This window comes from Arthrobacter sp. TmT3-37 (assembly GCF_054510835.1).
In genome coordinates, this window is record NZ_JBTNDU010000001.1 from 449,921 (window position 1) to 505,742 (window position 55,822).

General features: G+C 70.3%; 57 protein-coding genes (2 of these 57 cut by a window edge). 26 read left to right on the top strand and 31 right to left on the bottom strand.

What is annotated here, in order from left to right:
- The 4 genes from exaC to ACX80U_RS02140 form a co-directional block, all read right to left on the bottom strand.
- Positions 1-682: the 5' end (the start) of an acetaldehyde dehydrogenase ExaC gene (gene exaC / locus ACX80U_RS02125; protein WP_133081064.1), read on the bottom strand. It extends 842 nt beyond the left edge of the window; only the first 682 of its 1,524 coding nucleotides appear in the window; its start codon is at positions 680-682; its stop codon lies off the left edge, out of view.
- Between the two features lie 130 nt (positions 683-812).
- Positions 813-2,510 carry a M23 family metallopeptidase gene (locus ACX80U_RS02130; RefSeq protein ID WP_459267239.1) on the bottom strand — a complete coding sequence of 566 codons (1,698 nt, stop codon included), beginning with the start codon at positions 2,508-2,510 and terminating at the stop codon, positions 813-815.
- 198 nt (positions 2,511-2,708) lie between these two features.
- Positions 2,709-4,061, bottom strand: coding sequence for a GAF domain-containing protein (locus ACX80U_RS02135; RefSeq protein ID WP_459267240.1), 1,353 nt, complete (start codon positions 4,059-4,061; stop codon positions 2,709-2,711).
- A gap of 62 nt (positions 4,062-4,123) precedes the next feature.
- Positions 4,124-5,545 carry an FAD-dependent oxidoreductase gene (locus tag ACX80U_RS02140; protein WP_133081066.1) on the bottom strand — a complete coding sequence of 474 codons (1,422 nt, stop codon included), beginning with the start codon at positions 5,543-5,545 and terminating at the stop codon, positions 4,124-4,126.
- Between the two features lie 150 nt (positions 5,546-5,695).
- On the opposite strand from ACX80U_RS02140, the gene rarD reads away from it, so the two are divergent.
- A complete protein-coding gene (rarD, locus tag ACX80U_RS02145; protein WP_459267241.1) occupies positions 5,696-6,700 on the top strand; it encodes an EamA family transporter RarD in 1,005 nt (334 codons plus the stop codon).
- On the opposite strand, the gene ACX80U_RS02150 is transcribed toward rarD, so the two are convergent.
- The 5 genes from ACX80U_RS02150 to ACX80U_RS02170 all read right to left on the bottom strand — a co-directional run bounded on the left by ACX80U_RS02150 (position 6,621) and on the right by ACX80U_RS02170 (position 12,155).
- Positions 6,621-7,250, bottom strand: a complete 630-nt coding sequence (locus tag ACX80U_RS02150) for a MarR family winged helix-turn-helix transcriptional regulator (protein ID WP_459267242.1) — start codon at positions 7,248-7,250, stop codon at positions 6,621-6,623. The two genes, rarD and ACX80U_RS02150, sit on opposite strands and share 80 nt — an antisense overlap.
- Before the next feature lie 130 nt (positions 7,251-7,380).
- Positions 7,381-8,223: a universal stress protein gene (locus tag ACX80U_RS02155; protein ID WP_459267243.1), complete on the bottom strand. Its 843-nt coding sequence runs from the start codon at positions 8,221-8,223 to the stop codon at positions 7,381-7,383.
- A gap of 94 nt (positions 8,224-8,317) precedes the next feature.
- On the bottom strand, positions 8,318-9,838 hold the full coding sequence (locus ACX80U_RS02160; RefSeq protein ID WP_459267244.1) for an APC family permease: 1,521 nt from the start codon (positions 9,836-9,838) through the stop codon (positions 8,318-8,320).
- Positions 9,835-10,728: a universal stress protein gene (locus ACX80U_RS02165; protein WP_459267245.1), complete on the bottom strand. Its 894-nt coding sequence runs from the start codon at positions 10,726-10,728 to the stop codon at positions 9,835-9,837. The genes ACX80U_RS02160 and ACX80U_RS02165 overlap by 4 nt, the downstream gene beginning before the upstream one ends.
- A gap of 2 nt (positions 10,729-10,730) precedes the next feature.
- On the bottom strand, positions 10,731-12,155 hold the full coding sequence (locus ACX80U_RS02170; RefSeq protein WP_459267345.1) for a flavin monoamine oxidase family protein: 1,425 nt from the start codon (positions 12,153-12,155) through the stop codon (positions 10,731-10,733).
- Positions 12,156-12,272: 117 nt separating this feature from the next.
- On the opposite strand from ACX80U_RS02170, the gene ACX80U_RS02175 reads away from it, so the two are divergent.
- Complete coding sequence (locus ACX80U_RS02175) at positions 12,273-12,944, top strand: TetR/AcrR family transcriptional regulator (protein ID WP_459267246.1); 672 nt, start codon at positions 12,273-12,275, stop codon at positions 12,942-12,944.
- On the opposite strand, the gene ACX80U_RS02180 is transcribed toward ACX80U_RS02175, so the two are convergent.
- On the bottom strand, positions 12,932-13,510 hold the full coding sequence (locus ACX80U_RS02180) for a TetR/AcrR family transcriptional regulator (protein WP_459267247.1): 579 nt from the start codon (positions 13,508-13,510) through the stop codon (positions 12,932-12,934). The two genes, ACX80U_RS02175 and ACX80U_RS02180, sit on opposite strands and share 13 nt — an antisense overlap.
- Positions 13,511-13,764: 254 nt before the next feature.
- On the opposite strand from ACX80U_RS02180, the gene ACX80U_RS02185 reads away from it, so the two are divergent.
- A complete protein-coding gene (locus ACX80U_RS02185) occupies positions 13,765-14,367 on the top strand; it encodes a GNAT family N-acetyltransferase (protein ID WP_459267248.1) in 603 nt (200 codons plus the stop codon).
- 70 nt (positions 14,368-14,437) lie between these two features.
- On the opposite strand, the gene gabT is transcribed toward ACX80U_RS02185, so the two are convergent.
- Together gabT and ACX80U_RS02195 are read right to left on the bottom strand one after the other, a co-directional pair.
- Positions 14,438-15,823: a 4-aminobutyrate--2-oxoglutarate transaminase gene (gene gabT, locus ACX80U_RS02190; RefSeq protein WP_459267249.1), complete on the bottom strand. Its 1,386-nt coding sequence runs from the start codon at positions 15,821-15,823 to the stop codon at positions 14,438-14,440.
- A 25-nt stretch (positions 15,824-15,848) separates the two neighbouring features.
- Positions 15,849-17,279 (bottom strand): aminobutyraldehyde dehydrogenase, encoded by a 1,431-nt coding sequence (locus ACX80U_RS02195; protein ID WP_459267250.1) that lies wholly within the window; start codon positions 17,277-17,279, stop codon positions 15,849-15,851.
- 162 nt (positions 17,280-17,441) lie between these two features.
- Here ACX80U_RS02195 and ACX80U_RS02200 point away from each other — a divergent pair, with 162 nt between their 5' ends.
- On the top strand, positions 17,442-18,863 hold the full coding sequence (locus tag ACX80U_RS02200; RefSeq protein ID WP_459267252.1) for a PucR family transcriptional regulator: 1,422 nt from the start codon (positions 17,442-17,444) through the stop codon (positions 18,861-18,863).
- Positions 18,864-19,005: 142 nt separating this feature from the next.
- Positions 19,006-20,247 carry a sensor histidine kinase gene (locus ACX80U_RS02205; RefSeq protein WP_459267253.1) on the top strand — a complete coding sequence of 414 codons (1,242 nt, stop codon included), beginning with the start codon at positions 19,006-19,008 and terminating at the stop codon, positions 20,245-20,247.
- 24 nt (positions 20,248-20,271) lie between these two features.
- Here ACX80U_RS02205 and ACX80U_RS02210 read toward each other — a convergent pair whose 3' ends face one another.
- Entirely contained in the window at positions 20,272-21,957 is a 1,686-nt protein-coding gene (locus ACX80U_RS02210) for a sensor histidine kinase (RefSeq protein ID WP_459267254.1), read from the bottom strand.
- A 228-nt stretch (positions 21,958-22,185) separates the two neighbouring features.
- Between ACX80U_RS02210 and ACX80U_RS02215 the strand changes: the two genes are divergently transcribed.
- From ACX80U_RS02215 to ACX80U_RS02225, 3 genes are read left to right on the top strand one after another with little or no spacing between them, the layout of a single operon-like run.
- A complete protein-coding gene (locus tag ACX80U_RS02215) occupies positions 22,186-23,286 on the top strand; it encodes a SpoIIE family protein phosphatase (RefSeq protein WP_133081080.1) in 1,101 nt (366 codons plus the stop codon).
- Positions 23,287-23,343: 57 nt separating this feature from the next.
- Complete coding sequence (locus tag ACX80U_RS02220) at positions 23,344-23,676, top strand: STAS domain-containing protein (protein WP_133081081.1); 333 nt, start codon at positions 23,344-23,346, stop codon at positions 23,674-23,676.
- Complete coding sequence (locus tag ACX80U_RS02225) at positions 23,669-24,130, top strand: ATP-binding protein (RefSeq protein WP_208739108.1); 462 nt, start codon at positions 23,669-23,671, stop codon at positions 24,128-24,130. Before ACX80U_RS02220 ends, ACX80U_RS02225 begins: the two co-directional genes overlap by 8 nt.
- 181 nt (positions 24,131-24,311) lie before the next feature.
- On the opposite strand, the gene ACX80U_RS02230 is transcribed toward ACX80U_RS02225, so the two are convergent.
- Entirely contained in the window at positions 24,312-25,280 is a 969-nt protein-coding gene (locus ACX80U_RS02230) for an alpha/beta hydrolase (protein ID WP_459267255.1), read from the bottom strand.
- A gap of 129 nt (positions 25,281-25,409) precedes the next feature.
- On the opposite strand from ACX80U_RS02230, the gene ACX80U_RS02235 reads away from it, so the two are divergent.
- The 3 genes from ACX80U_RS02235 (at position 25,410) to ACX80U_RS02245 (ending at position 27,009) form a co-directional block, all read left to right on the top strand.
- Positions 25,410-26,045 (top strand): trimeric intracellular cation channel family protein, encoded by a 636-nt coding sequence (locus tag ACX80U_RS02235; RefSeq protein ID WP_208739110.1) that lies wholly within the window; start codon positions 25,410-25,412, stop codon positions 26,043-26,045.
- Positions 26,046-26,107: 62 nt separating this feature from the next.
- Positions 26,108-26,533, top strand: coding sequence for a hypothetical protein (locus ACX80U_RS02240; RefSeq protein WP_459267256.1), 426 nt, complete (start codon positions 26,108-26,110; stop codon positions 26,531-26,533).
- Positions 26,533-27,009: an HIT domain-containing protein gene (locus tag ACX80U_RS02245; RefSeq protein ID WP_133081086.1), complete on the top strand. Its 477-nt coding sequence runs from the start codon at positions 26,533-26,535 to the stop codon at positions 27,007-27,009. The genes ACX80U_RS02240 and ACX80U_RS02245 overlap by 1 nt, the downstream gene beginning before the upstream one ends.
- A 142-nt stretch (positions 27,010-27,151) precedes the next feature.
- Here the strand turns inward: ACX80U_RS02245 and ACX80U_RS02250 are convergent, their stop codons facing one another.
- From ACX80U_RS02250 to ACX80U_RS02265, 4 genes are all read right to left on the bottom strand, one after another.
- A complete protein-coding gene (locus ACX80U_RS02250) occupies positions 27,152-27,976 on the bottom strand; it encodes a DUF559 domain-containing protein (RefSeq protein ID WP_459267257.1) in 825 nt (274 codons plus the stop codon).
- 218 nt (positions 27,977-28,194) lie between these two features.
- Positions 28,195-29,289 (bottom strand): polyprenyl synthetase family protein, encoded by a 1,095-nt coding sequence (locus ACX80U_RS02255; RefSeq protein WP_133081088.1) that lies wholly within the window; start codon positions 29,287-29,289, stop codon positions 28,195-28,197.
- Between the two features lie 9 nt (positions 29,290-29,298).
- Entirely contained in the window at positions 29,299-30,615 is a 1,317-nt protein-coding gene (locus ACX80U_RS02260; RefSeq protein ID WP_459267258.1) for a geranylgeranyl reductase family protein, read from the bottom strand.
- Complete coding sequence (locus ACX80U_RS02265) at positions 30,616-31,377, bottom strand: demethylmenaquinone methyltransferase (protein ID WP_133081090.1); 762 nt, start codon at positions 31,375-31,377, stop codon at positions 30,616-30,618.
- A 133-nt stretch (positions 31,378-31,510) separates the two neighbouring features.
- Between ACX80U_RS02265 and ACX80U_RS02270 the strand changes: the two genes are divergently transcribed.
- The 4 genes from ACX80U_RS02270 to ACX80U_RS02285 all read left to right on the top strand — a co-directional run bounded on the left by ACX80U_RS02270 (position 31,511) and on the right by ACX80U_RS02285 (position 35,413).
- Positions 31,511-32,851 carry an isochorismate synthase gene (locus tag ACX80U_RS02270; RefSeq protein WP_133081091.1) on the top strand — a complete coding sequence of 447 codons (1,341 nt, stop codon included), beginning with the start codon at positions 31,511-31,513 and terminating at the stop codon, positions 32,849-32,851.
- A gap of 138 nt (positions 32,852-32,989) precedes the next feature.
- A complete protein-coding gene (locus ACX80U_RS02275; protein ID WP_459267259.1) occupies positions 32,990-33,763 on the top strand; it encodes a transporter substrate-binding domain-containing protein in 774 nt (257 codons plus the stop codon).
- Positions 33,764-33,845: 82 nt separating this feature from the next.
- Complete coding sequence (locus ACX80U_RS02280; protein WP_133081093.1) at positions 33,846-34,631, top strand: amino acid ABC transporter permease; 786 nt, start codon at positions 33,846-33,848, stop codon at positions 34,629-34,631.
- A 5-nt stretch (positions 34,632-34,636) separates the two neighbouring features.
- Positions 34,637-35,413, top strand: coding sequence for an amino acid ABC transporter ATP-binding protein (locus ACX80U_RS02285; RefSeq protein ID WP_133081094.1), 777 nt, complete (start codon positions 34,637-34,639; stop codon positions 35,411-35,413).
- On the opposite strand, the gene menD is transcribed toward ACX80U_RS02285, so the two are convergent.
- The 4 genes from menD to ACX80U_RS02305 form a co-directional block, all read right to left on the bottom strand.
- Complete coding sequence (gene menD / locus ACX80U_RS02290; RefSeq protein WP_459267260.1) at positions 35,414-37,138, bottom strand: 2-succinyl-5-enolpyruvyl-6-hydroxy-3-cyclohexene-1-carboxylic-acid synthase; 1,725 nt, start codon at positions 37,136-37,138, stop codon at positions 35,414-35,416.
- Positions 37,139-37,236: 98 nt separating this feature from the next.
- A complete protein-coding gene (locus ACX80U_RS02295; protein WP_459267261.1) occupies positions 37,237-39,297 on the bottom strand; it encodes a PhoX family protein in 2,061 nt (686 codons plus the stop codon).
- A 130-nt stretch (positions 39,298-39,427) separates the two neighbouring features.
- Positions 39,428-40,231 carry a gamma-glutamyl-gamma-aminobutyrate hydrolase family protein gene (locus ACX80U_RS02300; RefSeq protein ID WP_459267262.1) on the bottom strand — a complete coding sequence of 268 codons (804 nt, stop codon included), beginning with the start codon at positions 40,229-40,231 and terminating at the stop codon, positions 39,428-39,430.
- Positions 40,232-40,325: 94 nt separating this feature from the next.
- Positions 40,326-41,390: an o-succinylbenzoate synthase gene (locus ACX80U_RS02305; RefSeq protein ID WP_459267263.1), complete on the bottom strand. Its 1,065-nt coding sequence runs from the start codon at positions 41,388-41,390 to the stop codon at positions 40,326-40,328.
- 86 nt (positions 41,391-41,476) lie between these two features.
- Between ACX80U_RS02305 and ACX80U_RS02310 the strand changes: the two genes are divergently transcribed.
- The 3 genes from ACX80U_RS02310 to ACX80U_RS02320 all read left to right on the top strand — a co-directional run bounded on the left by ACX80U_RS02310 (position 41,477) and on the right by ACX80U_RS02320 (position 44,244).
- Positions 41,477-42,388, top strand: coding sequence for a phosphatase PAP2 family protein (locus ACX80U_RS02310; RefSeq protein ID WP_459267264.1), 912 nt, complete (start codon positions 41,477-41,479; stop codon positions 42,386-42,388).
- A 104-nt stretch (positions 42,389-42,492) separates the two neighbouring features.
- Entirely contained in the window at positions 42,493-43,641 is a 1,149-nt protein-coding gene (locus ACX80U_RS02315) for a zinc-dependent alcohol dehydrogenase (RefSeq protein ID WP_459267265.1), read from the top strand.
- Positions 43,642-43,650: 9 nt separating this feature from the next.
- On the top strand, positions 43,651-44,244 hold the full coding sequence (locus ACX80U_RS02320; protein WP_133081099.1) for a hypothetical protein: 594 nt from the start codon (positions 43,651-43,653) through the stop codon (positions 44,242-44,244).
- A 176-nt stretch (positions 44,245-44,420) separates the two neighbouring features.
- On the opposite strand, the gene ACX80U_RS02325 is transcribed toward ACX80U_RS02320, so the two are convergent.
- Positions 44,421-45,656, bottom strand: coding sequence for an MFS transporter (locus ACX80U_RS02325; RefSeq protein WP_459267266.1), 1,236 nt, complete (start codon positions 45,654-45,656; stop codon positions 44,421-44,423).
- Positions 45,657-45,773: 117 nt separating this feature from the next.
- On the opposite strand from ACX80U_RS02325, the gene ACX80U_RS02330 reads away from it, so the two are divergent.
- From ACX80U_RS02330 to ACX80U_RS02340, 3 genes are read left to right on the top strand one after another with little or no spacing between them, the layout of a single operon-like run.
- Positions 45,774-46,367, top strand: a complete 594-nt coding sequence (locus ACX80U_RS02330) for a sulfite oxidase-like oxidoreductase (protein WP_459267267.1) — start codon at positions 45,774-45,776, stop codon at positions 46,365-46,367.
- Positions 46,364-47,080, top strand: a complete 717-nt coding sequence (locus tag ACX80U_RS02335) for a ferredoxin reductase (RefSeq protein ID WP_459267268.1) — start codon at positions 46,364-46,366, stop codon at positions 47,078-47,080. The genes ACX80U_RS02330 and ACX80U_RS02335 overlap by 4 nt, the downstream gene beginning before the upstream one ends.
- 2 nt (positions 47,081-47,082) lie before the next feature.
- A complete protein-coding gene (locus ACX80U_RS02340; protein WP_133081103.1) occupies positions 47,083-47,367 on the top strand; it encodes a DUF6510 family protein in 285 nt (94 codons plus the stop codon).
- Between the two features lie 11 nt (positions 47,368-47,378).
- Here ACX80U_RS02340 and ACX80U_RS02345 read toward each other — a convergent pair whose 3' ends face one another.
- From ACX80U_RS02345 to ACX80U_RS02365, 5 genes are all read right to left on the bottom strand, one after another.
- Positions 47,379-47,681: a hypothetical protein gene (locus tag ACX80U_RS02345; RefSeq protein WP_459267269.1), complete on the bottom strand. Its 303-nt coding sequence runs from the start codon at positions 47,679-47,681 to the stop codon at positions 47,379-47,381.
- 188 nt (positions 47,682-47,869) lie between these two features.
- On the bottom strand, positions 47,870-48,250 hold the full coding sequence (crcB, locus tag ACX80U_RS02350; RefSeq protein ID WP_133081105.1) for a fluoride efflux transporter CrcB: 381 nt from the start codon (positions 48,248-48,250) through the stop codon (positions 47,870-47,872).
- A complete protein-coding gene (locus ACX80U_RS02355) occupies positions 48,247-48,672 on the bottom strand; it encodes a fluoride efflux transporter FluC (RefSeq protein ID WP_459267270.1) in 426 nt (141 codons plus the stop codon). Before ACX80U_RS02355 ends, crcB begins: the two co-directional genes overlap by 4 nt.
- A gap of 28 nt (positions 48,673-48,700) precedes the next feature.
- On the bottom strand, positions 48,701-49,450 hold the full coding sequence (locus ACX80U_RS02360) for a dienelactone hydrolase family protein (RefSeq protein WP_459267271.1): 750 nt from the start codon (positions 49,448-49,450) through the stop codon (positions 48,701-48,703).
- Positions 49,447-49,854: a DUF1801 domain-containing protein gene (locus tag ACX80U_RS02365; RefSeq protein ID WP_459267272.1), complete on the bottom strand. Its 408-nt coding sequence runs from the start codon at positions 49,852-49,854 to the stop codon at positions 49,447-49,449. The genes ACX80U_RS02360 and ACX80U_RS02365 overlap by 4 nt, the downstream gene beginning before the upstream one ends.
- A 138-nt stretch (positions 49,855-49,992) precedes the next feature.
- Here ACX80U_RS02365 and ACX80U_RS02370 point away from each other — a divergent pair, with 138 nt between their 5' ends.
- From ACX80U_RS02370 to ACX80U_RS02390, 5 genes are all read left to right on the top strand, one after another.
- Positions 49,993-50,529 (top strand): GNAT family N-acetyltransferase, encoded by a 537-nt coding sequence (locus ACX80U_RS02370; RefSeq protein ID WP_459267273.1) that lies wholly within the window; start codon positions 49,993-49,995, stop codon positions 50,527-50,529.
- 61 nt (positions 50,530-50,590) lie between these two features.
- Positions 50,591-50,887, top strand: coding sequence for a hypothetical protein (locus tag ACX80U_RS02375; protein ID WP_459267274.1), 297 nt, complete (start codon positions 50,591-50,593; stop codon positions 50,885-50,887).
- Positions 50,888-50,963: 76 nt separating this feature from the next.
- Positions 50,964-51,998 carry an NAD-dependent epimerase/dehydratase family protein gene (locus ACX80U_RS02380; protein ID WP_459267275.1) on the top strand — a complete coding sequence of 345 codons (1,035 nt, stop codon included), beginning with the start codon at positions 50,964-50,966 and terminating at the stop codon, positions 51,996-51,998.
- Positions 51,995-52,483: a hypothetical protein gene (locus ACX80U_RS02385; RefSeq protein WP_459267276.1), complete on the top strand. Its 489-nt coding sequence runs from the start codon at positions 51,995-51,997 to the stop codon at positions 52,481-52,483. The genes ACX80U_RS02380 and ACX80U_RS02385 overlap by 4 nt, the downstream gene beginning before the upstream one ends.
- A 45-nt stretch (positions 52,484-52,528) precedes the next feature.
- Entirely contained in the window at positions 52,529-53,149 is a 621-nt protein-coding gene (locus tag ACX80U_RS02390; RefSeq protein ID WP_459267277.1) for an AAA family ATPase, read from the top strand.
- Positions 53,150-53,176: 27 nt separating this feature from the next.
- Here ACX80U_RS02390 and ACX80U_RS02395 read toward each other — a convergent pair whose 3' ends face one another.
- The 3 genes in view from ACX80U_RS02395 to ACX80U_RS02405 are tightly spaced (at most 47 nt apart) and all read right to left on the bottom strand, a layout consistent with a single transcriptional unit that may run on beyond the window.
- Positions 53,177-54,085: an aldose 1-epimerase family protein gene (locus ACX80U_RS02395; protein ID WP_459267278.1), complete on the bottom strand. Its 909-nt coding sequence runs from the start codon at positions 54,083-54,085 to the stop codon at positions 53,177-53,179.
- Positions 54,082-55,593: an arabinosylfuranosidase ArfA gene (arfA, locus tag ACX80U_RS02400; protein ID WP_133081113.1), complete on the bottom strand. Its 1,512-nt coding sequence runs from the start codon at positions 55,591-55,593 to the stop codon at positions 54,082-54,084. The genes ACX80U_RS02395 and arfA overlap by 4 nt, the downstream gene beginning before the upstream one ends.
- 47 nt (positions 55,594-55,640) lie before the next feature.
- Positions 55,641-55,822 carry the final stretch of a carbohydrate ABC transporter permease gene (locus tag ACX80U_RS02405; RefSeq protein ID WP_459267279.1) on the bottom strand. The gene runs 748 nt beyond the window's last position, so 182 of the gene's 930 nt are visible here — the last part of the coding sequence; its start codon lies off the right edge, out of view; its stop codon occupies positions 55,641-55,643.

The following is a 55,822-nucleotide window of genomic DNA, read 5'->3' on the forward strand; positions in this document are numbered from 1 at the left end:
GCGGCTTGCCGGCCTCGACGCCGAACCCGTTGACCACGTTCACGACGCCCGCGGGGAGGATGTCGCTGATCAGCTCCATCAGGACCAGGATGGACGACGGCGTCTGCTCGGCAGGCTTGAGCACGACGGCGTTGCCGGCGGCGATCGCGGGTGCGAGCTTCCAGGTCGCCATGAGGATCGGGAAGTTCCAGGGGATGATCTGCCCGACGACGCCGAGCGGCTCGTGGTAGTGGTACGCCGTCATGTCCTCGTCCAGCTGGGACAGGTGGCCTTCCTGCGCGCGGATGGCGCTGGCGAAGTAGCGGAAGTGGTCTATGGCGAGGGGCATGTCAGCAGCGAGCGTCTCACGGACGGGCTTGCCGTTGTCCCATGTCTCGGCCACCGCGAGCATCTCGAGGTTCTCCTCCATGCGGTCGGCGATGCGGTTGAGGACCGAGGCACGCTCGGCGACGGAGGTCTTGCCCCAGGCCGGGGCGGCCTTGTGCGCTGCGTCGAGGGCCAGTTCGATGTCTTCCGCCGTGCCGCGTGCCACCTCGCAGAAGGCCTTGCCGGTGACCGGCGAGATGTTCTCGAAGTACTGGCCCTTGATGGGTGGAGCCCATTCGCCGCCGATCCAGTTCTCGTACCTCGGCTTGAAACTGACCTTCGATCCGTCCTGGCCAGGCTGGGCGTAAACAGTCATTGTCCAACTCCTTGAACTCCGTGTGTGCAGGACGTCGTCGTCCCTGCTGCACACACTAGGAGCCCGGTGGTTGCATCAACGTTGCATATCCCGCGGGGTCGCCGGGGCAGCGTCCGGGTGGCCCGTCCGCCTAGCCCTGTTCGCGCGTCGGTACCGCCGCGATCCCAGGCACGGGTCCATGCGCCGGATCGGCAGGCGTGGCCGGATCGGTGTCCTCGCACGTCGTCGCCTCGGGGTGAGCGTCGGCGTCGGTTCCCTGGGCGGGGACGGACGGCAGCAGCGCGGGCGCGGTGCCGGTGGGTTCCGTCATGGGAGCGGGGTCCGAGCCGGGCGCCGGCTCACCGGGTTCCGTCGGATCGGTGTCGCACGAAGGGTCCGGCGTCGGTGTCGGTGTCGCACTCGGCGTCGGGACAGGCGTCGGAATCGGGCTCGGCGTCGGGACAGGCGTCGGAGTCGCACTCGGCGTCGGGACAGGCGTCGGAGTCGCACTCGGCGTCGGGACAGGCGTCGGAATCGGGCTCGGCGTCGGGACAGGCGTCGGAGTCGCACTCGGGGTCGCACTCGGGGTCGGGGTCGCACTCGGCGTCGGGACAGGCGTCGGAGTCGCACTCGGGGTCGCACTCGGGGTCGGGGTCGCACTCGGGGTCGCACTCGGGGTCGGATCGGGTGTCGGGCTCGGCGTGGCACCCGGGTTCGGCTTCCCGCTCGGACCCGGTGACGGCGTGGCACTCGGTGACGGCGTCGCGCTGGGAGAGGGCGTGGCACTCGGGGACGGCGTGGACGTCCCGCTCGGAGACGGCGTGGACCCCGGCGTGGATCCGGGCGCGGGCTTCTGGGGCGCGGTGGAACCGGGAGTGGGCACCGGCTTCGGCGTGCCGGGCCTGGAGACTCCGTTCCCGGGGGTGGAGGGCGCCGTGCCGGACGGATCCGCCGGCGCACCGGGGCCCGTCGGGGTACCCGGCTCGAGGCCGTCGGTCCCTCCCGACGGGGCCGATGCCGCAGGTCGCGGGTAGGCGCCGGCTGTCGGCACGGGCTCGCCGGAGCGGGTGAAGGATTGCGCCCATGCCGGCATCGGGGCGGCAGCGCTGGTGCCCGGCGTGTAGTCCGTCAGGTCACCTCGGGGTGCTCCGTGCCCGATGGGGACGAGCTGCCACCGCACGGGGTCCACATGCTCGCCGTCCAGGATCGTCTCGAAGTGCAGGTGGCAGCCGGTCGAGGATCCCGTCGTCCCGATCGCGGCGATCGGGTCACCGCCGTCGACGGCGTCGCCCAGGGCGACCGAGATGCCCTGCAGATGGTTGTAGGTGGTGATGAGGCCGTTGCCGTGGTCGACCTCGACCCGGTTGCCGCCTCCCCACTGGTGCCAGCCGACGGCCCGGACCGTGCCGGCATCGGCTGCGTAGACCGGCGTGCCGCACGGCGCGGAGAAGTCCTGGCCGGTGTGGAACTCTCCGTGCTCCCCGGTGATGGGGCTCGTGCGGAAGCCGAAGGAGGAACTCGGGGTCAGCGCGTCGAGGGGCGAGAAGAGGGTGCCGGCCATCGGGCGCTTCGCACTGGAGGTCGTCGAGACAACGACCTCCTCGTCCGCGCTGACCTCGGCGCCGTCCGCGGCCTCGGGGAGCGGCATGGTCGGATCGAGGGCGTCGAGGCCGCCGAAGGGCGACAACAGGTAGGGCCCGACGACTCCCGTCGGTAGTGCATCATCGTGCAGCGCAGCGCTGGACCGGTGGGCCGCCGTGGCGGACACGGCCGACGCCGCTTCCCAGGACTGCGGGACGACGCCCTGGAATCCGACGAAGCACACGACCATGGCCAGGCTTGCCTTCATCTTCGTCCGGGAGGAGCGAGTAATCCGCCCCTGCACACGCGGTGTCCCACGGTGCTTTCCAGCCTGCGTCACGAGAATCCTCTGGTAGAAGCGGTCCTTCCGGTGGCGGATCCGTCGGGCGTCACTGCCCGCAGTCCCGACCACCAAGGACAACGGTAGCCGGACGGTCCCGGGTCCGCGACGATTCGTTGCGATTCGCTAACAAAATTTGGGAGAACTTGAGCCAACGGACAGCGGGGCGGACAACTCCGCCTCGAGCCACTCCACGTGCGCGACGACCGCTGCCCGCCTCGGCGAACGCCGGGGCAGGACGCGCAGCGCGCATTGCCATGCCTCGATGTCGTACTCGGCCTCGGCGAGCGCCAGGTACTGCAGCACGGTGTCGGGGGCGCCGTCGTTGAGGACGGCGTCCCGCAGGAGCGTCGACACCTCGCCGCGCAGGCGCGTGACCGCCGGCGCCTGCGACCGCGGAAGGACGGCTCCCCGGTAGATCCCGAGTGCCATGCGGTGCGCTCCCCGGTGCAGGTAGTTCAGCACCTGCACGGCATCCACCACCAGTTCCACGGCCAGCCGGTAGGGCCTGGACTGCGGCACGATCGCACCACCATGATTCGCCAGCACCCGGCGCAGTCGCAGCATCTCGGCGCGAACCGTGGTGCCGGACGCATCCTCCGGATAGGCCATCGTCGCGATCTGGTCCGCCGTGAGGCCCTCCGGATGCAACGCGAGCAGCGTCAGCAGTTCGGCGTGGCGCAGACTGAGGTCCAGCGGGGCCCCACCGGCGTGGACGATGCCGTGGTCAGTGCCCAGGATCTGGAGGCTGTTGCGGTACAGGGCTGCCGGCGTCCGGGCCGGCCGGTGCCGCTTCGTCCCGGTCAGCCGGCTCTGCAGCCGGTGGATGCTCAGGTGGGCCTCGGCCGCGGCGACCGCGGCCTCCACGAGGGACAGGGTGTGCGCGGCGACCGCCTCGGCCGTGCCGGTGATGTCGATGACGCCCAGGACGGTCCCGGAGTCGGGGTCGTGCAGGGGCACCGCCGTGCAGCTCCAGGGGTGAGCCTGGACGTTGAAATGTTCGGCACCCGCGATCTGCACGCTCCGCTCCAGGGCCAGGGCGGTCCCGGGCGCACTCGTGCCGACCGCCGCCTCGGACCAGTCGGCGCCCGCCATGAACAGCATGCCTTCGGCGCGGCGCCGGAGTTCGCGGTCGCCGTCGACCCAGAGGAGCCTGCCGTTCTCGTCCCCGACCGCGACGAGCATCCCCGCGTCGAGGCTCGGCCGTACCAGGAGGCGGTCGAGAACGGGCATGACCGCAGCGAGCGGATGGGCCTGGCGGTACGCCTCGAGCTCCTCCTCGGAGCAGAACAGCCGGGCACCTGCCGTGGCGGGGTTCGGCAGGAAGGTGAGGGACCTCAGCCAGGAGTCGTGCACGATGCCGCGGAGGTTGTCCTCGACACCCGCACCCCGTCCGAGGGCTTCGTGCGCCGCGACGGCGTTCCGCTGCACGACGTCGGCAGGTAGCTCCGCTGAGGAGATCGAACGGGACGGCGACATCGGCACTCCGCTTCGTGACCTGTCCTGCGGGGCAGCGCAGGACAGGTCACAGTGTAGCGGGCCTACTGACCGCGGGAAATGGCCACCATGTCCTCACGGGGGACGAGCTTCACCCGCTCGCGCACGAGCTCGGCGTTGCCCGAGGTGTTGACGAAATTCGCCCCCAGCTTCATCTCGTGCGCGTCCAGCTTCAGCCAGCCGTCCCAGGTGGTGTAGTGGACGCCGCGTTCCTCGAGCAGGTTGATGATGGCGTCCTCGGACGGGTCCTCCGCCGGGGGCAGGTTGAGCCGGTCCTCGAGGAGGAACCCGATGGTCTCCAGGGCGTCGCCCTTCGTGTGGCCGATCAGGCCCACGGGCCCGCGCTTGATCCAGCCGGTGGCGTAGATGCCCGGCACGGGGTGGCCGTCCTCGTCGATGACGCGGCCGCCCTCGTTGGGGATGACGCCGCGCTTGTCGTCGAAGCCGACCTCCGGCAGTTCGGAACCGAAGTAGCCGATGGCGCGGTAGACGGCCTGTACGGGGTAATCGAGGAACTCACCGGTTCCGCGGACGTTGCCGTCCCCGGTCAGCTCCGTGCGCTCGAACTTCATGCCCGCGACCTTGCCGGGCGTCTCCGGTGCGTCGTAGACCTCGACGGGCGAGTGCAGGAAGTGCAGGTGCAGGCGCCGCGACGCGCCCGTCGGCTCGTCCTCCACCAGCCAGTTGGTGAGGGTCTTGACCATCGTCTTGGTCTGGTTGTTCGAGGCGATCTGCTCCTCGGAGCCCGCGTCGAAGTCGAAGTCCTCGGGGTAGAGGACGATGTCGACGTCGCGCGAGTGGGAGAGCTCCCGCAGTTCCAGCGGCGTGAATTTCACCTGGGCGGGCCCGCGACGGCCGAAGACGTGGACATCGGTCACGGGTGAGGCCTTCAGGCCCTGGTAGACGTTCTCCGGGATCTCGGTGGAGAGGAGGTCGTCGGCGTGCTTGGACAGGATACGGGCGACGTCGAGGGCGACGTTGCCGTTGCCGATCACGGCGATCTCCTTCGCGTCCAGCGGCCAGTCGCGGCTGACGTCCGGGTGTCCGTCGTACCAGGACACGAAATCGGCTCCGCCGAAGGAGCCCTCGAGGTCGATCCCCGGGATGTCCAGGTCGGCGTCGCGGATGGCACCGGTCGCGAAGATCACGGCGTCGTAGAAACGGCGGAAGTCCGACAGGGTCAGGTCACGCCCGTAGTTGATGTTGCCGAGGAAGCGGATGTCGCCGCGGTCCAGCACCTTGTGGAGGGCGTTCACGATCCCCTTGATGCGTGGGTGGTCAGGAGCAACCCCGTAGCGGATCAGGCCGTAGGGTGCCGGGTACTGGTCGAAGAGGTCGATGCTGACGGCGAAATCGCCGCCCTGGACCTCGTTCGACTTCGTCAGGATGTCGGCGGCGTAGACGCCTGCCGGACCGGCGCCGATGATCGCGACCCGCAGCGGTCGCGCCGCAGCTGAGGTAGACACTGATTTGCCTTCTTCCCGGTGGAAAAGCTCCTGGTGGACAGCGTGGCGCGAATAAGCGCACACTTCCCTATTCTAAATGCCGCACCACGGCGCGGACTAACTTCGTGGCCGGGATCTCGTCCGGCCGCCGTCGTCCCCTCCCCGCTGCCGATGGGTGGGAATAAAGCCCGGAACCGGCCGGTTCACGACCTCGTGAGCGGAACAGGTGTACAGACCAGACGTCCGGCGAGGAGCGAGAACTCCGTGGGCGTGCTCTTCGGCATCGGCGCCTACGGTTTGTGGGGTCTGCTTCCCCTGTACTTCCTCGTCCTGGCGCCGGCGGGCCCGGTCGAGATCGTGGCCAACCGCGTGGTCTGGTCCCTGCTCTTCTGTGCGCTCCTGCTGACGGCCCTGCGGTCCTGGCGGCCGGTGCTCACGGCCCTCCGCACGCCGCGCATCGTCGGCACACTGGCCGTCGCAGCGCTGCTCATCGCCGTCAACTGGCTGGTCTACACCTACGGGGTCACCACGGGACAGGCCATCGAGGCCTCCCTCGGCTACTTCATCAATCCCATCGTCTCCGTCCTGCTGGGCGTGATCGTGCTCCGCGAGAAGCTCCGGCCCCTGCAGTGGACCGCGATCGGCATGGGCGTCCTCGCCGTGATCGTCCTGGCCGTCGGGTACGGCGCCGTCCCGTGGATCGCCCTCACCCTGGCCTTCTCGTTCGGCCTGTACGGATTCGTCAAGAAGAAGGTCGGCTCGCGCGTCGACGCCGTGACCAGCCTCAGCATCGAGACGGTGGTCCTCGCGCCGATCGCCGCGGGTGTCATGATCTGGCTCGACGTGACGGGCGCGGCGACCCTCACGACCGAGGGCACCGCCCACTTCTGGATCATGGTCGCCTCGGGCGTCATCACCGCGGTGCCCCTGATCTTCTTCGGTGCCGCCGCGCGCCGCCTGCCGCTGACCACGATCGGGCTCCTGCAGTACCTCGCCCCCGTGCTCCAGTTCCTGCTCGCACTGCTGGTCCTCGGCGAGGACATGCCCTTCGAACGATGGATCGGTTTCGGCCTCGTCTGGGTGGGCCTCGTCCTCCTCACCGTGGACATGCTGAGGACCGTGCGCCGCCAGTCACGGCGGGTGGCAGCACCCGAACCGGCGGTGACGGTGGCCTGACGGCGCCCTGCTCCCGGATCCCAGCCCGGGGACCGGCATCGGCGGGTCCGGAGGCCGGTCGCTCGGGCCGCTCCGGGAGTTCCGCAGCGAGATAGGCCGCGTTGAAGCGGGACAGCAGGGCCACCAGGTCGACGACGTCGGTCTGGTCCCAGCCCTCGAGCTGCCGCCGGAAGTCCCGCCGTCGGCGCGCACGTGCAGCTTCCACGCGCCGGAGTCCCTCGTCCGTCAGCATCACCGGTCGGGATCGTTCGTCGTCGTCCGTCATCCCGCGCTCGAGGAGGCCGAGCCTGTGCAACGCCGCCACGTGTCCGCTGACCGCCGGCTTCCCCATGCCCAGGGATGCCGCCAGGTCGGTCACCCGGCAGGGGCCCAGCATGCGCACCGCGGCCAGCACGCTGTAGGCGGCCGGCTCCATCGCGGCATCGATGCCACGAGCCAGCGCCCAGCACACCTGCTGCTCGCTGCGGCACATCGCCGCGGCCTTCTCCTCGACGACGTCGAGCGCGGCGCGGCGCGCAGCGCTTCCTGCGGGCGTGCGATGTCCGTCCATGGCCGAATCCTAGGCACGCGGAGCAGCGCCGGGGCAGGAATCCCGCAGCATTACCCATCATTACTCCGCGCGATCGCTCCGCCGCGCACGCGCCCGTCGCGCCCTCCACGGGACGGAGGGATCGCGCGGGTCAGCTCGGGGTACGGACCCAGTCGCGGGGCACCACGACCATGGGCACCGGCAGCGCGCGGAGCATCTTGTTCGCCGTCGCGCCGAGGAAGATCTGGCGGTGCTGCGCGAGGCGGCTCGACCCCACGATGACGAGCTCGCCCGCGTCCCATTCGATGTCGTCGATGGCCTCTTCGATCGTCCGGCCGTGCGCCACGATGATCGATGCCTCGGAGCCTCCCGGCAACCGCTCGACGGCGCGCGCCAGCACCGAATGCGCATGCTGATGCGCCTTGTTGATCGCCTCCCCCGAATCGGAGGGCTCGTGCACGTCCAGTGCGACGAGTGACACGAGGCGCAGGGGCAGGCCCCGCCGGGCAGCGGACTCGACGGCGACGTCGAGCACGCCCTCGGCACCTGCCCTCGTCCCGACGGCGCAGGTCATCCTGGTGAAATTGGCGCGGTGCCGGTAGCCACGCGGCGAGAGTGCGACGGGGACGTGCGAACTGTGCAGGACGGCGTTGGCGACGCTGCCCACGGTGTAGCGGCGCAGCAGGCCGTTGGTCGAGGCGCCGATCACGATCAGGCCGGCATCGACGTCGTGCGCCGTCTCCAGCAGGCCCTGCGCGAAGGAGTCCGCGAGGCGGACGTGCGTGGTGATCTCGACGCCGTCGGGCACACTGTCCCTCGCACGGTCGAGTGCCTCCTGGGCACGCCGGCTCCCGGGGGCCGCACTGCCGTCCTGGGGCCAGTCGAGAACGGTGACCAGGTCGATCCCCGCCGACTGCGTGAGCGCGAGCGAGGTGGCGAGTTCGAGGGCGTCCTGCCCACGGTCGTTCTCGGTGTAGCCGACGACGTAGCGCACGGGGGCTCCTCCTCGGTGGGATGCGGGGCGGCGCGGACGGAAGCGCCGCGGAGTCGGTCCACTCTAACGCAGCGCTTCCGGCCGTGCCCGCGTGCTACTCCTGCGGAGCCGACCCCTGAGTGAGCACTTCCTGCCGGAAGAACGCCGGGTTGATGCGCGACCACACCAGCATCAGCACGGCCCCCAGCAGGATCACCCCGATCCCGAGGATGAAGACCATGCCGACGCCGAACAGCTCCGAGCCGGAGCCGTACTCGGGATCCATCGAATCGACGGCCGTCTTGACGAACATGACCAGCAGGATGACCCCGCCGAGCAGGGGCGCCAGGAACCGGAAGAACATGTTCCGGGCGGAGGAGAAGGCCTGTGCGCGGAAGTACCAGACACAGGCAAGCGCGGTGATGCCGTAGTAGAAGCAGATCATCAGGCCGAGCGCCGTGATGGTGTCCCAGAGGGCGTTCTCCGAGACCAGCCGCATGAACACGTAGAAGCCTGCGGCCGCGACCGCCGCTGCGACCGTCGCGTAGCTCGGCGACTTGTGCTGCGGGCTGATGCGGCCGTAGTCCTTGGGCAGCGCCTTGTAGTGGCCCATGGCGAGAAGCGTGCGGGCCGGGGAGACGAAGGTGGACTGCAGGGATGCGGCCGAGGAGCTGAGGACGGCCATGGACATCAGGATGGCGAAGGGTCCCATGACAGGGCCGGCGAGCGTCGCGAAGATGCTCTCCTGGTTGTCGGGGTTGCCGGCACCGAGTTCTCCGTCGCCCACGCCCGAGAAGGCGAGGGTCGCGAGCGCGACCGTGAGGTAGATGACCACGATGACGACGACGGTCAGCATGCCCGCACGGCCCGGCGTCTTCTTCGGGTTGACGGCCTCCTCGCTCATGGTGAGGGTCACGTCCCAGCCCCAGTAGATGAAGATGGAGAGCGAGACGCCGGCGGCGAAGGCGGAGAAAGAGCCGACGGCGAACGGGTTGAACCACTCCGCGCTGATGCTCGTCGCGTCGAAGGCGGTGCCGTTCGCGACGTGGATGAAGGCCGCGATCGCGAACCAGGCGAGGACCACGAGCTGGAAGGAGACCAGCACGTACTGGACGGTCTTGGTCGCCTCCATGCCGCGGTAGGACACGTAGCAGGCGAGCGTGATGAAGACGAGCGTCGTTGCGATGTTCACCGGCAGGTTCAGCGTCAGGTCCGCGATGGCGGGATCGTTCAGCAGTTGCGAGAGCATCAGGTAGAAGAAGTCCACGGCCACGGCGGCGAGGTTGGACAGCACGATCACGGTGGCGGCGATCAGCCCCCACCCGCCCATCCAGCCGACCCAGGGCCCGAAGGCCCGCGTGGCCCAGGTAAAGGACGTCCCGGAGTCCGGCATCGCGTTGTTCAGCTCGCGGTAGCCGAGGGCCACGAGCAGCATGGGGACGAAGCCCACGAGGAAGATGGCCGGCAGGTTCACCCCGACCTCCGCGACCGTGGGCCCGAGGGCCGCTGTCAGGGTGTAGGCGGGTGCCACGGAGGACACCCCGATCACGACGGCGCCGAGCAGGCCCACCGTCCCGGCGTCCAGGCCCTTCCTGCTCAGCCCTGATCCCCTTTGTGTTGTCTCGTCGATACTCATGCGTCCGCCTCTGTGGGTAAGGCGCCCGGGCCGGAAGTGGTGCCGGGCGTTGCGTACGTACGCGGGACGACGACCATGGGGATGGTCAGCGTACGCAGGATCTTGTTGGCCGTGGATCCGAGGAAGATGCGCATGTGCTGCGCGAGACGGCTGGAGCCGACCAGCAGCACCTCCCCCTCGTCCCAGGCCATAGTGTCGATGGCCTCCTCGATGGAGCTGCCACGCGCGGTCTCGACGCTCACGCGTCCTCCCGCGGCGAGCGACGACGCCGCTTCCGCGAGCCGCCGGTTCGCCTCGTCCTCCGCTCCATCCGGGTCGGACCGGCCACCGTCGAGCGCGACGAGGGACACGAGCCGCAGGGGCAGGCCGCGGCGCTGCGCCGACGACACCGCGACGGAGATGACGTCGTCGGCCCCGGCACGCCGGCCGACCGCGCAGGTGAGGCGCGTGACGGGTTCGGTGCGCCGGTAGGACTTGGGCGCGAGTGCCACCGGGACGGGCGAGGCGTGGAGGAGGCTGCGGGCCACGTTGCCGACGTTGAACCTGTTGGCGAGGCCCCGGGAGCTGGCCCCGATGACGATCAGCGAGGCCTCCGTGTCCTCGGCCGCCTGGATGAGGCCCTCTGCGTTGGACTCGGCCCGGACCACCACGCCGCGCGCGGCGACGTCGTCGGGCACGAGTGCGAGGCCCTGGTCCATCCATTCCCGCATCTGCTCGGAGAGGAGGGTGTCGAAGCCCTTGTCCGGCGGATAGGTGCCCGCATAGAGCGAGTGCTCGGGGGTGACGAGGACGAGGTCGAGGGAGGCATCCTGGCGCCGCGCGAGCGCGACGGCGAGGCAGACGGCGTCGTGCCCGCGCTCGTCCGCGGTGTAACCGACGATGTAGCGCACGGTCAGGCCCCCGCGGTCGTGCCGGCGGACTGCAGCCCCGACGCCAGGGCGTGGTGGATCGCGGCGGCGGTTCGCTGCCCCATCCGGATGGCGCCGTCGACGTGCTGGTAGCCCTCGGCCGCGATGTCCGAGCAGGACCAGTAGATGGGCCCCACCGGCGTGCGCTGGTCGCGACCGTACCGGTGCAGTCCGCCGAGGTCGTAGCTGGACGCGTACGCGCCGCGGGTCCACTCCTCCGAGGCCCAGTCCGATTCGTAGTACACCTCCGGCTCGAGTGCCTGCGGGCCGAGGAACCCGGCGATCGAGGCGAGGATCCGCTCGCGGCGTTCGTGCGGCGGGAGCTCGAACATCGCATCGGCCTTCTCGTCGGAGACGAAACCGACCAGCGTTCCCCGCGGGTCCTCGTGGTTGGTGTTGTCGTAGACCTCCTGCACGATCGAGTCCGCGCCGAAGCCCGTCCCGGAGAGGCCCTCCTCCCGCCAGAACGGTGTGGAGTACGTGGCGTGCACCTTGATGACCAGGCCCAGCGACTGGTGCTGGTGCATCTGGTGCTGGCGGCGTGGCAGGGGCGGCTCGTAGCTGATGCGCGAGTAGAGGTTCGGCGGGACGGCGACGATGGCGTAGCGTGCGTGCACGGTGGTCGTGTCGGAGACGACCGTCACGCCGTCGCGCCCGTCCATCCCGCTCCAGCGCAGCGTGCGCACGGGACTCGAGAGGATCACGTCCTCCCCGAGCTCCGCCGCCATGCGCTCCGAGACCGACTGCATGCCGCCGACCACGCGCTTGTCGAGGATGAAGTCCTCGTCCACGAGGTTCGAGAAGGAACCGGCGGTCGCGGCCATGAGGATGGCCTGGAGGGCGGAGAAGGAATGGGCCGGCTTGGTCAGCATCCCGCCGGCGATGAAGAGGCCGATGTTGTCGCAGGCCTCCTCGTCGTCGGACTGTTGCCGCAGCCAGTGGTGGAAGGAAACGGTATCGAGGGCGCGGGCGTCGGGGTGGTTCCAGGGCGCCTCCGGCCCCGCCTCCGCCACCAGCCGGTCGAGCAGGGCGATGAGCCGCTCCATCTCCTCGCGCGTGTAGTCGTTCACGGGGAACATCTCTCCCGTGTAGCGGACGGGCCTTCCATCGGGGCCGATGTAGACCGAGTCGCCCTCGCGGTACCGGGAGAAGGTCTGCAGGCCCAGTTCGTCGAGGAGCCCGATGAGGGCGGTCTGGTCCGGCGACACCCACTGGCCCCCGACCTCGTACACCGCGCCATCGACGACGTCGGTGTGGGTCCGCCCGCCGACGCGGTCCCGTGCCTCGACGACCGCGACGGAATGTCCCGCCCTGACCAGTTCCCGTGCGGCGGTGAGGCCCGAAGGACCTGCTCCGATGATGACGACGTCGCGCTCGATGGTATTCACGTGATCCTCCCGGACCCGCATGACGCGGGCCACAAAATGAACGGCATTCATTATTTCGCCCTACTATAGCCATGGGCGCCCCTCGAGGGAAGGGAACGCCCGTAGAGTTAACGCCACCGCAACCCAGGAGCAGGATCGATGACCGCAGCAACACCTGCACCCCGGCGTGCGGGCCGCCCCCCGCGCAGCGTCCTGTCCCGGGACGGCATCACCAGGGCCGCCCTGGACCTGATCGCCTCGGACGGCTACGAGGGCCTGACCATGTCCGCCCTCGCCCGGCGGCTCCGGGTGGCGCCGTCCGCGCTGTACAACCACGCCGCGTCGAAGCATGAAGTGCTCAGCTGGGTGCAGGACCACGTCATGACGATGGTGGACTTCAGCGCCTTCGACGAGGAGCCGTGGGACGAGGCCGTCCGGCGGTGGGCGTGGTCCTACCGCGAGGTCTTCGCGCGGCACGCTCCTCTCGTACCCGTGATCGCCGTGATGCCCGTGACCGATGCCGCGGAGACCCTGCGCATGTACGAGGCGGTGGCGCGCGGCTTCCTGCGGGCCGGCTGGCCGGAGGACCGGATCGTGCCCGCGATCGTGGCGCTGGAGTCCTTCATCTACGGATCCGCGCTCGACGTCGCCGCCCCCGGGGACATCTTCGACTCCGGCGCGCTGGCGCACCAGTTCCCGGTCTTCACCTCCGCGGTGAGGAGTGCCACCGATGCGACGGGAGCGGAGCAGGCGGCCGATGCCGCGTTCCGGGCAGGACTGGACGGCATGATCGCGGGTCTCCGCCTCCAGCTGGCGGCCTACTCCTCCTGACGCGCGGGCCGGACGAGCTGTCCCATCCGGTACGCGGTGGAGTGCAGCACGTCCGAGAACGTGTCGCTGTCGCCGTCGAGCCAGTCGTTCAGGGCGATCTCGAACACCAGGACCCCGTACCGTGCCACGAGGCGTGCTTCTTCCTTGCCCACGCCCTGCCCGGAAAGCGCCTCGGTGATGCCCCCCGCGAGGAGGACGTTCTTCAGCAGTTCGCGCTCGCGCAGCCCCTCGTCGGAGCCGATGATGGCGCGTCGAGCCTGCAGCTCGGCCCTCCGGCCCTCGAACGGACCGGCGGCCATCGCCTCGAACCCGTGCATCACGAGCCCCAGCGGTGACAGGAACGCCGGAGCCCCGGCCACGAGGGACGCCACGACGGCGGGGAGCTCCCGTTCATGCAGGAAGAGCACCTCGCGCTTGTCCGGGAAGTGGCGGAAGAACGTACGGGTGGTGAGGCCCGCTCGAGCCGCGACCTCGGGTACTGCGGTGGCCGCATAGCCCTGCTCGGTGAAGAGTTCGAGCGCCGCGCGCTCGAGCCTCAGCGCTGCGTCCGGTGCCCATCGACCCATGCACCTATCGTACCGCTGATGACACACAATGTCGTGAAAGAGAGCTGATGACACCGCATGACATCAGGCGATACTCCGGGGCCATGGGCGTCAGCATCAGCGCCTGTACGGAGTGCCGGCGCCCCTGGTGGGCGGATCGCTGATGAGCCTACTGATTGTTAGACGGACTAGCTTTACGGATCGTGAGTTAGCTGTTAGGTTCGGAGGACGGTCAAGCAACGGCCCACCCTTCTTCTGATCACCCGAGGTTCGTCATGTCTGTTGCCCCTCTGTCCCCGGCCCACTCCGTCCGCCAGGACGACAACGACTCCCGGAGCACGTGGCCGGATCTGGCCGCGCTCGACTTCGCCGCAGTCCCGGACTCCGCTGCGGCGCTGGGCCCGGCAGCGCCGGATGTGCCCCACGACCTGTCGACGGTCTCCACGCGTGAACTCCGCATCCTCTGCAACCAGCTGTACCGCGTACTGGACTCGGACTACCCGCCGTTCGGCGCGCAGGAGGACTACGAGGCAGTGGTGGAAGCCCTCACGGATCGCGTGGCGCGGGCAGCCGAGCGTACGGAGAGCCAGAAGCTGCGCGAGAAGTTCCGCGACAACCCCGTGAGCTCGCGCTTCGAGCTCTTCCACGACGGCACGATGGTCGGCTACGTGAAGTACGACATGCGGGCCGGGCGCATCCGCCTGCTGGAGACAGTGATCGGCCCCGCATACCGCCAGGCGGGCCTGGAACCGGTCCTCGTGCGCCAGGCACTGCTCGAGGCACACCGCCGTCGCCTCGCCCCCATCCCCTACTGCCGGCACGCGCAGACGTTCCTCGCCGAGAACCCGCAGTTCCGGGCACTCATCCCGGTCGGCTGACGCTCCACCCGTTCCACGAGAAGGGCCCCGCAGCTCGTGCTGCGGGGCCCTTCTCGTGGTGCGTCGGTGATCAGCCGGCGTTCGCCGTGCGGATGGCGTTCTCCAGCACGTCGAGGCCGTCCGCGAGCAGCTCGTCCGGCATGACGAGCGGCGGCAGGAGGCGGATCACGTTGCCGTAGGTCCCGCAGGTCAGGACGATGACGCCCTCGCGGAGGCACTGCGCCGCGATCGCCTTGGTGGCGTCCGTGTTGGGCGTCTTGCCGCCCGGCATCACGAACTCGATGGCCAGCATGGCTCCGCGTCCCCGGAGCTCGCCGATGATGCTGTGCTCCCCCAGGTCCGCCTGCAGTGCATCGAACCGCTCGGTAACCCGTGCCTCGATGCTGCGCGCCCGGCCGGCGAGGTCCTGCTCCTTCATGGTGGAGATCGCACCGAGCGCCGCCGCGCAGGCCACGGGGTTGCCGCCGTAGGTACCGCCGAGGCCGCCCGCGTGGACGGCGTCGAGCAGGTCCGCACGGCCGGTGATGGCCGAGAGCGGCATGCCGCCGGCGATGCCCTTCGCCATCGTGATGATGTCCGGCACCACGCCCTCGTGGTTCACCGCGAACCACTCGCCCGTGCGGCAGAAGCCGGACTGCACCTCGTCGGCGATGAACACGACGCCGTTCGCCCTGGCCCAGTCGGCCAGCGCCGGCAGGAAGCCGTCGGCGGGGACGATGAAGCCGCCCTCTCCCTGCACGGGTTCGATGATGATGGCGGCGACCGAATCCGCGCCGATCTGCTTCTCGATCATCGTGATGGCGCGCTGTGCCGCCTCGGGACCGGTGATGTCCGGGTTCTCCTCGCGGAACGGGTAGCTCATCGGCACACGGTAGATCTCGGGGGCGAACGGACCGAAGTTCGTCTTGTAGGGCATGGACTTCGCGGTCAGCGCCATCGTCAGGTTGGTGCGCCCGTGGTAGGCGTGGTCGAAGGCGACGACGGCGTTGCGCCCGGTGGCCAGACGCGCCACCTTGACGGCATTCTCGACGGCCTCGGCGCCCGAGTTGAAGAGCACGGTGCGCTTCTCGAAGTCACCCGGCGTCAGCTCGGCGAGCTGCTCGGCGACGGCGATGTAACCCTCGTAGGGCGTGACCATGAAGCACGTGTGCGTGAAGTGCTCCACCTGCTCCTTCACGGCGCTGACGACGGCGGGATCCGACGCGCCGACGCTCGTCACGGCGATGCCGGAGCCGAGGTCGACGAAGGAGTTGCCGTCGACGTCGCGGATGATGCCGCCGTCTGCGTCCGCCGCGTACACGGGCACGCCGGAGGCGACGCCCTGCGCGACGACCGCCGCGCGGCGGGTGGCCAGCTCGGTGGACTTGGGTCCGGGGAAGTCGCCGTTGATGCGGCGCTTCTGCTCCAGCCGGAAGCCGGGAGCGACGGAGCCTGGAGTGGTTGCGAACGTTGTCATGGGAATTCCTTTTCCTCGGGGACGGCTAGGCGTCCAGCACGCTCATGACGTGCTTGATGCGGGTGTAGTCCTCCACGCCGTACATGGAGAGGTCCTTGCCGTAGCCGGAGTTCTTGAAGCCGCCGTGCGGCATCTCGGCGGTGAGCATGATGTGCGTGTTGATCCAGACAGCGCCGAAGTCGAGGTCCCGGGAGACCCGCATGGCGGTGCCGTGGTTGGTGGTCCAGACGCTGGACGCGAGCGCGTAGTCGACGCCGTTCGCCAGCTCCACGGCTTCCTCCTCCGTGGTGAAGGTCTGCACCGTGACGATGGGCCCGAAGGTCTCCTGCTGCACCACGGGATCGTCCTGGCGGGCGCCGGTGATGATCGTGGGCTCGAAGAAGTAGCCCTTGTCACCCGCGCGCCTGCCGCCGGTCGCGATGCTGCAGTGTGCCGGCAGTGCGTCGATGACGGCGTTGACGGCGTTGAAGTGGTTGATGTTGTTGAGCGGGCCGAAGTAGTTTTCCGAGTCGTCCGCACTGCCCGTCCTCAGCGTGGCGGTGTGCTCGACCATCGCTGCGACGAACTCGTCGTGCGCCTGCTCCTGCACGAGCACGCGGGTGATCGCGGTGCAGTCCTGGCCTGCGTTGAAGAACGCGAACTCTGCGATGGCCGCGGCGGATGTCTTCAGATCGGCATCGGCGAAGACCACGGCGGGCGCCTTGCCGCCGAGCTCGAGGTGGGCACGCTTGAGGCCCTTGGCGGCGCTCGTGGCGACGGCGATGCCCGCGCGTACGGAACCCGTGATGGACACCAGGCCCGGGACGGGATGCTCGATCATGGCCGCACCGGTCTCACCGGTACCGAGGACCACGTTCAGGACGCCGTCGGGCAGGATCCCCTGCGTGAGGCGTGCCAGCACGAGGGTGGACTCGGGGGTGGTGTCGCTCGGCTTGAGCACGACCGTGTTGCCGGCGGCGAGGGCGGGCCCGATCTTCCAGATGGCCATCAGGAACGGGTAGTTCCAGGGGGCGACCTGGGCGACGACGCCGATGGGTTCCCGGCGGACGTAGGAGGTGTGGCCCTCGAGGTACTCGCCCGCGGACTTGCCCTCGAGGATGCGTGCAGCACCTGCGAAGAAGCGCAGCTGGTCGGCGCCGACCGCGACCTCCTCGGCGGCGATCATCTCGCGCACCTGGCCCGTGTTGCGGTGCTGGGCCTCGACGAGTTCGTCGCTCGCGGCCTCGACGGCGTCGGCGAGCTTGAGCAGCAGGAGCTGGCGCTGGCTCGGCGTGGTGCGCTTCCACGTGGTGAAGGCGCGGGCGGCAGCCTGCATGGCGGCGTCGACGTCCGCGGGGGAGGAGACGGGCGACTGCGCCACGACCTCGCCGTTGGTCGGGTTGACGATGTCCAGGAGTTCGGTTCCGGCGGGCGTCACGAACGCGCCGTCGATGTAGTTCTGAAGGGTCTCAGCCACGCTGCAGTGCCTTTCACGAGGGGGTGTCCGCGGCGTCCGGGTAGGTCCGGCCACGGGTATCGAATCGACGGTACCGGGACGGGGTAACCCCTGCCACGGATATCTGCACAGCATGGACGGGGAAGTGCCGTGCAGGAGCACAGTAGAGCCTAGGCTTGAACCATGGCCATCACGCTTCCCGACCTGCTGTCCGACCCGGCCCTCGGCCTCGTGGCGGAGGGCCGCTCCGAGCCGCCGGCCCAGCCGATCCAGTGGGTCGCGGTGACCGAGCTGGAGGATCCGCGGCCGTTCCTCAGCGGCGCCGAGGTGATCCTCACGACGGGTGTCCGCCTCAAGACCGGCGCGGCCCAGCGTGCCTTCGTCCGCCGGGCGCACGAGGCGGGGGCGCTGGCCATCGGATTCGGCGTGGGTTTGACGCACCGGAGGATCCCGGCGGCCCTCCTGTCCGAGGCGGACGACGTCGGACTCCCGGCCTTCCGGGTCCCGTACGAGGTCCCGTTCATCGCCATCGGGAAGAGGGTGGCGGACGCCCTCTCCGCCGATCACTACGCAGGCCTCGAGGACCTCCTCGAGGGACACGCCGTCCTCGCGTCCGCCCTCCTCGGCGCCGGGGGCCTCGGCGCGCTCCTCGCGGAACTCGCGAGGATGCTGGGCACCGGCGTCGCCCTCTTCCAGTACGGTGCACGCATCGCCGGGGCCGCCGGTCCGCGGCGCGGCCGGGAGGAACCGACGTCCTGGCATCGGCTGCCCATCGCCACGGGGCTGAAGGACCGCTGCACACTCGCCATCGCGGAACCGTACACCCGGGCGGCGGTCGTCGACTACGCGCAGAGCCTCATCTCGGTGGAACTCACGAACCAGGGGCGGAACCGCACAGGAGCCCGGACGGCCGCCGGGCAACTGCTCGAGGACGTGGTGCGGGGAAGCCTCGCGGGTCCGGAGGCCGCCGCGAGGCTTGCGAGCTCGGGTATCGACACCGCGCTCAGGCACAGCGTCCTGATCGTCGACGTCGCCTCCGGCCAGCGCCGGGCCCTGCGCACGCTGCCGCTGCCCGACGGCTGGGACGGCGTCTCCTCCGCCCTGGTCGAGGACCGCCTCGTCCTCGTGCTGCCGGCCACCGCCGCACCGGCGCCGGCGCAGCTCAGCCAGTACCTGCATGGCGCCGGGCTCACCTCGCGCATCGGCGTGGGAGGGGCGTACGCCCAGCCGAACGGACTGCGCTGGAGCTATTTCGAGGCCCGGGAGGCACTCCAGCGGGGGCAGGCGCTGAACCTCGCCGACCGCCTGAGCCTGACGTCCCTCCTCATGGCGAGTGCTGACGTTCCGCTCGCCGATCTCGCGGCCGAGACCTTGAACCCGCTCGAGGCCTTCGACGAGGCGCACGGCGCCGGCCTGCTGGCGACGCTGCAGCGGTACCTGGACCTCGACGGGTCCGTGGCCGCCGTCGCGGCCGACCTCGACCTGCACCGCAACACCATCCGGTACCGGCTGCAGCAGGTGGTGGCGTTGACGGGGTACGACCCTGCGGTCACGGCGGACCGCGTCCACCTCTATCTCGCCCTCCGGGTGCGCGCACTCGGCTGAGGCGGGACGGCGGGCCCCGCGGGACAGCGCCCCGTGTGGTCCCCGGCCACTCCGGCCGCTCCGCGCCTACCACGTGGGCCGCACCCCCGCATGCGATAGTTGGATCACCAGATACCGGTCTCACAGTTCTTCGGGGGTATTCATGTCGCTTCTTCACGCCGACGAGTTGGACCTGCAGGAGTTGGCCCGACAGGCGATCCTGCAGGAGTACCGCCTGCCCTACGGGGAGGCCGACGGCACCCCGGTGGAGGCGTTCGACTACCAGACGCCCACGGAACTCCTCAACCTGGTGAAGCTCGCCGTCCGCGTCAGCGGGATGCACGCGGGCGTCATCAACATCATCACGGCCGACCAGCAGCACCAGATCGCGGCCGTCGGGGTCGATGCTGCCGTGTGCTCCCGCGAGGACTCGATGTGCTCGAAGGTCTTCCGCTCCGGCGCCATCACGGCGGTCCCGGACGCGTCACGCGATCCCCGCTTCGCCGACAACCCCTTCGTGAACGGTGGGATCGCCCTCGTGCGGTCCTACGCGTCCGTCCCCCTCGTGGCGGAGAGCGGGTACGCCCTCGGGACGCTCTGCGTCTTCTCCCCCGAGATCCTCGGCTTCGACGCCGAGCAACGGGAGGGCCTCGAGATCCTCGCCCGGCAGGTGGTCGAGGTCCTCGAACTGCAGTTCAAGACCCGCCAGCTCGTCGAGGCCCTCGAGGTGGTCCGTCGCAGCAACGAGGACCTCGCCGGCTTCGCAGCCCGGGTCAGCCACGACCTGAAGAACCCGCTGACGGCGATCCTCGGCTACACCGAGCTCAGCGAGCAGGACGACGACGTCGAGACCTCGGGGCCGGCGGCCCGCTACTTCAGCATCATCCGGGGCAGTGCCAGCCGGATGCTCTCGACGGTGGAGGAGGTTCTCGAGTTCTCCCGCATCGGCGGCTCGATCAGCCGCCGGAAGGTCCGCCTGAACACGATGATGAACGCCGTGCTGCAGGACGTGCTGCCGCTCAGCAGTGCCTGCGACGCCGTCGTGACCGTCCGGGACGCCCAACTCGAGGTGGACCAGGCGCAGGTCACCGCCCTCCTGCAGAACCTGGTCTCGAACGCGATCAAGTACTCGGCCCCAGGGACTCCTCCCCGCATCGAGGTCGTCGCGGACGTCGGCCAGACCCAGGTGCTCCGCATCATCGACCACGGCAAGGGCATCGACCCCGCGGACCGGCACCGGGTCCTGGAACCGCTCGTGCGGCTCCAGCGGGAGGGCGACCCAGCGGGCAGCGGCATCGGCCTCGCGACCTGCGCGCGGATCGCGGCCGCCCACGACGGTTCGATCAGCCTCACGGAGACGCCCGGCGGCGGCACGACAGTCACCGTCGATCTCGGCCCGGCCTGATCCTTCCCGCAGCGCCTCGCGGCGCTAGAGCTGCTGCGGCTGCAGCTGCTGGTCCTGGTCCGCGCGGGCCAGCGGGAGCCGGAAGGTGAAGGTGGAGCCCTCGCCCTCGACACTGCGGCAGCTGATGGTGCCGCCATGGCGCTCCACGATGGCCTTGGAGATGGCGAGCCCCAGCCCGACGCCGGGGATGGCGGCATTGCGGGCCGCCGAGGTCCGGAAGAACTTCGAGAAGACGCCCTTCAGCTCCTCTGCCGACATGCCGCTGCCCTGGTCCGTCACGCTGCACTCCACCTCGCCGTCGACCTCCGCGGCACTGACCGTCACACGCCCGCCGTCCGGTGAGTACTTGACGGCGTTGGAAAGCAGGTTGTCGAGCACCTGGCCGATGCGCGGGGCATCGCACAGCGCCAGGAGTCCGGGCTCGGTGCGGTCCTCGAAGCGCATGAGGGGGTTCGTCGAGCGTTCCCTGGCCGACGCCACGCGCTGCAGGACCAGTTCGGAGAAATCGGTGGGGACCGGTGTGATCTCCGGGGTCCCCTCGGCCGTGGAGAGCAGGTCCACCACGAGCTTGTGCAGCCGCTCGGAGTTGCGGGACACCACCTCGAGGCCGGATGCGACCTCGGGCTGCAGGTCGGGCATGCCGGTCAACAGTTCGAGATAGCCGCGGATCGCGGTGAGGGGGGTCCGCAGTTCATGGGACACCGTGGCCACGAACTCGTCCTTCGCGTTGAGCGCGGTCACGAGTTCCGTGACGTCGTTGAACGTCACGACGGATCCTTCACGCGCGCCCGCCTGGTTCGTCATCAGGCGCGACGACGTCGACAGCACCCTCTGGTCCGGCCGCTCGCCCCACCATAGGAGGTAGTCGGAGAAGACCTGCCCCTCGGCGGCTCGCCGGGTCGGCCTCCGTGCCTCGGGCATGACCGACTGGCCGTCGTGCTGGAAGATCCGGAGGTCCCCTTCCGCGGTGTTCCGCGTACCTCCTGCGAGGGCGCGGAACTGCTCGAGCTTGCGGTTGGTCAGCATCGGCCGCCCCGTCTCGTCGACGGCGATCAGTCCGATGTCCACGCTGTTGACCACGGTCTCCAGCAGCCGCTCCCGGCGCGCGCTCTCCTCGAGGAGCATCTGCAGGGCCTGGTCCTTCTCCTCGACGACCTGCTGCTGCGCCATCATGCTGGCGGTCATGACCCGTATGGTCACGCCGATCGCGAGCATGATGAACGGGAGGAGGATGGACTGTGTGAGGGACTGCGAGGTGACGGCGGCGTCGGTTCCGAAGACGGGTGCCCACACGATCGCGAGCGAGCCGAGGAACCCCACGGCCAGGGCGGCACGCGGGAAGAGCCCCGAGGCCGCCAGCCAGATGACGGGGAAGACCGCGAGCAGCCCGACGCCGGTGATCATGGTCCCCGCGCCATGGCGCATGAGTCCGATGGGGATGAAGTCGAGCAGCGGGATGACCAGGAAACTGGCGTGCGGCAGGCGGTCCCAGGGGACGACGACGCACAGCGCCAGGAGTACTGCCTGCAGCCCTGCGCCGAGGAGGAAGGACTCGCTCGAGAAGAGGTCACGGTGGAACAGTGCCCCGCCGACGAGGATGAGCAGCACCGTGAGGGAGAGCGGCAGCTGGCTGAGGACGACGCGCATCCGCAGGGTCAGTTCGTGGAACTGCCTGGTGTTGAGCGTGAGGTAGGAGAGCACCCTGTCCATGCTGACCGATCCCCCCTCCGTCGTCGAGCCAATCCGTCGCTGCATGACGGTGCTGGCGGCATCGGCGCGCCGGCTTCCACAGACTAGCGCGACCGCCCGGTGATTGAAGGTGCGGAATCCGCCTGCGCTCCTCAAGATCACCTCAAGTTCGACGCACCAAACCGGTGATCGTGGCGAAGCTGCTGTAGGGGCGCCGAGCATCGCCCGGCGTAGCGTTTAATGAGGATCATGACTGTCGCCCCCGAGAAACGCCGAGCACTGGTCGTTGAGGACGACGTCGACATCCGGGGCCTGCTCGTGCAGATCCTGAAGCGCGAGGGCTTCGAGGTGACGGAAGCCGGGACGGCGAGCGACGGGCTGGAGAAGGCGCGCGCCGGCGCGGACCTGATCACCCTCGACCTGAACCTGCCCGATGGCGACGGCGTGGAGATCTGCCGGGAGGTCCGCACCTTCTCCGACGCCTACATCCTCATGATCACGGCGCGCACGGACGAGATCGAGCGCCTGACCGGACTCGAGACCGGCGCCGACGACTACATCAGCAAACCCTTCAGCCCGCGCGAACTCGTGGCACGCATCAACTCGCTGTTCCGCCGCCAGAGCCGGCAGGCAGCCGCCGACGTCGCCAACGCCGATGAGCGCCAGCGCGCCGCCGAGGTCCAGCAGAACCTCCTCCCCCGCGACAACCTGTGGGTCCGCGACTACGAACTGGCGGGACGCTTCCGGCCGTCCCGCAGCGTGGGCGGCGACTTCTACGACTGGTACGGCACCCCGGACGGGCTGCACCTCACGGTCGCCGACGCGATGGGCAAGGGCATGGGAGCCGCCCTCGTCGCGGCGACCGTGCGCGCCATCATGCGGTCGGTGGCCCCCCAGCCGAGCATCGAGACCGCGTTCGCGACGGCGGCGCGCGCCACCGAGGCCGACCTGGAGCAGACGAACTCCTTCGTCACGCTCTTCCACGGGCGCCTCGACGCCGCTACCGGCGTCGTCGGCTATGTGGATGCCGGCCACGGACTGGCACTGCATGTCACGGCAGACGGTGGCGTGACCCGGTTGAAGTCGGCGGGACCGCCGGTGGGGGCATGGCCGGACCAGGTCTGGGCAGCGGACACGGTGAAGCTCGGCCCCGGCGACTCCCTGGCCATCGTCAGCGACGGCCTGCTCGACATCTACGAGACGGTCGAGCAGTTCACCGAGGCCGTGGCCGGCGTCATCACGGCGGCGCCCAGCGCGGAGGCCGCCTGCGCCGTCCTGCTCGACATGGCCGACGTGCCCGAGGTGGCCGACGACGTCACCGTCGTCGTGCTCCGGCGCACGCAGGACTGACGCGAACCACACGCACGACCACACACCCACGGACAGGTAGAGGAAGAGGACACACAGATGGAATTCACCACCCAGGACAAGGGACGCTACACCGAGGTGGCAGCCAGTGGCCGTCTGAACATGGTGGCCGCCCCCAAGCTGCGCGAGGTCATCAACGACGTCGTGGCCGCGGGTGGCAAGCGCATCGTGGTGAACCTCGCGGAGACCAGTTTCATGGACTCCTCGGGGCTCGGCGCCCTCATCGGCTGCCTCAAGCTGGCCCGGCAGTCCGGCGGCGACCTGCGGATCGCCGCGGTCCAGCCCCAGGTCACCATGGTGCTCGAGCTCACCAGCATGCACCGGGTCCTGACACCGCACGGCACGCCCGACGAAGCCTTCCCGAATGACTGACATCCTCGCCCGGCGGACCCTCGAGGAACCCGCGGTCGAACAGGCGATCGAGGACCTGCACGGTGTGCTCGACCAGCTGTGGCACGACGCGGCGTTCGTGCCGGCCATGGACCAGATGGCCTTCAGCACCGCCGTGATCGAGGCCGCGAGCAACGTCGTCCGCCACGGCGTCGCTGCGCAGGGCTCCGAACTCCTCCTCGGCGTCGAGCTCACGGTGGCCTCCGGGTACCTGCGGGCCGTCATCAGCGAGATCGGGGCAGCTCCCCTGGACCCCGTGCCCGACCTCGAGGGGCCCGACCTGACCGCCCTCCCCGACGACGCGCTGCTGGAGGACTACGACGAATCAGGTCGCGGTCTCTCGATGATCCGGGCACTCGTCACGACGGTCACGGTCGAGCGGCAGGGCGACTCGAACGTGTGGGTCCTGTCCAGGGACGCCGGCGAAGGGCACTGACCCTCCGGTCCTGGTGTCCGCGGCTCCGGTCCTGGATTTCGCCGCTCCGGGTCACGCTTCCCGCCGGTTCCGGGTCACGGCTGCGCCCGCCGAGCACGGGTCACGCCAGTGACGGCCAGACAAGCCGGCGGCCACCGGTCAGGGTAGTAGCGGTCGGCCGGCCGAGCCCGCCGGTCACGGGTCACGGCAGTGGCGGTCGGCCGAGGAACGCCGCGAGGTCCGCGTAGACCTCCCGTGACTCCGGCAGGCGCGGTGCCGCCGGGAAGACGTGGAACCCGCCCGGATAGATCCTCATGGTGACGTCGGCGCCGGCTGCGACGGCCCGGTCCCGGAACACCGTAGCGTCCGCCATGCACACATCGCGGGTGCCCTGATAGATCCGCGTGGGCGGCACCGCGGCCAGCAGGTCGTCGGGTGCGCAAGCGGGGCTGACCAGGGGCGTCCTCGGGTCGTCGCCTCCGGCCCACCAGAGGCCGGCCTGCACGGGGCCCGCGACCGAGAGCATCGGGTCGACGGCCTCGTACTTCGGGATCGTGGGATTCGTGCCCGTGACATCGAGCCAGGGCGCGAACACGGCGACGCGCCCGGGTGCAGGCAGCCCGGCGTCGCGGAAGGCCCACGGCTGGGCGATGGCGAGCCCGCCGCCGGCCGAGTCCCCCATCAGCGTGACGTCCTCCGGATCCGCTGTCCGCAGGACCTCCCGGTAGACGGACACCAGGTAGGGGAAGGCCTCGCGGTAGGTGCTCTCCGGAGCCAGGCGGTAGAGGGGGATGGTCACGGCAGCACCCGTACGCTTGGTCAGCTCGGCGATGATCCACCAGTGCGGCCGCCCGAACTCGTTCAGGTAGATCCCGCCGTGCGTATAGATGATGTGCGACCGCGTGGCGCCGAGGAGCGGCCGGACGGTGATCGTGCGCACGCCGTCGATCCGCTTCTCCTGGATCGTGTGGGTCTGCTTGAACGTCCACGGGATGGCCGCCGCCGACGGGTAGGTCCGGCCCGGGTACTTCCCGTTGACCCAGTCCGTCCCGGTCAGGTTCCTCTTGGTGGGCAGCAGGCCGATCAGCCGGCACGCGACGCGCATGGCCCGCGAGCCGTCGTGCGCGCTCGGTTCGACGGTGTCCGTGCCGGCCGCATATCCGCTCGTCATGGCCCCAGCCTAGTCCGGCCCCCGCGGACCGCGCCGCCTCTGTCATGCTGGTCGGGGCCGGAATGCCCCGGTTGGCGTCCTTTGTCCCACCGATCCGCCCGACGCCGTTCCGGCCCGCCGAAGGAAGAGATGGATACCGCAGCACACATCGCCCTCGCCGCCGACCTCCTCGGCGTGTTCTTCTTCGCCGTGTCCGGCAGCCTGCTGGCCGCGCGGAAGGGCTTCGACCTCGTGGGCTCCCTCCTGCTCGCGTCGCTCGCGTCGCTGGGCGGCGGCGTGGCACGGGACCTCATCATCGACGTCCCGCCGGCGGCGTTCAACAATCCCGCCTACCTCGTGCCTCCCCTGCTGGCCACCGTGCTCGTCTACTTCGTGTTCTCCGGCGTGGAGCGGGTCAAGCGCGTCCTCGTCCTCTTCGATGCCGCGGGCCTCGCCCTGTTCTGCATCACCGGCACCATCAAGGCCCTCGACGTCGGCCTCAACCCGGTCTCCGCCGTCCTCCTGGGCGTCACGACGGCCGTGGGCGGCGGCCTGCTGCGCGACGTCGTCGCCAACGAGATCCCGCAGCTCTTCGACCCCCGGGACATCTACGCGCTGCCCGCGATGCTCGGCGCCGTCGTCGTCACCGTGCTGTACCTGACGGACACCTTCACGCTCGTCACGGGCATGCTGGCGGCGTCGCTCGTGTTCTCTCTGCGCGTCCTCGCCTGGCGCTACGGCTGGCACGCGCCGCTCGCGGCACGTACCTCCGGCATCCGCAGGTAGCCCCGGCGCCGGACGCGGCGGCTAGGATGGGGGAATCCCCCGCCACCACTCCTGGAGTACTTGTGACTGAGCTCTTTTCCGATCGATTCCGCGCCCTGGTGCCTCAGTACTTCGAGGGCGAGTGGGTCGAGGAGGACGGTCTGTCCGAGGACGAGCTCGCCGACATGCTCGCGGGCAAGGACTTCGAACTCCCCCTCGCCCTGCACGAGTTCTACCGCGCCGTAGGAGCCACCGAGGACATCATGGAGGCGTTCCACTTCTTCTGGGACCCCGACGAGCTCGAGATCGAGGACGGCTTCCTCCTGTTCCTCGAGGACGAGGACGAGCAGTACACCTGGGGCATGAGGGCCGACCAGCTGGACGTCCCCGATCCGATCGTCTGGCGCCGCAACAACGCCCGCGGCGAGTGGCAGAGCGAGGAGGGCACGTTCACCGAGTACGTCCTCGACCTGTTCGAGTGGGTCTTCGAGGAGGACGGGGAGGACTGATGGAGTTCGCCCACCACGCCCCCGACGGGTACCGGTGCCCGTTCTGCGACCTCGCGCGGGGGGACTTCAGCAACCCGGGGAACCTGTGCCGACCGGGTGACGTCGTCTACTCCGACGACCTCGTGCTCGCGTTCATCGCATCGCACGGCTTCGAGCCGAACCCGGGGCACGTGCTCATCACGCCACGCGAGCACGTCGAGCTGCTCTACGAACTGCCCGACGACGTCGCCGCCCGCATCATGACGCTGACCCGCGACATCGCGATCGCCATCAAACTGGCGTGGGCGCCCGACGGCGTCTCGACGCGGCAGCACAACGAGCCCGCCGGCAGCCAGCACGTGTGGCACTACCACCAGCACGTCCTGCCCCGCTGGCACGACGACGGCTTCTACTTCACCCCGAAGCGGCCCATCGTGGACCCGGAGATCAGGGCGCGGAAGGCCGACGAGCTGCGGTCCTTCCTCCCGGCGAGATAGCGCCCGCCGGCTCCGCTTCACGCCCTGCTGCGGCTTCGTGCACGGCTTCTGAGCAACAAGAGCGTGTCCTACGACGACACGCCGCTTATCCAAGTCATCCGCCCACGAAAGCCGTGCACGAGGCCGCACCCAGCCATCCACATCAGCGGACGGGTCGGCGCCCGAGGGCCGTGAAGACCATCGTGAGGACATCGTCCGGCTGGAACATGACGTCCTCGTAGCAGAAACGCAGCACGACATACCCGCCGATCACTGTCATGTTGTTCCTCCTGCGGTCGCGCCGGAGTGCCTGGCGGTCCGAATGGAACGCCGCTCCGTCGATCTCCACGACGAGGCACTCCTCGACCAGGAAGTCGACCCGCCCCACGCCCGCTATCCGGACCTGCGAGCGAACCTCGAGACCGGCGCCGCGTAGCAGGAGTCGCGCCACGACCTCGATCGCGGACTCGCCGGTGAGGTCCACCGACGCCAGGGCAGCGCGCGCCCTGCCGTTGCGCCTTCCAGTCAGCCGGGACTCGAGGAACGCCGCCACGGTGTCACCGCGTCGGAGAGCGCACTCGACCATCGGGACCGACTCGTCGGCAGGCCGGCACTGCAGCACATGCACCAGCACGTCGGCGAGACCGACGAGTGGCAGCCGGGAGTGCGGAGGAACGGTGACGACCCGATGGTTGATGCAGCCGTCGGCTGAGCGGGTCGGCCGGCTGACGTGCACGCCGATCGCGGGCCGGACGCGCCACAGCCCGTAGTGGACCGCGGCGGAGACACATGTGAGCCGTGCTCCCGCACCCACCGCCCGGATGAACTCCGGCGGGGCGTCGGGAAGGGCCAGGACACCCCGTCGAACGCGGAGAATCCTGCCGTCGCCGATGGAGCGTTCGATTGCCCGCTCCCCCACTCCGCGCTCCAGCAGGGCACCCGTGGAGGCCACGCCACCCGATACCGCGAGAATCTGCTCGATCGTCATGGACCAACCCAAGAGGCTGCCGCCCGTGATCGACGGTGGGCCCTCCGCTATGTGGACGGGCCGCGGGGTGCGGTGGTACGGGAGGATGCGGCGTCGTGCTCGCGTTTCACCAGGGCGACCGCGTGTCGTCTCGGGACACGCCGACTCTCAGGGACACTCCCGCGGGAAAGTCGTGCATGAAGCCGCGGAAACGACGGAACGACGGCGCGACGGCGGCGCTAGACGTCCCGGCTGACGACGGCCTGCGCGAAGCTCGCGAGGGCCTGCTTCACGACGCTGTCCGGGAGCGGGTCGAGGGCCGCGACGGCGTCGTCGGCCCACTGCTGGGCCACGGCCCAGGCCTCCTGCGTCTGCGGGTGCGAGCGGACGGCGGCGACGGCCTCGGCGAGGGCCTCGTCGGAGGAGAGGTCGCTGTCGACGAGCGCGACGACGTCGGCCGCCGAGGAGTCGCCGGCGGCTGCGGCACGGCGCAGCAGGATGACGGGCAGGGTGGGGACGCCCTCGCGGAGGTCGGTGCCGGGGGCCTTGCCGGACTTAACCTTCAGGCCCGTGACGTCGATGACGTCGTCGGCGAGCTGGAACGCGACGCCCACCTTCTCACCGTAGGAGACCATGATGTCCACGACCTCCGGCGGGGTGTCCGCGAAGAGGGCGCCGAGCTGCCCGGAGGCCGCCACGAGGGAACCGGTCTTGTCCGCGATGACCGAGAGGTAGTGCTCGAGGTCGTCCTGGCCGTCGCTCGGTCCCACGGTCTCGTGCAGCTGGCCGAGGCAGAGCCGCTCGAAGGTACGGGCCTGGATCCCGAGGGCCTCGCCGCCGAGTTCTGAGACCAGGATCGAGGCGCGGGCGAAGATGAGGTCGCCGGTCAGGATGGCGACGGAGTTGCCCCACACCTCGTGGGCGGTGGGCGCTCCACGCCGGTACGGCGCGGAATCCATGACGTCGTCGTGGTACAGCGTGGCGAGGTGCGTCAGCTCGACGACGACGGCCGCCTGGACCACCTTCGTGCGCGCCGGGTTGCCGAGGTGGGAGGCGAGGATGGTGAGCAGGGGGCGGATGCGCTTCCCGCCGGCCTCGACGAGGTGGCGGCTGGTGGCGTCGGCGAGGGGATCGGAATTGGCGATCGCACCGCGCAGCTGCTTCTCGACCTCCGCGAGGCAGGACGAGACGGACGGCCCCAGCTCCGGGTCCTCGGCGATGAGGGCGAAGCCGGGAGGCAGACGCAGGGCATCGGCGTCGTCCGGGATGTCCGCGGTATCCAGCGCGCTGTTCAGACCCACGCTGGTCCACCCGGAGTTGAAGGATTGTGTCACGGTCTAAGACTAACCAAGTGGGGCGGCGCTTTGCGCACGCAGGTGGCCCGTCAGGGACGGCTGGTTGGAGGTGGGGGGCACGAGCGACTCGAGCAGGTGGATGACGCGATCCTCGAAGCCCCGACCGCCGGCGTCCGTCAGGTTCGCCAGCATGCGCACCACGAACCGCATGAGCACCGGTACGGGCATACCGGTCCGCAGGGCCAGGGACAGGATGGCGGGCTTGCCGATGAGCTGCGCGAAGATGCGGCCGAGCGTGAAGTGGCTGCCCCACTGCTCCCGCACGTACGGCGCGTACCCGGACAGGACCTGGTCCCGTCCGAGCGGCGAGGCGACGCCCTGCGCCCGCGCGATGAACTCGGCGGCGTACCGTGCCGACTCCATCGCGTAGGAGATCCCCTCGCCGTTGAAGGGTGACACCATGCCGCCGGCGTCGCCGAGGAGCAGCAGCCCGGGGCTGTAGTGCGGCGTCCGGTTGAAGCCCATGGGCAGCGCGGCTCCGCGGATCTCCCCGACCTGGTTCTCGGGTGTGAAGCCCCACTCGGCAGGCATGCCCGCGGTCCAGTCTCGGAGGACCTGCTTGTAGTCGAGCTTCCCGAACTCAGCGGAGGAGTTGAGGATGCCGAGGCCCACGTTGGAGGTCCCGTCGCCGACGCCGAAGACCCACCCGTACCCGGGCAGGGGCTTCCCGGTGGCGTCCGGCAGCTCGAGCCAGCCCTCCATCCAGTCGTCGTTCGTGCGGGGACTGGTGAAGTAGGTGCGCACGGCGACGCCGAGCGGCCGGTCGTCGCGCTTCTGCAGACCGAGGCTGACGGCGGTGCGGGTGGAGTTGCCGTCCGCCGCTAGGACGACGTCGGCCGTGAAGGTGCGCGTCTTGCCGGTCTTGCGTCCGTCGGCGTCCAGGAGGTTGGCGGTCACCCCGGTGACGCGCCCGGCCTCGTCGCGCTGCGCCGAGGTCACCGAATGGCCCTCGAGAATCGTGGCGCCCGCGGACCGGGCGTGCTGCGCGAGGGCCTCGTCGAAGCCGAGGCGCGTGCGGACCAGGCCGTAGTCGGGGAAGTCGCTCAGCTCGGGCCAGGGCACCTCGACGGTCCGCTTGCCCGCGATGAGGCGCAGGCCCTTGTTGCGGCGCCACCCCTCGCTCTCGTCGTGCGGCAGGCCGAGGAGCTGCAGTTCCCGTGTGGCGCGGGGCGTCAGGCCGTCGCCGCACACCTTCTCGCGGGGGAACCAGGTCTTCTCGAGGACCGTGACCTCGATCCCGGCGCTCGCGAGGTAGTAGGCCGCGGTGGAACCGGCCGGACCGGCACCGACGATGAGGACGGACACCTAGACGGCCGCCGAGATCCGGCGCAGGCGGACCTGCCCCGGCAGGAGCGGTTCCTCGCCCGGTGCCGCCGGCGCCTTGGTGGCGCGGTGGACGGCGACGATCCCGCCGTTGAGGTTGCGGTATTCGACGTCGTTCCAGCCGCTCTCGCCGATCCAGGCTGCGAGCTCGTCCTGGTTCGGCCAGGCGCGGATGGATTCCGCGAGGTAGACGTAGGCGTCGGGGTTCGAGCTGACCTTCCGCGCGATCGCCGGCAGCGCCCGCATCAGGTACTCGGTGTAGGTGGTGCGCCACAGCGCGACGGTGGGCGAGGAGAACTCGGCGATGACCAGCCGGCCGCCCGGCTTCGTGACCCGCAGCATCTCCGCGAGGGCCTTCTTCGGCTCGTTCACGTTGCGGAGCCCGAAGGAGATGGTGGACGCGTCGAAGGAGTTGTCCGCGAACGGCAGGTCGGTGGCGTCGCCGGCGACGAAGTCGATGTCCGGACGCCGGCGCTTGCCGACCTTCAGCATGCCGAGCGAGAAGTCGCAGGCGACGACGTCGATCCCGGCGTCCGCGTACGGTTCACTGGACGTGCCGGTACCGGCGGCGAGGTCGAGGACGCGCTGACCGGGTTCGGCGCCCACGGCATCCACGACGATCCGGCGCCAGCGGCGCGTTTGTCCCATCGAGAGGACGTCGTTGACGACGTCGTACTTGGGCGCCACGTCGTCGAACATGGCTGCTACTTCGTCAGGACGCTTCTCCAGCGATGCACGATTCACCTGCTCATTGTCTCAAACAAACACCCGGCGCCTAATCGGTACCGGACCATGGCGGCGCTGTCGGGGCGCACGTGCCCAAGCTCACGATGCCGCACGGATACGCCGCAGGACCGCGGAGTACGCTTGGAGCATCATGAGCACTCCGTCCCTCACCGCGCTGACGCCTGCGCCCGGACAGTCCCGCGGGCTCCGCAGCATCACGGTGGGACGCGCCGACATGGACCCCCAGTCGGGCCTCCTCGAGTACGTGGTCCGGAACGACGCCCACACCTGGATCCGGCGAGGTGGCGGGCTCGTGGGCTACGGCGAGACCGCGAGGTTCACCGTCACGGGCCCTGACCGCTTCACGCAGGCCCAGGAGTGGTGGCGACGCGAGCTCGCGGGTGCGGAGGTCGTGAACGAACTCGGCGTCCCCGGGTCCGGCCTCATCGCGTTCGGGTCCTTCGCCTTCTCCAAGACCTCGCCGCACGAATCGCGCCTGATCGTCCCCGAGGTGGTGGTCGGCTGCAGCGAGGGCCGGAGCTGGCTGACGTTCATCACCGACGACGCCGAGGCCGACCTGACTGCCGAGGCGGCCGAGGCCGCCCTCGCCGCCTACCTCGTCGAGCCCGACGCCGACCGCTCCCCCAGCCCCGGTGACAGGCTCGGCCCCGGCGTCCTCAGCGAGGAGCAGTACAAGCTCGCTGTCGCGGAGGGCGTGAAGCACGTGCAGTCCGGCGAACTGAGCAAGCTCGTCCTCGCGCGCGACGTCGTCGCGGACCTCGAGACGCCCGTCGCCACCGCGCAGGTGCTGCGCGAACTCGCCGTCCGGTACGAGGACTGCTGGACCTACGCGGTCGACGGCCTGATCGGCTCGACGCCGGAGATGCTCATCAAGGTCGAGGACAACACCGCCCGGGCCCGCGTCCTCGCCGGCACCCTCGACCGCGCCAACGCTCCCGAGGGCGACCCCGACTACCCCACGCGGGTGCTGGCCGGGTCCGAGAAGCAGCTCCACGAGCACCAGATCGCGATCGACTCGCTCACCGAGACGCTCGAGCCCTTCACGAGTTCCATGACGTCGCACAGCGAACCGTTCGTCCTCCAGCTGCCGAACGTGTGGCATCTCGCGTCGGATGTCACGGCGCAGCTCGCCCCCGACGCCGCCGGCGAGATCCCGACGTCGCTGGCCCTCGTCCAGGCCCTCCACCCGACCGCCGCCGTCTGCGGCACCCCGACCACCGTCGCGGGCGCCCTGATCCGTGAACTCGAGCACCTGCAGCGCGGCCCCTACGCCGGGCCGGTGGGCTGGATCGACGCCGGCGGCAATGGCGAGTGGGGCATCGCCCTGCGTGGCGCGGTCGTCGAGACGCCCACGCGCGTACGGCTGTACGCCGGCTGCGGCATCGTCGAGGGCTCGCAGCCCGAGGCGGAACTGGCGGAGACCTGGAGCAAGTTCCGGCCCATGATCCAGGCGCTCGGGCTGGCCCGCTGAGTCCGGCCCTTGGTTACCAATAAGCAATACCTGTAGCCTGTGATGCACATCTCTCTTTGCTCGTTAGAATCAGCAGGACCTTTTCCGCTCCATCCCGTCCGTTCAAGTGAGGTACCCATGCTTTCCAAGAAATCCGCAATGCTGGCCGCCCTGGCCGCCGGCGCCCTCGCGCTCAGCGCGTGTGGCGGAGGTTCCGACGACGCCGCGTCCGGCTCCGGAGAGGACAGTGGCCTGAATCTCGTCGCCGAAGGCTCGCTGACCGTCTGCTCGGACATCCCCTACCCGCCCTTCGAGTTCGAGGAGAACGGCGAGTACACCGGCTTCGACATGGACCTCATGAAGGAGATCGCCTCGGGCATGGACCTGGAGCTCGCCGTGCAGGACGTCGGCTTCGACGGACTGCAGAGCGGGGCCGTCCTCGCGGCGGGCCAGTGCGACATCGGCGCGAGCGCCGTCACCATCACGGAGGAGCGCAAGGCGAACCTCGCGTTCTCGGACCCGTACTACGACTCCCTGCAGTCGATCCTCGTCCCCGAGGGCTCGGACATCGCCTCGATCGAGGACCTCGCCGGCAAGCAGGTCGGCGTCCAGCAGGGCACCACGGGTGCGACCTACGCCGCCGAGAAGGCACCCGAGGCCGAACTCGTCCAGTTCCCGTCCGACGCCGAGATGTACGCCGCGATCCAGGCGGGCAACGTCGACGCGCTCCTGCAGGACCTCCCGGTCAACCTCGGGCACACGGAGGAAGGCGCCTTCACCATCGCCGAGGAACTGCCCACCGACGAGCAGTACGGCTTCATCATGTCGAAGGAGGGCAGCGAGGAACTCGTCGCAGCCGTCAACGAGCAGCTGACGGCCCTGCGCGACAACGGCCGGTACCAGGAAATCTACGACTCCTACTTCGCGGAGTAGGACACCCCTACCCGAGCGGCGCCGGCAGTGCAGACTCCGGCGCCGCTCGGGCGCCACCTCCCGACGGAAGGTAATACCCCGCGTGAAACGATCGACACGCCGGCGCCTCACGCGAGGCGTCCTCTACGCGGTCTTCGCCGCCGCCGTCCTGTTCGTCGTCCTCTCGGCCGACTGGAGCAGGATCCAGACCAACTTCCTCAACGTCGAGGTCGCCCGGGACACGTTCCCCGAGATCGTCACGATCGCGGCGAAGAACACGGTCGTCTACACGGTGATCGCCTTCGTCGGCGGGATGCTGCTCGGCCTGCTCCTGGCGCTCATGAAGCTCTCGCCCGTCCTGCCCTACCGCTGGCTCGCGACCGCCTACATCGAGCTCTTCCGTGGCCTCCCGGCCCTGCTCGTGATCTTCGGCTTCGCCTATGCCGTCCCGATCGCCCTGCAGTGGCGCCCTCCGGGCGGCAATGCGGGCGCGGGCCTGATCGCCCTCATCATCGTCTCCTCCGCCTACATCGCGGAGACCATCCGAGCGGGCATCGAGGCGGTGCCCAAGGGGCAGGTCGAGGCGGCACGCTCGCTCGGCATGAACTCCGCGTGGACCATGGTGACCGTCGTCCTCCCGCAGGCCTTCCGCATCATCACTCCCCCGCTGACCAACGAACTCGTGATCCTCATCAAGGACACGTCGCTGCTGTTCATCGCGGGCATGGCCATCGGCGACCGCGAACTCACCACGTTCTCGCGTGACGCCCTCACCAGCCAGGCGAACGCGACGCCGCTCGTGGTGGCCGCACTGATGTACCTCGTCATCACGCTGCCGCTGACCCAGCTGGTCGCGAAGCTCGAACGACACAACAAGAGAGGCCGGTGATTCCGGTGAGCCAGCCAGCATCGGGTGCCGCATCCCGCGGATCGGCCGCAGCCGTCCCCGCGATCGAGGTCCGGGCACTCTGCAAGACCTTCGGCAGCAACGAGGTGCTCAAGGGCATCGACTTCCACGTGGACCAGGGCGAGGTGGTCTGCGTGATCGGGCCCTCGGGCTCCGGCAAGTCCACGCTGCTGCGCTGCGTCAACCGCCTCGAGGAGCCCACCAGCGGCACCGTCATGGTGGAGGGCGTGGACATCACGGACAGCGAGACGGACCTGGACGACGTGCGGACGCGCATCGGCATGGTGTTCCAGCAGTTCAACCTGTTCCCGCACCTCACCGTCCTGAAGAACCTGACCCTCGCGCAGCAGCGGGCGAAGAAGCGGGGCAAGACCGAGGCCACGGAGATCGCCCGCAGGAACCTCGCCAAGGTGGGTCTCGCGGAGAAGGCGGACGCCTTCCCCTCGCAGCTCTCGGGCGGCCAGCAGCAGCGTGTCGCGATTGCACGCGCGCTCTCCATGGACCCGGACATGATGCTGTTCGACGAGCCGACCAGCGCGCTCGACCCCGAGCTCGTCGGCGACGTGCTCGAGGTCATGAAGCAGCTCGCCAAGGAGGGCATGACCATGATGGTGGTCACGCACGAGATGGGCTTCGCCCGGGAGGTCGGCGACCGCGTGGTGTTCATGGACGGCGGGGTCGTCGTCGAGCAGGGCAAGCCCGAGGACGTCCTCGGGAACCCGCAGCACGAGCGGACGAAGCTGTTCCTCTCGAAGGTGCTGTAGCTAGAGGAAACCGTCCGCCACCACATGGCGGATGCGCGCATGGAGGTCCCGGAGCGTCGCCCGCTCGGTCCGGACCTCGAGAATGGAGCGGCCCCGGATGGGCCGCTCCATCGCCGTATCCAGCTCGTCGAGCGTCGTCGCGCGCTCGTACCGTAGTCCGTAGGCGGCAGCGATCGCTGCGAGGTCCACGGTGTGCGGGGTGCCGAACAGCCGTTCGACGGCGGCACCGTAGCGGGCTGTCGTCGATTCCGCACCGTGCTCGAGCAGGCCGAAGATCCCCCCGCCGCCGTCGTTGAGGACCACGATGTGCAGGTCCGGTTGCGGTTCACCGTCGCCGAGGAGGAGTCCGCCGACGTCGTGCAGGAACGTCAGATCGCCCATGAGCACGCGCGTGGGGATGCCGGCGGCGAGCGCCACCCCGGTGGCGGTCGAGACGGTGCCGTCGATCCCCGCCAGCCCGCGGTTGGCGAAGACCTCGAGCGGGTGCCAGTCGGTGGCGGCGACGAGGTCCATGTCGCGGATGGGGTTGGAGGAGCCGAGCACGAGGTTCCCGTCCGTGTGCTCCCACACCGCGTCGGCGAGGTGCAGGCCCGTGATGCGGGGTTCGTCGGCGAGCAGCGACTGGATCCCGGCCTCGGCCGTCGCCCCCGCCTCGCGCCACGAGCGCAGCCAGCCGTCGTCGCCGCGGCCCGCGAACTCCAGCAGCTCCGGGAGGTTGTCGATGATGCGCTCGGTGCGTCGGCCCTCCTCGAACCAGGAGACGGGCGCGGGCAGGTACAGGGCGTGCTCGACGTCGGGCCGTGCCAGCAGCGCGGTCACCGGACGGGACAGGGTGGGGCGGCCGAAGGTCACCACGCGTGTGATGGCCGGGCCGAGATGTTCGAGCAGGAGGCGGTACGGGGCGATCGCGCTGCTGCCGAAGCGGGCGTTCGACGACGGTTCCGCCAGCAGCGGCAGGTCCAGATGGGCAGCGAATACCGCGGCCAGTTCTCCCGCGCCGTGTCCCGCCACGACGACCGTGGTGCTCCCGGCGGCAGGCGTCGATGCCGCGGACGGATCCGGTGCGTCCGACGCGGACGCGGCGGGTGCGTCGCTGATCACGGCAGGCCAGTCCTCGGGGACCGCCGGCTCGACGGGACGGCCGGCGCCGTCCGGTACCAGCGGATCACGGTAGGCCAGATTGAGGTGCACCGGTCCCGGCGGCTGCGTGGGCACGCCGTGCGCGGGCCCGCCGGTGGCGACAGCGAGAGCCTCCCGGACCAGGACGGACGGGTCCTCGCCGGCGGGGACGTCGAGGCCCGCCCGGACGTGCACGCCGAACAGGCCCGGCTGCACCGTGGTCTGGTTGGCACCGGTCCCGCGCAGCTCGCCGGGCCGGTCGGCCGAGACCACCACGAGGGGCACCGCCGCGTGGTTCGCCTCCATCACGGCCGGCAGCAGCTCCCCCACCGCCGTACCCGACGTCGTCACCACGGCCGCGGGGCGCTGCCCGCCGAGTGCGAGGCCCAGCGCGGTGAAGGCCGCCGACCGCTCGTCGATGCGGACGTGCAGCCGGACCAGGCCGGCGGCTCCCGCCTCCGCGAGAGCGTAGGCGAGGGGCGCGCTGCGGGAACCGGGAGCGACGACGACGTCGGCGACGCCTCCGGCGACGAGGGCCTGGACGGCCCGGGCAGCGGATGCGGCGGAATCGAGAGGGACCGGAGGGGATGCAGCTGGATCAGTCACGCATCCATCCTTCCATCCCCGGCACGCACCGGATCCCTCCCCCAGGACGGGATCCGGTACGTGCGATCAGCCCGGACCCCGGCCGGCTCGTGAGGCCGCTACGCCCGGTAGACCTGCACCACGGACGGCCGCGGGAGGGCGGCCTCGCCCCTGCCCGGCCGGGTACCTGCCGGTACGTAGTCGGGGAAGTAGGAGGTCTGGGCCGCCCAGCTCCCGTCCTCGCCGGGGTGCTGTACAGCGACGAACACGCTGCCGTCCTGGTCGTGGATCACCGGACCGCAGGTCTCGGCGTCCCGCGGCACCGCGAGGAACTGCTGCACGCGGCCACGCTCGGCGCCCTCGAGGCCCACCTTGAACAGGCCGTCGTTGAAGCCCACCGTGCTGGGCTGGCCGTCGGTGGAGATCCACAGGTTGCCCTGGGAATCGAAGGCCACGTTGTCCGGGCAGGAGATGGGCGAGACCTTGTCCTTCGGGTAGCCCCCGAAGTAGGTGGTCGGGTTGCGGGCCGGATCGCCGCAGACCAGGAGCAGGTTCCACGTGAACCGGGTCCCGGACGCGTTGCCGCCCGCCTCCGACAGCTCGACGATGTGGCCGTCCCGGTTCTGCGTGCGGGGGTTGGCCTCGTCCGCGGGGGCGTTCGAGCCGACGCCGCGGTTGGTGTTGTTGGTGCAGGCGACATAGACCTTGCCCGTGGCCGGATTGGGCTCCACGTCCTCGCAGCGGTCCATCTTCGTGGCGCCCATCCTGTCGGCGGCGAGGCGCGTGAAGACGGCGACCTCGGCGGCCGTCATGCCGGACACGACGGACCGGTTGTCGATGAGCAGCGGAAGCCACTCGCCCACGCCGTCGAACGCGCCGTCGGAGGGCAGCGTGCCGGTGCCGTTGATCTCGGCCACGGAGTTGCCCTGGAAGCGCGCGACGTAGAGCGAGCCCTCGCTCAGCAGCGTCATGTTGGCCTTGCGCGCAGCGGCGCTCGTGCCGGGCTGGACCTTGTTCTTCGAGACGAACTTGTACAGGTAGTCGAAGCGCTCGTCGTCGCCCATGTACGCCACCACCCGGCCGTCCGAGGCGACGGTGACGTTGGCGCCCTCGTGCTTGAAGCGTCCGAGCGCGGAGTGCTTCTTGGGCGTGGAGGTCAGATCGAAGGGATCGACCTCGACGATGTAGCCGAAGCGGTGCTTCTCGTTCTCGTAGCCGGCGTTCCGCGTGTCGAAGCGCGGCTCGTCGATCTCCCAGCCCCGTGCGGTCGGGCGGTTCGTGATGCCGTAGCGGCGGTCACCGTCGCTGGTGCCGGTGGCCACGAAGTAGCCGTTGAAGTTCTCCTCGCCGGAGAGGATGGTGCCCCAGGGCGTGGTGCCGCCGGCGCAGTTGCCGAGGGTGCCGAGGATGCTGCGGCCCGCGGGGTCGTCCTTGGTCTTGAGCAGGTCGGAGCCTGCGGCGGGGCCTGTGACCTCGTACGGGGTGGTGGTCAGGTAGCGGCGGTTCAGCGGAGCGCCCTGGACGTAGGACCACGGCTTGTTCTTGTTCTTGCGCTCGAGCTCGACGACGGACAGTCCGTGCGCCGCCTTGCCGATGCCGCGGACCTCGGCGGCGGGCAGGGTCGGCGGAACCATGATGGTCTCGTTCGTGTACTCGTGGTTGGCGAAGAGCACCGCACGGCGGCCCTTGCTGCCCTCGACCTCGAGGATGTCCGTGTAGTCGCAGTTGTACCCGAACTGCAGCGCCTGCGCGGCGGCGGTCTGGTTCTCGGCGTCGAATGCAGGAGACGCGCTGAACAGCGGATCGCCCCAGCGGATGACCGGCTTCCAGCCGTAGCCCTGCGGCACCGTCATGTCGTCGACCAGGGCATCGACGGGCGCGATGGCGTCGAACGGCAGGTTGCTCTTGAGGTAGCCCTTGCCGGGCGGTGGTGCGGCCTGGGCCGAGCCCGCTCCGGTCTGCATACCGACGAGGAGCGTCAGCGCACCTGCGGCACCGGCACCGAGTGCGCTCCGGCGCGAGAACTCACTCGAGACGATGTCCCGGAAGTAGGTGTTGGCGGAGGTGTTGCAGACGGCGTCGGAACACGCATTGTCACACTTGAGTGCGCAGGTGACGGCACTGCGCTTCCCCTTGGTGTGGCCGAGCATGGGCAGCAGGCGGCGCGTGGTTTCAGTCATGGGTGGTACCTCTTCCAGGGGCGAACGGGTTCGCCTCCACCTTTCCGAGGGCACCTGAACATCCATGGTGCGAGCCGGTGAACGCCGGGTGAACGGCGATCGAACAGGCATCCCCCGCCCGGGTGGCTGCTCAGCCGGCCGGCAGGCCCATCTCCTGGAAGGCTCCGTCCAGATGCAGCGGGAGTGTCCGGCCCAGCTGCCGTTCCCGGGCGGCCTGCACGAAGGCGTCGAACAGCGCTGTCTCGGTGGGGCTCTGTTCGGGGTGCCACTGGACCCCGATGCAGAAACGGTTCTGCGGGAGTTCGATCGCCTCGATGACGCCGTCGTCGCTCCACGCCGCAGCCTGCAGGCCGAGCCCCAGCCGGTCCACGGCCTGGTGGTGGGAGACGGGCACCGCCTCGACGCGCGTGCCGCCCATCACCCGGGCGACGTGCGAACCGGGGCGGAGGTCCACGGGGATGGCGTTGAAGCGGTGGTCCCCCAGCTGGTACGTCCCCTCGCCCACGAGGTCGGGCAGGTGCTGGTGCAGTGAACCCCCGAGCGCCACGTTGAGCATCTGCTCGCCACGGCAGATCCCCAGCAGGGGCAGGTCGGTCCGGACCGCCTCCCGCACCACGGCGGAGTCCCACGCGTCACGCAGGAGGTGCGGACGATCGGTCTCGGCGTGCGGTTCGGCGCCGTAGCGTGCTGGATCGATGTCCCAGCCGCCGACCACGATCACGCCGTCGAGCCTCGGCAGCAGGTGCTCGAGCACACCGCCGTCGGTCCCCTGCGGAGGGAGCAGCACCGGGATGGCGCCGGCGGCGAGTACGGGCGCGAGATAGTTCTGGGGCAGGAATGCAGCCTCGATCGTTCCGCAACCCTCTGTCACGGCGGAATCGAGGTAGGACGTCAGCCCGACGACGGGGCGCGGCAGGGTGTCCGAAGTTGTCAAGGTTTTGTTCCTCTCACAAGACCATTGACGATCCAACCTAGCCCGCTCGTGTTGTGCCCGTATTTCCGCCGTGTGATTTTCGCGTGTCGTCCTGTCAGCCGCGGGATTCCCGCGATCCGTCGGCCAGGAGGGCGTAGGCCCTGTCCAGGCGTTCCAGCCACCACTGCGTCCTGTCGGGGGCGGCGGCGAACCTGTGCAGCTTCTCCTCGGAGACCTCGACCTCCCGTACCCCGATCCGCCCTAGGTGCGGCACCAGGGGGGCGTCGGTGACGTCACCGGCCATGAGCGACACCGTCGCGAGGCCGCAGGCATAGGGGAGGTCCGGCAGCGCGGCCGCCAGGGCCACGCCGGCCCGGATCCCGACGGAGGTGTCCAGGGCGGAACTGATGACGGCGGGCAGGCCCGCCCGTCCGATGATGTCGAGGGCACGCCGGACGCCGCCGAGCGGCGGGGCCTTGATGACCAGGATGTCGGCCGCGTCCTCGCGGGCGACGCGCAGCGGATCGTCCTGCCGGCGGACGCTCTCGTCGGCGGCCACCAGCACCCGGTGTCCGCGGCGGCGCAGTTCGAACCGCACGGTCCGCAGGCCTGCGATGTCCGGAACGGGCTGTTCCACGTACTGCAGGTCGAAGCGGGCCAGCGCGTCGAGCGCGGCCAGGGCTTCCCCGACGTCCCAGCCACCGTTGGCATCCACCTTGATCCCGGCCTCCGGGAGGAGCCTGCGCACCTCCGCGACGCGGGCGACGTCGGCCGCGAGATCCTGCCCCTTCTCCGCGACCTTCACCTTGACGGCGTCCACCGCTCCGAAGCGGGAGAGCACGCCTTCCACGGCGTCCGGTCCGACCGCCGGCACCGTGGCATTGACCGGCACCGACGTCCGGAGGGGTTCGGGGAAGCCGTGCCAGGCCGCCTCGATCGCGGACGCGAGCCACGGGGCGGACTCGGCGTCGTCGTACTCGGGGAAAGGGCAGAATTCGCCCCATCCCGCCGGCCCCCGCACCAGGAGCGCCTCACGCTGGAGGACGCCCCGGAACTTCACCCGCATGGGCACCGAGACCACGCGCGCCGACCCGGCCACCTCCGCCGGACCAGGCAGCGGCAGCGGCGACGTCGGAGGCGTCGGCAGGGCAGGCGGTGGGGTAGGCGGAGGGGTGCGCACGACCTCAGGTTACGGGAGGTACGGTCCCGGCCGGAGGTCACGGGACGGTTACGGAACTCGCAGGATCATGTGGAACGATTGGGTCGATGACGTCGCAGCGAACCTCTACCGGGCAGGCACGGGCAGCACGCTCACCGCTGCTGTTCGTGCTGGCCGCCGTGGCGTGCGCGAGCGCGCTGGGCTGGACCTACTGGGCGTTCGTGCGCACCACCACGGGCCAGTTCGCCGACGAGTCCGCGTGGCGCGAGGCCGGAGTCGCGGCGCCGGACACCCAGGGTCCCTTCCTACGCTTCCTGGACACGCTGCCCACCATCTCGGTGATCGTCGCAGCCGCCGCCATCCTCTTCGTCGCCCTGAGGCGTCGGAGGTATGCGGCCGCACTCATCGCCGTCGCCGTGATCCTGGCGTCGAACCTGACCACGCAGCTCCTGAAGAACGTCGTGTTCGACCGGCCGGACCGGGGCGTCGCGACGCTCGCCTTCAATTCATTACCGTCAGGGCATACGACGCTGGCGGCGTCGGCGGCCGCGGCCGTGTTCGTCATCGCGACACCGCGCTGGCGTCCCTTCGCCGCAGCGGCGGGCGGGTCGTACTCCGTCCTCGCCGGAGCGGCCACCTTCATCAACCTCTGGCACCGGCCCGCCGATGTGGTGGCGGCGCTCCTCGTCGTCGGGACGTGGACCCTGGTCGGTGGGCTGATCATCATGCGGACCGGCGACACCTGGAACAACTGGCAGGGGTTCGGCGCGCACTGGGGGTCGGCCCGCAGCTGGCTCGTGGCGTGCTGGGTGCTCGGGCTCGGGAGCCTCGCGCTGTCGGCGGCCCTGTACTTCTCCGTGCAGGCGATCGGGCCGGCACCCGAACCCGGCACGGCGAACGTACCCCTGTTCTTCTGGTGGGGGCTCGCCTGGATCGTCGGCGTCGGCTTCGCGCTCTCGGCCGCCGCGGGATGGCTCTTCGCGGCGCAGGCCCGGGTGACGGCACAGCAGCAGGCGTAGCACCCCGCCGACTCCTCCGCATCCCCTTTCCTCCGCCATCGGACCGTTGATGCGCCGCCGCGACGGTGCAACGCTGGCCGGACCAGCGACGAAGGAGGCGGACGATGAAAGCCATGGTGTACCGCGGGCCCTACAAGGTCCGGGTCGAGGAGAAACCCATGCCGAGGATCGAGCACCCGAACGACGCCATCGTCCGGGTCACCACCGCGGCGATCTGCGGGTCGGACCTTCACCTCTACCACGGCATGATGCCGGACACCCGCGTGGGCACCACGTTCGGGCACGAGTTCATCGGCGTCGTCGAGGAGGTGGGGCCCTCCGTCCGGAACCTCACGCGCGGCGACCGCGTCATGGTCCCCTTCAACGTCTACTGCGGGTCGTGCTACTTCTGCGCGCGCGGCCTGTACTCGAACTGCCACAACGTGAACCCGAACGCGACGGCGGTGGGCGGCATCTACGGCTACTCGCACACCACCGGCGGGTACGACGGCGGGCAGGCGGAGTTCGTGCGTGTGCCCTTCGCCGACGTCGGACCCGCGATCATCCCCGACTGGCTGGACAGCGAGGACGCCGTGCTGCTCACCGACGCCCTGGCGACCGGGTACTTCGGCGCGCAGCTCGGGGACATCGTCGAGGGCGACACCGTGGTGGTGTTCGGCGCCGGCCCCGTGGGCCTCTATGCGGCGAAGTCTGCCTGGCTGATGGGAGCGGGGCGCGTGATCGTCGTCGACCACCTGGAGTACCGGCTCGAGAAGGCCCGCACCTTCGCACACGCGGAGACCTACAATTTCGCCGAGTACGACGACATCGTGGTGGAGATGAAGAAGACCACCGACTACCTGGGCGCGGACGTCGTCATCGACGCCGTCGGGGCGGAGGCCGACGGCAACTTCCTCCAGCACGTCACCTCCTCGAAGTTCAAACTGCAGGCCGGTTCCCCCGTCGCCCTGAACTGGGCCATCGATGCGGTGCGCAAGGGTGGCACCGTGTCCGTCGTAGGAGCCTACGGGCCCCTGTTCAGCGCCGTGAAGTTCGGCGACGCCATGAACAAGGGCCTCACCCTGCGCATGAACCAGACGCCGGTGAAACGCCAGTGGCCGCGCCTGTTCGAGCACATCCAGAACGGCTACCTCAAGCCCAGCGACATCGTCACGCACCGGATACCCCTCGAGGACATCGCCGAGGGCTACCACATGTTCTCGGCGAAACTCGACAACTGCATCAAGACACTCGTCATCGCGAACCCCAGCTAGGAGATCACCGTGTCGTCATCCACGCCGTCCACGCCCTATGTCGCGAACAAGTCCAGGGACATCCCCACTCCCGAGGCACTGCGCGCCCGGATCCCCGGCTGGGGCGCGGACCTCGACCCGAAGGACCGACCGTCGTTCCCGCGGGAGGTGTTCGACCCGGCCGGGACCGGGGCGCACTGGGACTACCCCGAGGAGCAGCCGGGCGGAGAGGGCCGGGAGAGGTCGGTCGAGCACAGCCGGCTGACCCCGGCCTTCGGGACGAGCGCTCCCCTGAAGGGCGTCTCCGGCAGCATCCGGCGCTATGCCTACCGGTACAGCGAGGGCCGCGCCGCGCACTGGCTCCTGCTCCTGCTCGGTGACCGCGTGGACGCATGGGGTTCCCACGCGGCATCCTTCGCCACGCTGCGTCCCGACAACCCCATCACGGAGACGGGCGTGCTGGCGGAGGGACGCCGGCACGGCCTCGCGTCCCGCTTCGGCACGGGACGCGCGGACACCAAGCATCAGTGGATGGATCCGATCATCGTCGGCGGCCCGTGGGTCGCCGCCTCGGCAGGCGTCGTCCTCGCCGCGCGTGCCATCGCCCGGCGCGGAAGGCGCTGACCGCCCGGAGCACCGCACGGGATGGTGAACGATGCTGCACACCGGGTCGATGGACATCGACAGGACGACCATCGACGACGAACTCGCCCGGGTGACGGATGTCTGGACGCCGCACGTGTCGATCGACCAGCAGCTCTCCCCGTCCCGCGCCCCGGCTTGGTCCCCCACAGCCGGGGTCAGACCCGGGAGGCCGGCTCCGCCGACCCCGGGGCGGCGCGCGGGATCCAGTACCAGAGGACCCCGGCACCGACGAAACCGAGGGCCGCCGTCACCCAGATCCCCGCCGAGAGCGTGGCCAGCGCCGTCACGAGGGAGAGCAGCGCCGGCCCGGCCATGGTGCCGGCGTCGGTGAGCAGGCGCCAGATCCCGAGGAACTGGGGACGGCCCGGTGTCGGGGACAGATCGGCTCCCAGCGTCATGACGATGCCGGACCCGATCCCGTTCCCGAAGCCGATGAGCAGGGCCACGAGCAGCAGGCCCACGGCATCCGCGGTGAGGGGCAGCAGGGTCAGGGCCGTCCCCATGATGAGCATGCACGGCACGGCGATCCACCGGCGGCCCTTGACATCCATGACCTTGCCCGAGGGGTAGAAGATCAGCATGTCGATCGCGCCCGAGAGCCCGTAGATCAGTGCCGTCGCCGAGGCGTCGAGGCCGATGTTCTCCGCCCACAGGGGCAGCACCGCCTGGCGCGTGGCCCGCACTGCCGCGATGAGGAGCACCCCGATGCCGACCGTGACGAAGATCCGCCGGTGGCTGCGCATGACGGAGCGCACCGTCGGGGCCGGCGGCGGTGCCAGGGCGGCTCCGACCGCGTTCTGTGCAGGGAGCGGCCTCCGGGCCGGTGCGTCGAGTTCCGGGACACGCCAGCTGAGGGCGGCAGCGGCGAGGCTCGCCACTCCTCCCACCCAGTACGCGCCGTCCAGCCCGAGGGTACTCATGGCGAGGGCTGCGGCGAAGGGACCCACGAAGACCCCGATGCGGGTGACACCGCCGAGCGTCGAGAGCGCCCGCGCGCGGAAGTACGGCGGCACGGCCTCGGTCAGGTAGCTCTGCCGCGCGAGCCCGAACACGGCGCCGGCCATCCCGACCATGAAGACGGCAGCAGCGAACACCGGCAGGGTGGGTGCCGCGAGCGCGAGGAACATCGCCGCCGCGCACCACAGGGCGGCGCCCACCAGGGCCTTCCGCTCGCCGAAGCGCGTGGCGATCAGGGTTGCAGGGACGTTCGTGACCAGTGATCCGATGCCGGAGAGCGTGATGACCAGGGCGGCCGTCGCGAGGTCGGCGCCCAGCTCGCGAGCCGTCAGCGCGATGACGGGCAGGATCGCGCCCGTGGCCACCCCGTAGAGCAGCGAGGGGCCGTAGGCTCCCACGGCGATGGCGCGCAGGTCGAAGGTCTCCTCGGGCACCGTTCAACCCTAGTCCGCCCTTCCGGCGTCCGCGTGACTGCTCTGGACAGTGCCGCGCGGCTGGCATACGTTTCTCCTACCGCCGAACCGGCGTCCTTCCTCAGGCGGGAGTACCGCATGGCAATACCGACCTCAGGCTTCGCGGGCAGGCGGCGGACCAGGGACGTGAACCTCCCGCCGGGCCAGTACGCGACCGACAGCTTCCCCGTCATGTCCGCCGGCCCCACACCCCAGGTGCTCCGGGCGGACTGGACATTCCAGATCGCGGCTGGCCAGGGCCGGACACACCAGTGGACGTGGGAACAGCTGCAGGCCCTGCCCCAGGAGGACGTCACCACGGACATCCACTGCGTGACCCACTGGTCGAAGTTCGGTACCGCCTGGCGCGGCGTCTCCCTCGACACGCTGTTCGAGGACGTCGAATCCGGGTCCGACCACACGATGGTGCACTCGTACGGCGGCTACACGACGAACATCCCGCTCGGGGACCTCCTCGACGGGAAGGCGTGGCTCGTCCACGAGTTCGACGGCGAGCCGCTCGCTGCCGCGCACGGCGGGCCGGCCCGGCTGCTCGTACCCCACCTCTACTTCTGGAAGAGTGCCAAGTGGGTCAGCGGCATCCGGCTGATGGACCAGGACCTCCCGGGCTTCTGGGAGACCAACGGATATTCCATGTACGGGGACCCGTGGCGCGAGGATCGCTACTGGTGAGGCGGACCTGGCAAGCGGCAGAGGTCAGCGCCGCCCGGCCCGAGACGGCGACGGCGCGTACGCTGCGGCTCCGCTTCCCCGACGCCGTCTCAGGAGTGGCCGGGCAGCACGTGGACCTGCGGCTCACCGCCGAGGACGGCTACCAGGCCGTGCGCTCGTACTCGGTGGCGGCATGGGTCCCGCCCCACGAGCTGGAGCTGACGGTCGAGGAGCTCGACGACGGGGAGGTCTCCCCCTACCTCGTCACCGAGTTGTCCGTGGGGGACCGGCTCGAGGTCCGCGGTCCCGTGGGCGGCTGGTTCACGTGGACCCCGGACCTCGGAGGCCCGCTGCAGCTCATCGCCGGAGGATCGGGCATCGTCCCCCTCATGGCGATGCTCCGATCCCATGCGGAGGCCCGCTCGGTGGTGCCGGCGCGCCTGCTGTATTCCGTCCGGGACCCCGGGAGCGTGTTCTACCGCGGTGAACTCACCGTCCTCGGACAGGAGAACACGCAGGTCACCATCGACGTCGCCTACACCCGTGCCGCGCCCGACGGCAGGCCCGTCGGGCGGCTCACGCGGGACGCCGTCACCGCCGCCTGCTTCCCGCCCGAGGACCATCCGGCCATCTACATCTGCGGCTCCACGGGATTCGTCGAGTCCGTCGCCTCGTGGCTCGTGGAGGACGGACACGACGCCGGCCGCATCCGCACCGAACGATACGGAGGATAGGGATGGACGACCAGCAGCAGCACTCCCCGGACCAGGACCACCTCGACGGCAATGCCCTCGCGGGCGCCCTCGAGCAGTTCGTCGCCGACCTCACGAGCGCCGACTGCACGTGCGACGGCTGCGGATCGTCCGCACCCCTGGCGACCGCCCTGCTCTATGCGCGGGCTCCGGGCATGGTGCTGAGGTGCCCCACCTGCACCGCGGTCCTCCTGTGCCTCACGGATCAGGGGGAGCGCCAGGTCCTGACGCTCGACGGCGTCCGCCATCTCGTCATCGCGCGACGCTGAGGACGGTTCGCTCAGTCCCCGCCGCCGTCTCCCCCACCGCTCCCGGAGTCGAGGAAGCCCGGCAGCTCGGCCTCCGGGCCTCCGTCCGGCAGCGCGACGAAGGTCTGGACCGAGTCACCGGCGCGCAGGGCCGCGACGTCCGCGTAGTCCGGGAGGCCGACGGCACCGGGGTGGGTCGAGGCCGGCATCCCAGCAGGGTCGAACGGCACCCCGGGAGGCATCTCGCCGGGTACCTGCACCGTCGCGTCGGTACCGGGTGCGAGGTCTCCCACCAGGGAGATCGTCAGGGCTGCCTCGTCGTCGATCGTTCCCACGGGATCCTCCTCCTGTCGGGCCGCCTGTGCGACCCTGTGGATCGATCGTCCCCGTTCCGGCGGTGGTGTCAAGGGGCATCGTGGAGGGTGGCCCTCGAGCCTGCCCGGCCGCGAGGACGGGTCACAGCTGATGGACGGGCCGCACGTGATGGACGGGCCGTGCGGGAGCCGTCGCCCGAGGCTGCACCTCAGGCGGCCAGCAGTCCGATCGACAGTCCCGCCCCCGCTGCAGCGAGCGCCGCCGCCGCGGTTCCCGCACCCGACAGCACCGCGGGCCAGACACGGCCGGCCTGGAGCAGCCGCACGGTCTCGTTGCTCGCCGTGCTGAAGGTGGTGTAGCCGCCGAGGAATCCCGTACCGCCCACGATCGTCCACGCGGGCGGAAGGGCTGCTGCGAGGACGAGTCCGGTCAGGAGCCCGAGCAGGAAGGAGCCGCTGATGTTGACGGCCATGGTGCCGGCGGGGACGGTACTGCTGACGCGCGCGCGGAGGGCGCCGTCGAGCAGGAAGCGCGCCACCGAGCCCAGCCCGCCCGCGACGCCGAGCACCAGCACGAGTCCTCCGCTCACGGCGCCGCCCCCCGCGCGCCCGGTGGGCGGTTCCGGCTGCCCACGGCGATGCCCACTGCCGTCGCCGCCAGTCCCAGCAGGACGGACAGCACGAGGTAGGCGATGCCCTCGACGGCGCGGCCGGCGCCCACGAGGACCGCGGAATCGACGGCGAGCGCGCTGTACGTGGTGAAGCCGCCGAGGAAGCCCGTGCCGAGGAGGAGTCGGGCTGCCCGGCGGCCGCCCGTGTCCGGGCCCCGCCGGGCGAGCACTTCGAGGAGCAGCCCGAGGGCGAAGGCCCCCGTGAGGTTGATGAGGAGGACGGGGAGCGGAAGGCCCGCCGGTGCCGGCAGGGTCTCGGCGAGGCCGAAGCGCGCGAGGGTCCCCGCGGAACCGCCCAGGAAGACCAGGCCCAGGGCGGCGGGCCGGAGGTGCGGTGGCACCCTCCCCTCCGTCGGGCGTGCCGGGGACTCAGGCAACGTGGCGCGCGAGGAAGTCCAGGGCCAGGCTCCAGGCGTCCCCTGCCGGCCCGGGCCTGTAGGCGAAGCGGTTCGAGTCGTTGAAGAAGGCATGGCCCGCGTCGGGGTAGACCATGGCGGTGAAGTCCACGCCTGCCTCCGCCATCGCTGATTCCAGCGCCGGCAACGCGGTGACGAGCCCGCCGTCGTCCTGCCCGTAGAAGGCCAGGACGGGAGCCTCGATGCGCGCCAGTTCCTCGGCGGAGAAGTCGGCGTGGCCGTAGAAGGGCACGCATGCCAGGAGCCTCGGCTCGTGGACGGCGAGCGAGAAGCTGTACGTACCGCCGAAGCAGAAGCCGGTGATCCCCACGCGTCCGGCCACCTCGGGGTCGTCGTGCAGGAACTCGAAGCAGGCCTGCACCCGCTGCGTCGTCAGCGCACCGAATCCGGGGTCCTGCAGCGGCGCCAGCAGTGCCCGCAGCTTCGGCTGGGCCCGGTTGCGAGCCTCCGCGTCCGGGCCGGCGATGGCCTCACCGATGCCGGCGGTGCTCTCCTCGGTGATGCCCTGGTCGGCGAGGAGGTCAGGGGCGACGACGACGTAGCCTTCCCGCGCGAAGCGGTCGGCGACGTCCCGGGTGTGGCCGACGAGCCCCCAGACCTCGTGGAGAAGGACCAGCCCGCCCCGCACCGGGCCGTCGGGGCGCGCCACGTAGGTGGAGATGCTGCCGGCGCCGGTGTCCGTGGGGATGTCCTGGAGGCTCATTCGCCTAGGCTTGCACGCTTCGTCAGGGTCCGCCAACCGCCTGCGCGGTTGTCGGCGATGATGGCCCGGAAGATCTCCCGCAGCGCGTCCTCGTCGAGGGGCCGGTCCTCGTACACCGCGACGGTCCGTCCCGTGGAGTTGGTGTGCCCGCCCGTGATGATGCCCTGGGGGTCGGGGGCGAGACCGCCGTCGTAGAGGAAGACATTGACGTGGTCCCTGGTGGCGAGCAGCGCGCAGACGTTGCCCTGCAGCACGAAGTACGGCTGGCGCGTGCGCTTGATCGTCTCCTCCACCTCCGGGTCCGCCTCGTGGACGAGTCGGCGGACCGTTCGGCAGATCTCCTGCTGCCAGGGCGGCAGAGCATCGATGTAGTCATCGATCCGGGGTTCGGGTGCCGGGGCCATGCGGACAGTGTGCCAGTGCGGCCCGCCGGCGGGAAGGGGCAGGCCGGAGCGACGGCCCCGGGCGGAGCCGTGGGCCACCACGCGGAGTCCTCGCAGCGGTGGCGGTTCCTCGTCCCCGCCCTGCACTACAGTTGCCGGGTGCCACGACCTACGCTGCCGTCCGGAGGAGGCCTGCGGCTCCTCGAACCGTCGGACGCCGAGGCTCTCGCGCAGGCCTACCGGCAGAACCGGGAGCAGCTCGAGCCCTGGGAGCCGCTCCGCGACGACGCCTTCTTCACGGAGGAGGGCCAGGCGGAACGGATCGCCGGAATGCTCGGCGGCCTGGCTGCAGGGACCGACGTGCCCTGGGTCCTCACCGCCGGGGACGGGATCGTCGGCACGATCACCCTGTCGGGGATCGTGCGGGGACCCTTCCTCAACGCCCACGTCGGATACTGGGTGGACCGGCGGCTGCAGGGCCGCGGTCTCTGCTCGGCAGCCCTCGGGGAAGTGCTCCGGTACGCGCGCGACACCCTCGGACTGCACCGGGTCCAGGCGTCGGTCCTGCCGCACAACGCGCCGTCGATCGCCGTTTTGGAGAAGGCCGCGTTCACCGTCATCGGCCTGGCGCCGTCCTACCTGTGCATCGCCGGGGACTGGCAGGACCACACGCTGTACCAGCGCCTCCTGTACTGATCCGGGGACACAGGGAGTACTATCGGTGCCACCACAATCAGTCAACGACGACGGACGTGTGATGACCACCAGATTCTTCCTCCCTCTCGGCATCCTCAGCATCTCCCTCGGATTCTTCGCCCTGTTCGCGGGCGCCCGCGGCTATCCCCTCCTCCTGGTCGTCGCGGGCGGCATCGTGCTCGCGCGGCTGTGCTTCCGGCGGGTGCCCGCTCCCCGCGGGGACCCCGATGACGGGCGGGCCTCCCGGTTCTCGATGCCCCCCGTCGGCACCTGCCCGCCCGAGCGCCTGCGCGAGGCGCGCGATCTCGCGGCGCGGGTCCTCGAGGCGTCGGACACCACCGGCGCACACCGGCGGTGATGGCCCTCCGCCGGCCCGCGGACCCGAGCGCGCCCTCGGCCTGCCCTCCGCCCGGGTGTCCTGCCGGGTGCGCTCCGTGAGGCGGGTCCTGATCCTGGGCGGCACCGCGTGGCTCGGCAGGGAACTCGCCACCCGGCTCGTGCGCGGCGGGGACGACGTCACCTGCCTCGCCCGTGGCACCGCCGGCCCGCCTCCGCCCGGGGCCGCATTCGTCGCTGCGGACCGATCGGACGCGACGGCGTACGACGCCGTCCGGGGCTCGGACTGGGACGAGGTCATCGAGATCTCCTGGGACGTCGCGCACGTCACCGCGGCCCTCGATGCGCTCGGAGCACGGGCCGCCCACTGGACCCTGATCTCCTCCTGCTCCGTCTACGCCTCGAACGACGTCCCAGGTGCGGACGAATCCGCGCCGCTGGTCGAGCCGGGTGAGGGCGGCGGGGACGACTACGCGCAGGCGAAGGTGCTCTGCGAGCGGGCGTCGACGGCGGTGGTCGGTGACCGCCTGCTGATCGTCCGCGCCGGGCTGATCGCAGGACCCGGCGACGGGAGCGACCGGTTCGGCTACTGGGTCTCACGGTGCGCCCTGGCCCGGGACGGCGACGTGCTCGCGCCGACCCTCTCCGGCCGGTACGTGCAGGTCATCGACGTCCGTGACCTCGCCGCCTGGACCATCAGCGCCGGCCGGGCCGGCGCCACGGGAGCGATCAACGCCGTGGGTGACGCGCACCCGTTCGAGGAGGTGCTCGCCCAGGCGCGCCCTGTCGCCGGTCACACCGGTGCCGTCGTCGAGGCGGCACCGGAATGGCTGGTGGAGCAGGGCGTCGCGTACTGGGCGGGGCCGCGATCCCTCCCGCTCTGGCTCCCCGAGGACTTCGGCGGCTTCAGCCGCCGCAGCAACGCCGCCTTCCGGGCCGCGGGCGGCGTCCTGCGGCCCCTCCGGGAGATCCTCGAGGACACGCTCGACGACGAGCGTGGACGCGGGCTCGGGCGCGAGCGCCGGTCGGGGTTGACCCGCGCGGAGGAGAGCGGACTGCTCGCCCGGCTCGGGGGCAGGACATCGGCCGGCCAGCCCGGCACTCGCGACCGGGTCGGAGGGGCAGGGCCATGACCGGCAGGACCGCGAGGGCGGCAGCCCTGTGCGCGCTGGTGCTCGCCGCGACGTCCTGCACGGCGGAAGCGCTCCCCTGCACAGCGGTCGCAGCGCTCGGGGGGCTGTCCATCAGCGTCGAGGGAGGACCTGCAGCCGTCGGGGCGGGACTCGACCTGACGGCGTGCACCGAGGACGGCTGCACCACCACCGAGGTGGTGCTGACCCCCGGCTCGTCGAATGCCGGGGAGACGTGCAGCCCCGAGGCGAACTCGTGCAGCGTCTCCCCGACGCCGGACGGCACCCTCCAGGGGTTCGCCGAGCTCGACCTGCCCGAGCAGGAGGTCCGCGTCGACGTGGTCCTCCGGGGGACGGACGGGTCCACGAACGGCTCTACGACCACCGTCCTCCCGGCCAGGGTGTACCCGAACGGCGAGCAGTGCGGGGGCGACGCGGTGCAGGGTCATCTGGTGCTCGACGACGGCGGGCTCCGTCCCGGTCCGTGACCACCCGTCGGGGCCACCCGGGGAACGGCGCCGGTGCGGGTTCCGTTGAACCGGGTACATCCTCCACGGAAGGCTCTTCCCCTGCGCATCCTCCTGACCGGTATCGACGGGTCCGGCAAGAGCACGGCCGCCCGCGACCTCACCCACGCCATCACCGACCGGGGAGACCGTGCGGTGATGCTCAAGACCCCGGCCGGGCGCCGGACCATGGCGGCGTGGTGGTCGCGGCTGGGCCGGGCGCCGGGACCCCGCCTGCAGGACACGCTGGAGACCGTGGCCCGCGTGGCCAATGCCCTTCTCCACGAAGTACGACTCCTCCGCTTCGACGGCGTGGTCGTGCTCGATCGCGGACTCACCTGCCAGCTCGCGCTGCGGGAGGCACGCGGCCTGCCGCGCGGCGTGCTCCTGCCGTGGCTCGAGCGGATCCTCCCGGCGCCGGACGTCGTCGCGCATTTCGACCTGCCCGTCGACGTCGCGCTGCGTCGCGTCGCGGCGCGCGGCACCGACGTGGAGACACGCGCGGGGCTCGCGGCACTGCAGGCCGGCTACCGGAGGCTGCCCGGGTTCGGCTCCTTCACGCTCCTCGATGCCGACCGGCCGGCGGGGGACGTCCTCGACGACCTGCTGGCCCTCGTCCGCCGGGAGACCGCCGGGGCCAGGGCCTGAGACCCGGCCCGGTGCAGGACGGCGGCGCTACAGGGCCGTGATCGTCCAGCCCGTCGCGTGCTTCTCCCCGGGCTGGAGGACGACGAGGTCCTCGCCCGAGTTGAAGGCGTCGGGTGGGCAGGTCATGGGTTCGACGGCGAGGCCGAGGCGTGTGTTCTCGGGCTTCTTCGGGAGGTCCGCGGTGTGGATCTGCACCCAGGGGCAGCTCTGGTCCCACACCATGGCCGCGCCGGTGCCGGAGGCCGGATCGGTGACCCGGACCGTGGCCCGGCCGGCGGCGTCGTACGTGAGGCCGGTGAAGGCGTGGTCGATCCGGACGTCCCCGAGGACGCGCGCCGAACGGAAGTCGAAGGGCGTGCCGTCCACGGCTTCCTTGCCGACCGGCAGCAGGCGGTCGGGCGTGACGGTCAGGACCGTCGAGGCGGGGAGCTCGAGCACCCACTCGTCGAGCGGTGACGGACCGGCCACCAGGTACGGGTGGGGGCAGACACCGTACGGCGCTCGCCGGGATCCCGTGTTCAGGGCGGTGACGTCCGTCCGGAAGCCCTCCCGGTCGACACGGAAGCGTGCGTGCAGCGCGAGCGTGAAGGGGTACGCCTCCGTCGGCTCGATGGTGCAGCCCAGGGTCACGGTGGACGCGCTGTGCTCCACGAGGGTCCAGGGGATGTCGAAGACCAGTCCGTGCAGGGCGGCGCCGCGCTCGGGTTCGTTGACGTGCAGCTGGTGGTCGACGCCGTCGAACGAATAGCGGCCGTCCTCGATCCGGTTGGGCCACGGCGCCACGAAGGCGCCGCGGAAGCTCGGCATCTCCTCGTCGGCGCCGAAGCCGACCACGAGCGGCCGTCCCTCGTAGGTCAGTTCCCGGACGGCAGCACCGAGACCGAGGACGACGGCCGTGTAGCCGCCGCCCTCGATCCTGTATTCGGAAGGGCTCATGCGAGGGATACGGCCGTCCAGGACACGGGGGGCAGCGTGATGGTCACGGCACCGCCGTCGAGCTTCGCTGAGGTGTTGGTCTTCATGGTCACGCGCTCGGGCTCCTCGAGGGTGTTCTTGGCATATACGTCCGTATCGTACAGCGACTGCGCCTCCACACGGCTGAAGCCGTTCAGGGCCGCGATGTCGATGGTCACGGTCGTCTCCTCGGTCTGGGACCGGTTGACGAGGAAGACGGCGGTGGCCCCCGTCGTGTCGTCGTGCGTGGCCACTGCGTCCACCAGGGACACCGTGCCGTAGTCGCTGGTCTCGTACGTGCCGGCGTCCAGCTTGAGTTCGAGCACGGACCCCTGCGCGAGCTTCGAGGTGAGGGAGAACGGGAAGAACGTGGTCTGGCGCCAGGCGGGGCCGCCCGGCTCCGTCATGATCGGGGCGATCACGTTCACGAGCTGAGCCAGCGATGCCGAGGTGACGCGGTCCGCGTGCTTGAGCAGCGAGATCAGCAGGTTGCCGAACACGACGGCGTCGGCCACCGAGTAGCAGTCCTCGAGCAGGCGCGGGGCCACGGGCCAATTGTCGAGGCCCTCGATCTTGTCGACGTTCTCGAACCGGCTGATGTACCAGACGTTCCACTCGTCGAAGGAGATGTTGATGGTCTTCGAGCTGCCGCGGACGGCCTTCACGTGGTCGGCGGTCGCGACGACGGACTCGATGAAGGAGTCCATGTCGACGGCGGAGGCGAGGAAGGAACCGAGGTCCCCGTTCTTCTCCTCGTAGTAGGCGTGGCAGGAGATGTAGTCCACGACGTCGTAGGTGTGCGTGAGCACCACGCGCTCCCATTCGCCGAAGGTCGGCATGTGGGCGCTCGAGGAGCCGCAGGCCACGAGTTCGATGGACGGATCGAGCTGGCGCATGGCCCGGGCCGTGATGGCCGCGAGCTTGCCGTAGTCCTCGGCGGAGCGGTGGCCGAGCTGCCAGGGGCCGTCCATCTCGTTGCCCAGGCACCAGATCTTCACCCCGAACGGGTCGGGGCGGCCGTTCGCCATGCGCTGGTCGGCGAGTGCGGTGCCCTTCGGCAGGTTCGTGTACTCGAGGAGCTCGAGGGCCTCCGGGGTTCCGCGCGTCCCGAGGTTCACCGCGAGCATGAGGTCGCTGTCGACCTTCCGCAGCCAGGAGGAGAACTCGTGCATGCCCACCTGGTTGGTCTCCGTGGAGTGCCAGGCGAGGTCGAGGCGGGTGGGGCGCTCCTCGCGCGGTCCCACGCTGTCCTCCCAGCGGAAGCCCGAGACGAAGTTCCCGCCGGGGTAGCGGATGGTCGAGACGCCCATCTCCTTCACGAGTTCGATGACGTCCTGGCGGAAGCCCTCGTCGTCGGCGGTCGCATGGCCGGGCTCGTGGATTCCGTCGTAGACGTGGCGGCCGAGGTGTTCGACGAACCCGCCGAAGATGTTGCGGTTGATGCGCCCGACCGTGAAGGAGGGATCGAGTGTGAGGCGTGCGTTCTGCATCGAGCTGCTTTCTGTTCAGGGTGGCGTGCGGTGGGGCGGGGTGCGGGCTACTTGAGCGAGCCGAGCGACAACCCGCCCTGCCAGTACTTCTGGAGGGAGAGGAAGGCGATGATGAGCGGGATGATCGAGATGAAGGCGCCCGTGGTGATGAGGTTCCACAGGGCCTCGCCGCCGCTGCCGGCGTTGGACAGTGCCTGCCAGCCGTTCAGGCCCACGGTGACGGGGAGCA

Excerpts from the sequence above, each read along its gene's own strand:
- ACX80U_RS02130 (WP_459267239.1), bottom strand. The coding sequence starts at position 2,510 with ATGAAGGCAAGCCTGGCCATGGTCGTGTGCTTCGTCGGATTCCAGGGC.
- ACX80U_RS02135 (WP_459267240.1), bottom strand. The coding sequence starts at position 4,061 with ATGTCGCCGTCCCGTTCGATCTCCTCAGCGGAGCTACCTGCCGACGTC.
- rarD (WP_459267241.1), top strand. The coding sequence starts at position 5,696 with ATGGGTGGGAATAAAGCCCGGAACCGGCCGGTTCACGACCTCGTGAGC.
- ACX80U_RS02150 (WP_459267242.1), bottom strand. The coding sequence starts at position 7,250 with ATGGACGGACATCGCACGCCCGCAGGAAGCGCTGCGCGCCGCGCCGCG.
- ACX80U_RS02160 (WP_459267244.1), bottom strand. The coding sequence starts at position 9,838 with ATGAGTATCGACGAGACAACACAAAGGGGATCAGGGCTGAGCAGGAAG.
- ACX80U_RS02170 (WP_459267345.1), bottom strand. The coding sequence starts at position 12,155 with ATGCGGGTCCGGGAGGATCACGTGAATACCATCGAGCGCGACGTCGTC.
- ACX80U_RS02175 (WP_459267246.1), top strand. The coding sequence starts at position 12,273 with ATGACCGCAGCAACACCTGCACCCCGGCGTGCGGGCCGCCCCCCGCGC.
- ACX80U_RS02180 (WP_459267247.1), bottom strand. The coding sequence starts at position 13,510 with ATGGGTCGATGGGCACCGGACGCAGCGCTGAGGCTCGAGCGCGCGGCG.
- ACX80U_RS02185 (WP_459267248.1), top strand. The coding sequence starts at position 13,765 with ATGTCTGTTGCCCCTCTGTCCCCGGCCCACTCCGTCCGCCAGGACGAC.
- gabT (WP_459267249.1), bottom strand. The coding sequence starts at position 15,823 with ATGACAACGTTCGCAACCACTCCAGGCTCCGTCGCTCCCGGCTTCCGG.
- ACX80U_RS02200 (WP_459267252.1), top strand. The coding sequence starts at position 17,442 with ATGGCCATCACGCTTCCCGACCTGCTGTCCGACCCGGCCCTCGGCCTC.
- ACX80U_RS02205 (WP_459267253.1), top strand. The coding sequence starts at position 19,006 with ATGTCGCTTCTTCACGCCGACGAGTTGGACCTGCAGGAGTTGGCCCGA.
- ACX80U_RS02210 (WP_459267254.1), bottom strand. The coding sequence starts at position 21,957 with ATGGACAGGGTGCTCTCCTACCTCACGCTCAACACCAGGCAGTTCCAC.
- ACX80U_RS02215 (WP_133081080.1), top strand. The coding sequence starts at position 22,186 with ATGACTGTCGCCCCCGAGAAACGCCGAGCACTGGTCGTTGAGGACGAC.
- ACX80U_RS02220 (WP_133081081.1), top strand. The coding sequence starts at position 23,344 with ATGGAATTCACCACCCAGGACAAGGGACGCTACACCGAGGTGGCAGCC.
- ACX80U_RS02225 (WP_208739108.1), top strand. The coding sequence starts at position 23,669 with ATGACTGACATCCTCGCCCGGCGGACCCTCGAGGAACCCGCGGTCGAA.
- ACX80U_RS02230 (WP_459267255.1), bottom strand. The coding sequence starts at position 25,280 with ATGACGAGCGGATATGCGGCCGGCACGGACACCGTCGAACCGAGCGCG.
- ACX80U_RS02235 (WP_208739110.1), top strand. The coding sequence starts at position 25,410 with ATGGATACCGCAGCACACATCGCCCTCGCCGCCGACCTCCTCGGCGTG.
- ACX80U_RS02245 (WP_133081086.1), top strand. The coding sequence starts at position 26,533 with ATGGAGTTCGCCCACCACGCCCCCGACGGGTACCGGTGCCCGTTCTGC.
- ACX80U_RS02250 (WP_459267257.1), bottom strand. The coding sequence starts at position 27,976 with ATGACGATCGAGCAGATTCTCGCGGTATCGGGTGGCGTGGCCTCCACG.
- ACX80U_RS02270 (WP_133081091.1), top strand. The coding sequence starts at position 31,511 with ATGAGCACTCCGTCCCTCACCGCGCTGACGCCTGCGCCCGGACAGTCC.
- ACX80U_RS02275 (WP_459267259.1), top strand. The coding sequence starts at position 32,990 with ATGCTGGCCGCCCTGGCCGCCGGCGCCCTCGCGCTCAGCGCGTGTGGC.
- ACX80U_RS02295 (WP_459267261.1), bottom strand. The coding sequence starts at position 39,297 with ATGACTGAAACCACGCGCCGCCTGCTGCCCATGCTCGGCCACACCAAG.
- ACX80U_RS02310 (WP_459267264.1), top strand. The coding sequence starts at position 41,477 with ATGACGTCGCAGCGAACCTCTACCGGGCAGGCACGGGCAGCACGCTCA.
- ACX80U_RS02315 (WP_459267265.1), top strand. The coding sequence starts at position 42,493 with ATGAAAGCCATGGTGTACCGCGGGCCCTACAAGGTCCGGGTCGAGGAG.
- ACX80U_RS02330 (WP_459267267.1), top strand. The coding sequence starts at position 45,774 with ATGGCAATACCGACCTCAGGCTTCGCGGGCAGGCGGCGGACCAGGGAC.
- ACX80U_RS02340 (WP_133081103.1), top strand. The coding sequence starts at position 47,083 with ATGGACGACCAGCAGCAGCACTCCCCGGACCAGGACCACCTCGACGGC.
- ACX80U_RS02360 (WP_459267271.1), bottom strand. The coding sequence starts at position 49,450 with ATGAGCCTCCAGGACATCCCCACGGACACCGGCGCCGGCAGCATCTCC.
- ACX80U_RS02365 (WP_459267272.1), bottom strand. The coding sequence starts at position 49,854 with ATGGCCCCGGCACCCGAACCCCGGATCGATGACTACATCGATGCTCTG.
- ACX80U_RS02375 (WP_459267274.1), top strand. The coding sequence starts at position 50,591 with ATGACCACCAGATTCTTCCTCCCTCTCGGCATCCTCAGCATCTCCCTC.
- ACX80U_RS02385 (WP_459267276.1), top strand. The coding sequence starts at position 51,995 with ATGACCGGCAGGACCGCGAGGGCGGCAGCCCTGTGCGCGCTGGTGCTC.
- ACX80U_RS02395 (WP_459267278.1), bottom strand. The coding sequence starts at position 54,085 with ATGAGCCCTTCCGAATACAGGATCGAGGGCGGCGGCTACACGGCCGTC.
- arfA (WP_133081113.1), bottom strand. The coding sequence starts at position 55,593 with ATGCAGAACGCACGCCTCACACTCGATCCCTCCTTCACGGTCGGGCGC.